Source organism: Paenisporosarcina quisquiliarum (assembly GCF_027563315.1).
GTDB lineage: Bacteria > Bacillota > Bacilli > Bacillales_A > Planococcaceae > Paenisporosarcina > Paenisporosarcina quisquiliarum.
In genome coordinates, this window is record NZ_JAMKBJ010000007.1 from 57,672 (window position 1) to 115,342 (window position 57,671).

Annotated in this window: 59 protein-coding genes, 1 tRNA gene, 1 other RNA gene and 1 riboswitch (2 of these 62 cut by a window edge); of the genes, 14 read left to right on the forward strand and 47 right to left on the reverse strand. The window is 39.2% G+C overall.

Annotation, left to right across the window (positions count from 1 at the left end; genetic code table 11):
- The 8 genes from M9R32_RS09625 to M9R32_RS09660 form a co-directional block, all read right to left on the reverse strand.
- Positions 1-85: the start of a methionine ABC transporter ATP-binding protein gene (locus tag M9R32_RS09625; RefSeq protein ID WP_269926531.1), read on the reverse strand. It extends 941 nt beyond the left edge of the window; 85 of the gene's 1,026 nt are visible here — the first part of the coding sequence; its start codon is at positions 83-85; its stop codon lies beyond the left edge, outside the window.
- 188 nt (positions 86-273) lie between these two features.
- Positions 274-381, reverse strand: a riboswitch (SAM riboswitch).
- A gap of 62 nt (positions 382-443) precedes the next feature.
- Positions 444-752 carry a thioredoxin family protein gene (locus M9R32_RS09630; RefSeq protein ID WP_269926532.1) on the reverse strand — a complete coding sequence of 103 codons (309 nt, stop codon included), beginning with the start codon at positions 750-752 and terminating at the stop codon, positions 444-446.
- Between the two features lie 13 nt (positions 753-765).
- Positions 766-1,107 carry a toprim domain-containing protein gene (locus tag M9R32_RS09635; protein WP_269926533.1) on the reverse strand — a complete coding sequence of 114 codons (342 nt, stop codon included), beginning with the start codon at positions 1,105-1,107 and terminating at the stop codon, positions 766-768.
- 191 nt (positions 1,108-1,298) lie between these two features.
- A complete protein-coding gene (gene gcvH, locus M9R32_RS09640; protein WP_269926534.1) occupies positions 1,299-1,679 on the reverse strand; it encodes a glycine cleavage system protein GcvH in 381 nt (126 codons plus the stop codon).
- 74 nt (positions 1,680-1,753) lie between these two features.
- The gene (locus tag M9R32_RS09645; RefSeq protein WP_269926535.1) at positions 1,754-2,113 is read right to left on the reverse strand and encodes an arsenate reductase family protein; all 360 of its coding nucleotides are present in this window, start codon (positions 2,111-2,113) and stop codon (positions 1,754-1,756) included.
- An 82-nt stretch (positions 2,114-2,195) separates the two neighbouring features.
- Entirely contained in the window at positions 2,196-3,980 is a 1,785-nt protein-coding gene (locus M9R32_RS09650) for an acyl-CoA dehydrogenase family protein (RefSeq protein ID WP_269926536.1), read from the reverse strand.
- Positions 3,981-4,011: 31 nt separating this feature from the next.
- Positions 4,012-5,187, reverse strand: a complete 1,176-nt coding sequence (locus tag M9R32_RS09655) for an acetyl-CoA C-acetyltransferase (protein ID WP_269926537.1) — start codon at positions 5,185-5,187, stop codon at positions 4,012-4,014.
- A 31-nt stretch (positions 5,188-5,218) separates the two neighbouring features.
- Positions 5,219-7,585, reverse strand: a complete 2,367-nt coding sequence (locus tag M9R32_RS09660; protein WP_269926538.1) for a 3-hydroxyacyl-CoA dehydrogenase/enoyl-CoA hydratase family protein — start codon at positions 7,583-7,585, stop codon at positions 5,219-5,221.
- 292 nt (positions 7,586-7,877) lie between these two features.
- Here M9R32_RS09660 and M9R32_RS09665 point away from each other — a divergent pair, with 292 nt between their 5' ends.
- The 4 genes from M9R32_RS09665 to M9R32_RS09680 all read left to right on the forward strand — a co-directional run bounded on the left by M9R32_RS09665 (position 7,878) and on the right by M9R32_RS09680 (position 9,391).
- Complete coding sequence (locus M9R32_RS09665; RefSeq protein WP_269926539.1) at positions 7,878-8,138, forward strand: hypothetical protein; 261 nt, start codon at positions 7,878-7,880, stop codon at positions 8,136-8,138.
- Positions 8,135-8,449: a spore coat protein gene (locus M9R32_RS09670; RefSeq protein WP_269926540.1), complete on the forward strand. Its 315-nt coding sequence runs from the start codon at positions 8,135-8,137 to the stop codon at positions 8,447-8,449. Before M9R32_RS09665 ends, M9R32_RS09670 begins: the two co-directional genes overlap by 4 nt.
- A gap of 72 nt (positions 8,450-8,521) precedes the next feature.
- A complete protein-coding gene (locus M9R32_RS09675; RefSeq protein WP_269926541.1) occupies positions 8,522-8,842 on the forward strand; it encodes a thioredoxin family protein in 321 nt (106 codons plus the stop codon).
- A gap of 81 nt (positions 8,843-8,923) precedes the next feature.
- Positions 8,924-9,391: an STAS domain-containing protein gene (locus M9R32_RS09680; RefSeq protein ID WP_269926542.1), complete on the forward strand. Its 468-nt coding sequence runs from the start codon at positions 8,924-8,926 to the stop codon at positions 9,389-9,391.
- A gap of 15 nt (positions 9,392-9,406) precedes the next feature.
- Here the strand turns inward: M9R32_RS09680 and M9R32_RS09685 are convergent, their stop codons facing one another.
- A complete protein-coding gene (locus tag M9R32_RS09685; RefSeq protein WP_269926543.1) occupies positions 9,407-10,273 on the reverse strand; it encodes a GNAT family N-acetyltransferase in 867 nt (288 codons plus the stop codon).
- A gap of 244 nt (positions 10,274-10,517) precedes the next feature.
- Here M9R32_RS09685 and M9R32_RS09690 point away from each other — a divergent pair, with 244 nt between their 5' ends.
- Positions 10,518-11,963 carry a catalase gene (locus tag M9R32_RS09690; RefSeq protein WP_269926544.1) on the forward strand — a complete coding sequence of 482 codons (1,446 nt, stop codon included), beginning with the start codon at positions 10,518-10,520 and terminating at the stop codon, positions 11,961-11,963.
- 122 nt (positions 11,964-12,085) lie between these two features.
- Positions 12,086-12,610 (forward strand): cysteine peptidase family C39 domain-containing protein, encoded by a 525-nt coding sequence (locus tag M9R32_RS09695; RefSeq protein WP_269926545.1) that lies wholly within the window; start codon positions 12,086-12,088, stop codon positions 12,608-12,610.
- On the opposite strand, the gene M9R32_RS09700 is transcribed toward M9R32_RS09695, so the two are convergent.
- A complete protein-coding gene (locus M9R32_RS09700; protein ID WP_269926546.1) occupies positions 12,594-13,421 on the reverse strand; it encodes an STAS domain-containing protein in 828 nt (275 codons plus the stop codon). The two genes, M9R32_RS09695 and M9R32_RS09700, sit on opposite strands and share 17 nt — an antisense overlap.
- A gap of 18 nt (positions 13,422-13,439) precedes the next feature.
- Entirely contained in the window at positions 13,440-14,330 is an 891-nt protein-coding gene (locus M9R32_RS09705; RefSeq protein WP_269926547.1) for a 5'-3' exonuclease, read from the reverse strand.
- Positions 14,331-14,527: 197 nt separating this feature from the next.
- Between M9R32_RS09705 and M9R32_RS09710 the strand changes: the two genes are divergently transcribed.
- The 3 genes from M9R32_RS09710 to M9R32_RS09720 are packed head-to-tail and all read left to right on the forward strand — an operon-like array spanning position 14,528 to position 18,322.
- Positions 14,528-16,072, forward strand: a complete 1,545-nt coding sequence (locus M9R32_RS09710) for a spore germination protein (protein WP_269926548.1) — start codon at positions 14,528-14,530, stop codon at positions 16,070-16,072.
- Between the two features lie 16 nt (positions 16,073-16,088).
- Positions 16,089-17,201 carry a GerAB/ArcD/ProY family transporter gene (locus M9R32_RS09715; RefSeq protein WP_269926549.1) on the forward strand — a complete coding sequence of 371 codons (1,113 nt, stop codon included), beginning with the start codon at positions 16,089-16,091 and terminating at the stop codon, positions 17,199-17,201.
- Positions 17,198-18,322, forward strand: a complete 1,125-nt coding sequence (locus tag M9R32_RS09720) for a Ger(x)C family spore germination protein (RefSeq protein WP_269926550.1) — start codon at positions 17,198-17,200, stop codon at positions 18,320-18,322. The genes M9R32_RS09715 and M9R32_RS09720 overlap by 4 nt, the downstream gene beginning before the upstream one ends.
- 37 nt (positions 18,323-18,359) lie before the next feature.
- On the opposite strand, the gene M9R32_RS09725 is transcribed toward M9R32_RS09720, so the two are convergent.
- Positions 18,360-19,313 carry a nucleoside hydrolase gene (locus M9R32_RS09725; protein ID WP_269926551.1) on the reverse strand — a complete coding sequence of 318 codons (954 nt, stop codon included), beginning with the start codon at positions 19,311-19,313 and terminating at the stop codon, positions 18,360-18,362.
- Positions 19,314-19,525: 212 nt separating this feature from the next.
- On the opposite strand from M9R32_RS09725, the gene M9R32_RS09730 reads away from it, so the two are divergent.
- Positions 19,526-20,740, forward strand: coding sequence for an NAD(P)/FAD-dependent oxidoreductase (locus M9R32_RS09730; RefSeq protein WP_269926552.1), 1,215 nt, complete (start codon positions 19,526-19,528; stop codon positions 20,738-20,740).
- Between the two features lie 177 nt (positions 20,741-20,917).
- On the opposite strand, the gene hutH is transcribed toward M9R32_RS09730, so the two are convergent.
- The gene (gene hutH, locus M9R32_RS09735; RefSeq protein WP_269926553.1) at positions 20,918-22,444 is read right to left on the reverse strand and encodes a histidine ammonia-lyase; all 1,527 of its coding nucleotides are present in this window, start codon (positions 22,442-22,444) and stop codon (positions 20,918-20,920) included.
- 149 nt (positions 22,445-22,593) lie between these two features.
- Here hutH and M9R32_RS09740 point away from each other — a divergent pair, with 149 nt between their 5' ends.
- Entirely contained in the window at positions 22,594-23,079 is a 486-nt protein-coding gene (locus M9R32_RS09740; RefSeq protein WP_269926554.1) for a DinB family protein, read from the forward strand.
- A gap of 16 nt (positions 23,080-23,095) precedes the next feature.
- Positions 23,096-23,647, forward strand: a complete 552-nt coding sequence (locus M9R32_RS09745) for a GNAT family N-acetyltransferase (RefSeq protein WP_269926555.1) — start codon at positions 23,096-23,098, stop codon at positions 23,645-23,647.
- 47 nt (positions 23,648-23,694) lie between these two features.
- Here the strand turns inward: M9R32_RS09745 and M9R32_RS09750 are convergent, their stop codons facing one another.
- The 17 genes from M9R32_RS09750 to secG form a co-directional block, all read right to left on the reverse strand.
- Positions 23,695-25,026, reverse strand: coding sequence for a DUF4179 domain-containing protein (locus tag M9R32_RS09750; RefSeq protein WP_269926556.1), 1,332 nt, complete (start codon positions 25,024-25,026; stop codon positions 23,695-23,697).
- Positions 25,019-25,537 carry a sigma-70 family RNA polymerase sigma factor gene (locus M9R32_RS09755; protein ID WP_269926557.1) on the reverse strand — a complete coding sequence of 173 codons (519 nt, stop codon included), beginning with the start codon at positions 25,535-25,537 and terminating at the stop codon, positions 25,019-25,021. Before M9R32_RS09755 ends, M9R32_RS09750 begins: the two co-directional genes overlap by 8 nt.
- A 103-nt stretch (positions 25,538-25,640) precedes the next feature.
- A complete protein-coding gene (locus tag M9R32_RS09760) occupies positions 25,641-26,627 on the reverse strand; it encodes a polysaccharide deacetylase family protein (RefSeq protein ID WP_269926558.1) in 987 nt (328 codons plus the stop codon).
- Positions 26,624-27,307 carry a hypothetical protein gene (locus M9R32_RS09765; protein ID WP_269926559.1) on the reverse strand — a complete coding sequence of 228 codons (684 nt, stop codon included), beginning with the start codon at positions 27,305-27,307 and terminating at the stop codon, positions 26,624-26,626. Before M9R32_RS09765 ends, M9R32_RS09760 begins: the two co-directional genes overlap by 4 nt.
- A gap of 83 nt (positions 27,308-27,390) precedes the next feature.
- Positions 27,391-29,025: a GNAT family N-acetyltransferase gene (locus tag M9R32_RS09770; protein WP_269926560.1), complete on the reverse strand. Its 1,635-nt coding sequence runs from the start codon at positions 29,023-29,025 to the stop codon at positions 27,391-27,393.
- A gap of 15 nt (positions 29,026-29,040) precedes the next feature.
- Positions 29,041-29,955, reverse strand: a complete 915-nt coding sequence (locus M9R32_RS09775; RefSeq protein WP_269926561.1) for an NAD-dependent epimerase/dehydratase family protein — start codon at positions 29,953-29,955, stop codon at positions 29,041-29,043.
- Positions 29,952-31,073 (reverse strand): glycosyltransferase family 4 protein, encoded by a 1,122-nt coding sequence (locus M9R32_RS09780; RefSeq protein ID WP_269926562.1) that lies wholly within the window; start codon positions 31,071-31,073, stop codon positions 29,952-29,954. Before M9R32_RS09780 ends, M9R32_RS09775 begins: the two co-directional genes overlap by 4 nt.
- Positions 31,070-32,164 (reverse strand): O-antigen ligase family protein, encoded by a 1,095-nt coding sequence (locus M9R32_RS09785; protein WP_269926563.1) that lies wholly within the window; start codon positions 32,162-32,164, stop codon positions 31,070-31,072. Before M9R32_RS09785 ends, M9R32_RS09780 begins: the two co-directional genes overlap by 4 nt.
- Positions 32,165-32,225: 61 nt before the next feature.
- Positions 32,226-33,524, reverse strand: coding sequence for a lipopolysaccharide biosynthesis protein (locus M9R32_RS09790; protein ID WP_269926564.1), 1,299 nt, complete (start codon positions 33,522-33,524; stop codon positions 32,226-32,228).
- A gap of 42 nt (positions 33,525-33,566) precedes the next feature.
- A complete protein-coding gene (locus M9R32_RS09795; RefSeq protein ID WP_269926565.1) occupies positions 33,567-34,313 on the reverse strand; it encodes a tyrosine-protein phosphatase in 747 nt (248 codons plus the stop codon).
- Positions 34,314-34,326: 13 nt separating this feature from the next.
- The gene (locus tag M9R32_RS09800) at positions 34,327-35,637 is read right to left on the reverse strand and encodes a tyrosine-protein kinase domain-containing protein (RefSeq protein ID WP_269926566.1); all 1,311 of its coding nucleotides are present in this window, start codon (positions 35,635-35,637) and stop codon (positions 34,327-34,329) included.
- Between the two features lie 4 nt (positions 35,638-35,641).
- Positions 35,642-36,322, reverse strand: coding sequence for a sugar transferase (locus M9R32_RS09805; protein ID WP_269926567.1), 681 nt, complete (start codon positions 36,320-36,322; stop codon positions 35,642-35,644).
- A 148-nt stretch (positions 36,323-36,470) separates the two neighbouring features.
- Positions 36,471-36,825: a transfer-messenger RNA gene (gene ssrA, locus M9R32_RS09810) on the reverse strand.
- Between the two features lie 123 nt (positions 36,826-36,948).
- The gene (gene smpB, locus M9R32_RS09815; protein WP_016429072.1) at positions 36,949-37,416 is read right to left on the reverse strand and encodes an SsrA-binding protein SmpB; all 468 of its coding nucleotides are present in this window, start codon (positions 37,414-37,416) and stop codon (positions 36,949-36,951) included.
- Positions 37,417-37,467: 51 nt separating this feature from the next.
- Entirely contained in the window at positions 37,468-39,792 is a 2,325-nt protein-coding gene (gene rnr, locus M9R32_RS09820; protein ID WP_269926568.1) for a ribonuclease R, read from the reverse strand.
- A gap of 43 nt (positions 39,793-39,835) precedes the next feature.
- Positions 39,836-40,582 (reverse strand): alpha/beta hydrolase, encoded by a 747-nt coding sequence (locus M9R32_RS09825; protein WP_269926569.1) that lies wholly within the window; start codon positions 40,580-40,582, stop codon positions 39,836-39,838.
- Between the two features lie 148 nt (positions 40,583-40,730).
- Complete coding sequence (secG, locus tag M9R32_RS09830; protein WP_016429075.1) at positions 40,731-40,958, reverse strand: preprotein translocase subunit SecG; 228 nt, start codon at positions 40,956-40,958, stop codon at positions 40,731-40,733.
- A 327-nt stretch (positions 40,959-41,285) separates the two neighbouring features.
- Between secG and M9R32_RS09835 the strand changes: the two genes are divergently transcribed.
- Positions 41,286-42,143: a phosphotransferase family protein gene (locus tag M9R32_RS09835; RefSeq protein WP_269926570.1), complete on the forward strand. Its 858-nt coding sequence runs from the start codon at positions 41,286-41,288 to the stop codon at positions 42,141-42,143.
- Between the two features lie 206 nt (positions 42,144-42,349).
- On the opposite strand, the gene eno is transcribed toward M9R32_RS09835, so the two are convergent.
- The 10 genes from eno to clpP all read right to left on the reverse strand — a co-directional run bounded on the left by eno (position 42,350) and on the right by clpP (position 52,411).
- On the reverse strand, positions 42,350-43,645 hold the full coding sequence (gene eno / locus M9R32_RS09840) for a phosphopyruvate hydratase (RefSeq protein ID WP_269926571.1): 1,296 nt from the start codon (positions 43,643-43,645) through the stop codon (positions 42,350-42,352).
- Between the two features lie 2 nt (positions 43,646-43,647).
- Entirely contained in the window at positions 43,648-45,192 is a 1,545-nt protein-coding gene (gpmI, locus tag M9R32_RS09845) for a 2,3-bisphosphoglycerate-independent phosphoglycerate mutase (protein WP_269926572.1), read from the reverse strand.
- Entirely contained in the window at positions 45,185-45,946 is a 762-nt protein-coding gene (gene tpiA / locus M9R32_RS09850; protein ID WP_269926573.1) for a triose-phosphate isomerase, read from the reverse strand. Before tpiA ends, gpmI begins: the two co-directional genes overlap by 8 nt.
- Before the next feature lie 12 nt (positions 45,947-45,958).
- Entirely contained in the window at positions 45,959-47,146 is a 1,188-nt protein-coding gene (locus tag M9R32_RS09855; RefSeq protein ID WP_269926574.1) for a phosphoglycerate kinase, read from the reverse strand.
- Between the two features lie 124 nt (positions 47,147-47,270).
- The gene (gene gap / locus M9R32_RS09860) at positions 47,271-48,278 is read right to left on the reverse strand and encodes a type I glyceraldehyde-3-phosphate dehydrogenase (protein ID WP_269926575.1); all 1,008 of its coding nucleotides are present in this window, start codon (positions 48,276-48,278) and stop codon (positions 47,271-47,273) included.
- Between the two features lie 12 nt (positions 48,279-48,290).
- Positions 48,291-49,328: a sugar-binding transcriptional regulator gene (locus M9R32_RS09865; protein ID WP_269926576.1), complete on the reverse strand. Its 1,038-nt coding sequence runs from the start codon at positions 49,326-49,328 to the stop codon at positions 48,291-48,293.
- 535 nt (positions 49,329-49,863) lie between these two features.
- On the reverse strand, positions 49,864-50,097 hold the full coding sequence (locus M9R32_RS09870; protein WP_269926577.1) for a glutaredoxin family protein: 234 nt from the start codon (positions 50,095-50,097) through the stop codon (positions 49,864-49,866).
- Between the two features lie 117 nt (positions 50,098-50,214).
- Positions 50,215-50,997 carry a TPM domain-containing protein gene (locus M9R32_RS09875; protein ID WP_269926621.1) on the reverse strand — a complete coding sequence of 261 codons (783 nt, stop codon included), beginning with the start codon at positions 50,995-50,997 and terminating at the stop codon, positions 50,215-50,217.
- Positions 50,997-51,575, reverse strand: a complete 579-nt coding sequence (locus M9R32_RS09880) for a LemA family protein (protein WP_269926578.1) — start codon at positions 51,573-51,575, stop codon at positions 50,997-50,999. Before M9R32_RS09880 ends, M9R32_RS09875 begins: the two co-directional genes overlap by 1 nt.
- Positions 51,576-51,814: 239 nt before the next feature.
- Entirely contained in the window at positions 51,815-52,411 is a 597-nt protein-coding gene (gene clpP, locus M9R32_RS09885; RefSeq protein ID WP_269926579.1) for an ATP-dependent Clp endopeptidase proteolytic subunit ClpP, read from the reverse strand.
- 170 nt (positions 52,412-52,581) lie between these two features.
- On the opposite strand from clpP, the gene M9R32_RS09890 reads away from it, so the two are divergent.
- Positions 52,582-52,653 (forward strand) — tRNA-Arg (locus M9R32_RS09890).
- Positions 52,654-52,853: 200 nt separating this feature from the next.
- On the opposite strand, the gene M9R32_RS09895 is transcribed toward M9R32_RS09890, so the two are convergent.
- The 7 genes from M9R32_RS09895 to trxB form a co-directional block, all read right to left on the reverse strand.
- Positions 52,854-53,111, reverse strand: a complete 258-nt coding sequence (locus tag M9R32_RS09895) for an HPr family phosphocarrier protein (RefSeq protein ID WP_269926580.1) — start codon at positions 53,109-53,111, stop codon at positions 52,854-52,856.
- 73 nt (positions 53,112-53,184) lie between these two features.
- Complete coding sequence (gene whiA, locus M9R32_RS09900; RefSeq protein ID WP_269926581.1) at positions 53,185-54,141, reverse strand: DNA-binding protein WhiA; 957 nt, start codon at positions 54,139-54,141, stop codon at positions 53,185-53,187.
- Positions 54,142-54,167: 26 nt separating this feature from the next.
- Positions 54,168-55,160: a gluconeogenesis factor YvcK family protein gene (locus M9R32_RS09905; RefSeq protein WP_269926582.1), complete on the reverse strand. Its 993-nt coding sequence runs from the start codon at positions 55,158-55,160 to the stop codon at positions 54,168-54,170.
- Positions 55,161-55,164: 4 nt separating this feature from the next.
- The gene (gene rapZ, locus M9R32_RS09910; protein WP_269926583.1) at positions 55,165-56,052 is read right to left on the reverse strand and encodes an RNase adapter RapZ; all 888 of its coding nucleotides are present in this window, start codon (positions 56,050-56,052) and stop codon (positions 55,165-55,167) included.
- A complete protein-coding gene (locus M9R32_RS09915) occupies positions 56,049-56,528 on the reverse strand; it encodes an NUDIX hydrolase (RefSeq protein ID WP_269926584.1) in 480 nt (159 codons plus the stop codon). Before M9R32_RS09915 ends, rapZ begins: the two co-directional genes overlap by 4 nt.
- A 140-nt stretch (positions 56,529-56,668) precedes the next feature.
- A complete protein-coding gene (locus M9R32_RS09920; protein ID WP_269926585.1) occupies positions 56,669-56,830 on the reverse strand; it encodes a hypothetical protein in 162 nt (53 codons plus the stop codon).
- A 112-nt stretch (positions 56,831-56,942) separates the two neighbouring features.
- Positions 56,943-57,671 carry the 3' portion of a thioredoxin-disulfide reductase gene (trxB, locus tag M9R32_RS09925; RefSeq protein ID WP_269926586.1) on the reverse strand. The gene runs 222 nt beyond the window's last position, so only the last 729 of its 951 coding nucleotides appear in the window; its start codon lies beyond the right edge, outside the window; the stop codon is at positions 56,943-56,945.

Consider the following 57,671-nt stretch of genomic DNA (forward strand, 5'->3'; position numbering starts at 1 on the left):
CAACGGTTACATTCACGTTATCAACCGCAATGAGCTGGCCATTAGCGGTATCAAACCTTTTTGATAAATTTTGTAATTGAATCATGTTCACTTCACCTCTGAGTATCTGTTAAATGTTGCGTTAATTTATCGTACAATTGTGCTGGCCGCAGAAGCATTGTTTCATTTCACATTTAATAACACATCATTATTAAGATGCCCTTGTGAAAAATAAAAATCCCTTCCGCAGACAAGCAGAAGGGACCAATGCATAATTATATACGTCAGACCGTTCTCTCATCTTTCAAAGCAAAAATACTTTGAGTGATTTGGCACCATTTCACAAATTGTGACGGTTGCCGGGTTTCATAGGGCACTTCCCTCCACCTCTCTTTATAAGAGCGACGATATTAAGTTTTAAGTTTTTATTACGAAAGCTAATGTATCATGTTCAAAAGTCTACGTCAATTATTTTTTCTTAATCGATTATACAGATGTGGAACTGATTGAAATGCGTAGATTTTTTCAATAATTCGGCCATTTTCGGCAACAAGTAAGCACGGCACGCTTTCAATTTGATGATCAATCGCCAAACTCTCCACATAATTTAAATTGGCTTTTCCAATTTCCACCTCAGGTAACAGTTCTTCTACAACTTCAAGCATTTTTGAAGCTACCATACAAGTTCCGCACATCGGTGCATATAAATAATAAGCTGCCACCTTTGCGTTTTGGGACTGATTCTCCCACTCCGCACGTGTCCATTCTTTCATTGTATTCATCCTTTTAGGCAATAAATTCCGATTTCACATCGATATTGGCACCGAGTAACACAGTTGCAAGAACTTTCATCGGGGTTGTTGCAACTTCACGATAGGCTGGTTCAGTATATAAATGAAGGGCTTCGGGAAATTCACGTTTAATGAGTGCACGCAATTTTTCGCCCGATTTATCAGCATCGACAAATACATAGATTTCCAACTGATCGTAAGGTGCCAGTAACTCTTCCAGACGGGTAGCACTTACCGTTCCGTTTGTACAGACGATTTCAACAGGCTCTGCTATAAGCCTCATTATTCTCTGTTTGTCTGAACGTCCTTCTACAAGTATGACTTTATCAATTGGCATGGGATCACTCCTGGCTGTACTGACTTAAAAGGTTATTTAAAAAATTTTATTAAAAGTAATGTCCATCCGGTTGCAACTAACTCTTCCCCATGACAACCGATACCATACTTTTAATATTCCTTTTTAAACTCGCAGTTATAATCGACATATGCAAAAAACGCCGAACAAATGTCGGCGTTCAACTAACGATTTTACTCTTGAGTCATTTCTTCGTACTGCTCAGCAGTCATTAATGAGTCCACTTCAGACAAGTCTGTTGGTTCGACAACGATCATCCAAGCATTTTCATATGGAGATTCATTTACGAATTCAGGGCTGTCTTCCAAGCCGCTGTTCACTTCAACTACTTTACCACTGATTGGTGCGTAAAGTTCAGAAACTGTTTTAACAGATTCAACACTTCCAAAAGGTTCGTTTGTTTTGATTTCATCGCCTACTTGTGGAAGTTCAACGAATACAATATCACCAAGCTCAGATTGAGCGAAATGTGTGATTCCGATGCGTGCTTTTCCATCTTCAACTTTAACCCATTCGTGTTCTTCAGAGTAGCGTAATTCTTTTGGTGTGCTCATTAATACCCCTCCAAATATGTAATACATTCAACTTCAGTTTGACATAATCTTTCTATAAAAACAAGAACAGATAATCAGCTTTTCCAATTCTCAGTAAAATCCGATTCTTTATAACCGACGGTGACTTTCACCCCGTCCGTCACAAGAGGTCTTTTAATGAGCATCCCGTCAGATGCTAGCAGCTCAAACTGTTCATCTTCCGACATGGAAGGGATTTTATCTTTCAAGCCAAGCTCCCTATATTTCATGCCACTTGTGTTATAGAATTTTTTCAACGGCTTTCCACTGGTCTCTACGATTTTTTTCAGTTCTTCTTTCGAAGGAGGTGTTTCTACAATATGTACATCATGATAAGAAACGCCTTCAGCATCCAGCCAGGCTTTTGCCTTTTTACATGTACCACATTTTGGATATCCATAATACGTAATAACCATCATTTAACCTCCATACTTCTTTTTCATTAGTCTAACAAAAAATAAATCCGAACGCCTCATCAGAAGCGTCCGGATTTTTGTTTTACACTACGTATTTTTCTGCGTCGATTAATTTCACCGATGCTTCACGTTTTTTCGCAATGACATTGTAAGGCGTTGAGCGAGTCAATTTACGCAGTGCAGAAAGCATCATGCGTAAGTTATCGCCTTCAACTGCAGCAATCAATGTTTCTTTAGCATCTTTTTCGATACATTCGAAAGCTTCCTGGCAGAAGATTTGTGTGTAAAGAAGTTTTTGGTTCGCTTTTTCAGCACCATCACGCTGAATTGCTTTCTCTGTACGTAGAACAGCTGATTCCATTGCAAATAAATTGTTCACGATATCCGCAATGTTTGCTAATACTTCTTGTTCTGATTCAAGTTTCGTGCCATAACGTTGAGCAGCTAATCCTGCAGCAAGTAAGCCGATTTTTTTCGCGTTTTGTACAAGGACTTTCTCTTGCGCTAATGGAGCATCTTCAATTTCTTCAGGCATCATCATTAGAAGTTCTTCCTGAAGTGCTTGTGCTTTTTGAAGAAGTGGAAGCTCACCTTTCATCGCTTTACGCAAGAACGTGCCTGGCACTAGCAAGCGGTTGATTTCATTCGTACCTTCGAAGATACGGTTGATGCGGGAGTCCCGATAGATACGCTCTACTTCGTACTCTTGCATGAAACCATATCCACCATGTAACTGAACCGCTTCATCCGCGATATAATCCAACACTTCTGTACCGAACACTTTATTGATTGAACATTCAATAGCATATTCAGCAATAGAAGCAGCAATTGCTTTACCATCTTTTTGCTCGTCAGCACTTAACTGACTCATGCGGTCTTCGAAGTAACCAACCGTGCGATAAATTAAACTTTCTGAAGCATACAGACGTGAAGCCATCGTTGATAGTTTCTCTTTTGTTAAATTGAAAGAAGAAATTGGTGTCTTAAATTGTTGACGTTGGTTTGTATAAGCAACTGCCAATTCAAAAGCACGTTTGGATGCGCCTACGGTACCTACTCCCAATTTGTAACGGCCAATATTCAAGATGTTGAAAGCAATAACGTGTCCACGACCTACTTCACCAAGTAAGTTTTCAACAGGTACTTGAGCGTCCTGTAAAATCAATGTACGAGTCGATGAAGATTTAATCCCCATCTTTTTCTCTTCCGCACCGACGGAAACCCCAGAGAATTCACGTTCTACGATGAAAGCGGAGAATTGTTCTCCGTCAATTTTTGCATATACAACAAATACATCCGCGAAACCAGCGTTCGTAATCCATTGTTTTTCACCATTTAGTACATAATGCGTTCCCTCTGCATTTAATTTCGCCGAAGTTTTAGCACCCAAAGCATCCGAACCCGAGCCTGGCTCTGTTAATGCATAAGCAGCAATCAGTTCGCCCGTTGCAAGTTTAGGCAGATATTTTTGTTTTTGTTCTTCATTTCCGAATAACACGATTGGTAATGATCCAATACCAACGTGAGCACCATGAGTGATAGAGAATCCACCTGCACGAGACATTTTCTCTGCAATTAATGCAGATGACACTTTATCCAATGCCAGACCGCCGTATTCTTCAGGCACGTCAGCACCAAGTAGACCTAAGTCACCCGCTGATTTTAATAATCTTACAGAATGCTCAAATTCATGATGTTCCAAGTTTTCAATCACTGGTACCACTTCATGTGTCACATAGTCTTCTGTTGTTTTAGCGATCATTTTATGTTCATCTGTAAAGTCTTCCGGGGTAAATACGCGATCCAGCTCTACATCTTCAACTAAAAAGCTTCCGCCTTTAATTGCATTAGCAATAGTATTCGTCATTTTATTTTCCTCCTATTTTTCACTTATTCTATTAAAGAATCTCAAATACGCCAGCTGCACCCATGCCTCCGCCGATACACATCGTGACTACTCCGAATTGCTTGCCTTGACGTTTTAATTCATGAATCATTTTCAATGTTAAAATCGATCCTGTCGCACCAAGTGGATGCCCCAGTGCAATTGCACCACCATTGACATTCACTTTATTGATGTCGATACCTAAATGTCGAATCACTTGAATAGATTGCGATGCAAATGCTTCGTTTAATTCCCACAAGTCGATGTCTTCGATTGAAAGACCTGCTAATTTCAATGCTTTTGGAATCGCGACAATTGGCCCGATCCCCATCACTTCAGGTGGAACCCCACCAACCGCAAATGATCGGAATTTAGCAAGTGGTTTCAGTCCTTGTGCTTCAGCAACTTCGCGGTCCATGACAAGCACAGCACCTGCGCCATCCGAAGTTTGAGATGCATTTCCTGCTGTCACTGTTCCACGTGCATTGAATGCCGGACGAAGTTTTGCCAGAGTCTCCATGTTCGTCCCTACTCGTACACCTTCATCCATTTCAAACATGAATTTCTTTTCCTGTGGCTTGTTATTATCGTCAATATATCGTTTCAGTACTTCTACCGGTACAATTTCATCGTTATATTTACCAGCTGAAATCGCTGCTGCTGCAAGCTCATGGGAGCGGACAGCAAATGCATCCTGGTCTTCTCGGGTAATGCCATACTTCATCGCCACTTGTTCAGCTGTATGCCCCATTCCCATATAGTACTGAGGTGCTGTTTCCGCAAGTGTTGCGTTAGGACGAATTGTATTTCCCATCATTGGTACCATACTCATCGATTCAACACCACCAGCAATGATTGCTTCCGAGTGGCCAAGCATAATTCGTTCTGCAGCATAGGCGATCGATTGAAGACCAGAAGAACAGAAGCGGTTAATTGTAATCGCTGGTGTTGTATCTGGCAGTCCTGCTAATGCTCCGATATTTCGGGCAACGTTCATTCCCTGTTCAGCTTCAGGCATTGCACATCCTAAAATCAAATCGTCGATTGGACCATCATAGCCGCCTGCTCTTTTTAATGTTTCTTTTACAACCAATGCACCAAAATCATCTGGTCTCACTGTTGCAAGGGAGCCTTTTTTCGCTTTCCCTACAGGTGTTCTGGCACCTGCTACAATAACTGCTTCGCGCATAAGTTCTCCTCCTCATTGCCATTTCGTTCAGTTAGTTACGAAGTGGCTTTCCTTTCAATAACATGTGCTGCATTCTCGCTTGCGATTTTGGTTCAGCTACTAAACTCAAAAATGCTTCACGTTCTAAATCAAGCAAATATTGTTCATCGACCAATGTACCGTAAGGCACTTTTCCGCCAGCTATTACGTAAGCTAATTTTTTCGCGATCTTCAAGTCATGCTCGCTAATGAAACCTGATAGGAACATACCTTCAGCACCCAACAATAACGTTGCATAACCAGATTCACCTGTTACCGGTACTTTTTCACGTAGCGGTGCTTTGTAATTGTTTTCATATAGTGATAGGGCAACTTGTTTCGCATCATATAGTAAGTGATCAGCATTTACACTCACACCGTCAGCAAAGCTTAGGAAGTTATTTTCACGCGCTTCTTCGCCAGAGGTGGATACTTTTGCCATAGCTATCGTTTCAAACACTTTGTTTGCCACGTATTGATAATCAACATGAACACCAGTTGGTAAGCCTTTCAGGTGTTTCATATACAACTCTTTGTTTCCGCCGCCGCCTGGAATAAGCCCAACTCCAACTTCTACTAATCCCATATACGTTTCATGCGATGCTTGGATATGTGCAGCCGGAAGACAGGCTTCAGCCCCACCGCCAAGAGTCATGCCAAATGGCGCTGCCACTACAGGCTTTGTACAATACTTTATTTTCATCATTGCGTTTTGGAACGAACGAACCACAAAATCCAGTTCGAATATATTGTCGTCCTGTGCTTCCATCAGAATCATGCCAAGGTTTGCCCCTACGCAGAAGTTTTTCCCCTGGTTACCTATGACAAGTCCTTTAAAGTTTTTCTCCACTTCATCAACTGCAAAGTTAATCATTTGGATAATATCGAGACCGATTGCATTTGATTGTGAATGGAATTCCAGTAATGCAATACCGTCCCCTAAATCTATTAAACTGGCACCAGAATTTTTCTTGATTACCCCATGTTTTTTCTTGTAACGTTTTAAGTTAATGACTTTTTCATTTGTTGGTACTAATGAATAGCCTTCGCCATTGAAGAAATACAAATCTCCGTTGTCTTCTTTATAGAAGGAATCGAATCCTTGATCAAGCAAGCTTTGTGCGAAAGCTGGTATTTCCAAGCCTTTCGCTGTCATTTTTTCGATGGATTCTTTTACGCCAATAGCATCCCATACTTCAAATGGCCCTTGTTCCCATCCGAAGCCCCATTTCATTGCATTGTCGATTGCAACAATATCATCAGCGATTTCGCCATGAAGTTTTGCAGAATAAGTCAATGTCGGTGCTAAAATGCTCCAAAGCAATTCACCAGTTCGATCATTGGCATAAGTTAATGTCTTCACTTTTGCAGCAAGACCTTTTTGTTGCTTCGCCATTTCTAATGATGGCGTTTTCAATTTTTTAACTGGTTCGTATTCCATCGTTTCAGCATTCAATTCAAGAATTTCTTTGCCTTTTTTCAGGAAGAATCCTTGACCAGATTTTGCACCTAACCAGCCTTTATCAAGCATATTAGTAATTAAGGATGGCAATTCAAACACTTTTTGTTCGTCACCAGTTGTCTGATCGTAAACATTTTTGGCAACGTGGCCAAACGTATCCAACCCAACCACATCAAGCGTACGGAATGTCGCCGATTTGGGACGACCAATGACAGGACCCGTAATGGAATCCACTTCACCAACTGAGTATCCTCTTGAGAGCATTTCACGAAGTGTCACTAGAAGGCCATACGTACCAATACGGTTCGCAATAAAGTTTGGTGTGTCTTTCGCAAGAACGACACCTTTTCCTAATCGATTCTCACCGAATGTTTGCATGAACTCTACAACTTCTGGAAGTGTAGTTTGCGCTGGAATTACTTCCAGTAATTTTAAATAGCGTGGTGGATTGAAGAAATGAGTCCCAAGAAAATGCTTTTGGAAATCTTCACTCCGGTCTTCAGCCATTGCATTAATACTGATACCTGATGTATTTGAACTGATAATTGTTCCTGGCTTACGAACAGAATCTATTTTCTCGTAAAGACCTTTTTTAATGTCCAGATTTTCGACAATTACTTCTATAATCCAATCCACATCTTTTAACTTCTCCAAGTCGTCTTCCAGATTTCCTGCTGTCAATAATGAAAGATTCTTCTTAGAAGCAAGTGGAGCAGGCTTTTGTTTTAAAAGTTTTTCTAATGCACCTTGAGCGATTTGGTTACGAGCTTTTGTATTTGTTTTGTCCTCTTCTTTTAAATCGCGAGGTACCATGTCAAGCAACAAAGTTGGAATCCCGATATTTGCTAAGTGAGCTGCGATACCTGAACCCATAACACCTGAACCCAGAACAGCCGCTTTTTTTATTTGATAAGTCACGTGCAAAGCCTCCTTCATATTTTGTTGAATGAATACTCATTCATTTTTTAATGAAAAAAAATAGAAACAACCTCTATGACTTTTAGTTTAGTCCATTTTCAATTTTTTCGCAATATTTAAATGATGATTAATAACGAAAATTTACCAGCTAAATTCATTACACGCACAGTGTCTATTCATACTATGATAGGTTTCTTATATATATGCAACGGCACGTTAAAAGAAAATAATTGACTGTGTATATAAAATCAATTCCTCCTCACACTAAAAAAGAAAAAGGAGGATTTAACAAATGAATTTATTTTCACAACCAAAAGAACAGCCATCCATGTTTCCTGAACCCCCAAAAATGGTATCTACCAAAGATTTCAGCTACCTCACAGATATGATGTCGTGGAATTTATTAGCTACAAAAAAAATGAATTGGGCAGCTGAAAACTGCCAACTACCAGATTTAAAAAAGGAATTTGAAGCAGCTGAACAGATGCACAGTAATCATTATGACGAGATTCTGAAGCTGTTGAAACAAAGTGAAGGAGGATCTGTTTCATGAATCAGCAAACAGTAAAAAATCCAGAAACACCTTTTGCCGAAACACCGCAATTAAATGATCGCGACATTTTAAATGATGCCCTTTCTACCGAAAAATATTTATGTAATGCCTATGCGACCGCAATGCATGAAGCAAGCCATGATGCATTATATCAAATAATTTTCACTCAATTGAGAGAAACATCAAAACAACAACGCAGTCTTTACGATTTAATGTTTAAGCACGGTTGGTATACATTAACACCTGCAGATGCACAGGAAATTCAACAAAAGGCACAACAGTTCCAAGGTTATAAACAACAGCTACAGTAATGAAACAAATTACTATCCGCTGGAAGTGAAACGGTGTAAACTGTTCCTATAGAAGTCAAGGAGGAACAGAAAATGAAATCTATTACAACACCTGAACAATTTAACGACATTATTTCTTCAGATAATGAAGTCATCGTGAAATTCACTGCAGGATGGTGCCCTGACTGTACGCGAATGGACATGTTCATTGACCCAATTATTGAAGAATACAATCAGTATACGTGGTACGAAGTGAATCGCGATGAACTCCCTGAAATTGCTGAAAAGTATGATGTAATGGGTATTCCAAGTTTATTGATTTATCAGGATAGCGAAAAGAAAGCTCATTTACACAGCGCAAACGCAAAATCACCTGAGCAAGTAACTGAATTTCTGCAGAGCCAAAAAGGATAGACAACTTGTCTATCCTTTTTTCTTTGTAGAATAACAAAAAGATTATGATATACTTAATGAAAACATTCACTGAGGTGTAAAATGTCACAAGAACTTGAATTGCAACAACTGAGAGACAAAGTAAAATACTATGAAAATATTATTAATAACATGTCTGCCCCAGTGATTCCTTCTGTCGTGCCTAGTACAATATTAATTCCGATTGCCGGGTACATGTTCAAAGAACGCTTTGATATGATTCAAACAAAAGCTCTACAATATGCAGGAAACCATCGCGAGACAGAACGTGCGATTTTTGATTTTACTGGCGTTACAGTCGAAGACGTTGCATCATTTGACTACAATGATTTGGCAACTGAGATATACCAACTTAACAACTCACTTAAACTCATGGGTATTCGTCCGATTTATGTTGGATTTAATCCACGATTTGTCAGGGAAATTGTTCATGCTGGTATACAAGTTGAAATCGAAACGTATGTAAGTTTCCGTGCAGCTCTGCAACGGTTATTAAAAGAAAACAACCAATCGCTACACTCCCTTGGGTGAACGATTGGTTGTTTTTTAATGTTCCTTAATCATAAAAACTTGGGAAATAGCCGTATGTTCAAAACCGCTTTCCAAAAGTGAATTTACCACATTGCCATCGCCTGTCATAAAGTTGTACGTAGACCGACTGACAGGTTGATCATATTCAAGTGCATGTGCCAAGAGAAGATTAGTATCATGGTGTTCATATCCGGATGCAACCTGGAATAGCGTAATTCCTTCTGAAGTTTGATTATAAATGCTTCTTTTCCGAATTAAACAAGCCGCTCTTATTTTCCCTTCTTCTACTAATGCTACTACTTCTCCACCAACTTTTGGGGTCATACTTTCTGCAGTTTGCCAAGGCACGATAGAAGGAAACAAATCTGCTCCAATTGCATGAAAGGCTGGAAATCTTTTAATTTCATAATCCCCCAAATCGGGAAGTTTTTCGATCAGTTTTCCGGCTCCTGATAAGAATAGGAGTTTGTCCTTAATTTCATAACCACACTTCTCGTATAATTTGATGGCCGGCTCGTTTTCAGAAAGTGCCTCTAAAGTTGAAATGGCTACTTCATTTTCTAATAGAATGTGCTCCGCTTCCTTCATTAAAAGAGCACCTATACCTTTGCCACGATATTCTGGAATAATACCCGTGCCACCATTCCAGGATATTTTGATTCCGTTATTTTCCCTTATACCTTGTAGAATGAACCCTATTGGTCTATCTCCATCGAAAGCAACAATTGATAGTTCCACAGACAATCCTTCCATTCCAAATCGCCCAATAAATTGTTCCATTGTTAGATTCATAGGGATCAAGTATCCTTCAAAACCTTTATTGAACAATGCAAGTGCATCCTCAAAACTTACATTCGATAATCGTTTATACGTAATATTCATTTGTCTATCCCCTTTTTAAGAACGTTACCCAATTCATCCGAATCCACTTTATGCAGAATCCCTAGTGAACATTCTTGCTAATAATCCCATCTATCAATATTGTATTTTTTCATAGTTAACAAGTCTACTATTGGGATAAATATTTTAATAATTTCCAACATCTTATTACTTGATAATCACTTAAATATACTTTACATTTGAATTAGTTCTTTTTTGTAATAATTATAAATAAGGAGTCGATATGATGAAAAAGCTAACAACTAATCAAGGTGTACCAATTGGAGATAATCAAAATTCCCGCACTGCTGGGCAACGTGGTCCAACATTAATAGAGGATTATCAATTAATTGAGAAATTGGCTCATTTTGACCGTGAACGTGTTCCTGAACGAGTGGTTCATGCTCGTGGAGCTGCTGCGCACGGTACATTCGTTGTCAAAAACAGTATGAAAAAATATACCCGAGCTGCTTTCTTACAAAATGAAGGACAAGAAACGCCTGTATTTACTCGTTTCTCGACCGTAATTCACGGGCTCCATTCACCAGAAACTGCTCGTGATCCACGTGGATTCTCTGTGAAGTTCTATACAGAGGAAGGAAACTACGATTTTGTAGGGAATAATTTGCCTGTATTCTTTATCCGAGATGCAATTAAATTCCCAGATGTCATCCACTCTTTAAAACCTGATCCACGTACGAACCTTCAGGATGCTGCTAGACTGTTTGATTTTATGGGTCTGTCTCCTGAATCTACAAATATGTTAATTCATTTATTTACGGATGAAGGAATTCCGCAAGATTATCGTCATCTTCGTGGATCTTCGGTTCACTCATTTAAGTGGATTAATGCTGAAGGCAAAACAACGTATATAAAACTTCGCTGGGTACCTAAACAAGGTGTAAAGAATCTTTCAATCGAAGAAGCAGCAGAACAGCAAGGAAAAGACTTCAGTCATGCAACACGCGATTTGTATGAAGCAATCGAACGTGGAGATTATCCGGAATGGGATTTATATGTTCAAACATTAAAACCTGAAGATATGGATAACTTTGATTTCGATCCACTTGATGCGACGAAGGATTGGTTAGAAAAAGATTTCCCTTATGAGTTGGTTGGTACGATGACATTAAACCGTAACGTGGATAACTTCTTTGCAGAGACAGAATCTGTTGGATTTAATCCCGGTGTACTTGTTCCTGGTATGTTGCCATCTGAAGATAAAATGTTACAGGGACGTTTGTTCTCTTATTCTGATACACAACGCTACCGTATTGGTGCTAACTATTTACAATTACCAATCAATGCTCCAAAATGTCCTTTCGCAAATAACCAACGTGATGGTGCAATGCCATTTGGTCAACAAATGTCACGTGTAAACTATGAGCCAAACAGCTTTGATTCTGAACCGAAAGAAGCACCTGAATTCAAAGAAGTTGATCAGCCAATCACGGGTGTGGCAGGAAAGAATCATATCGAGAAAACAAATAATTTCGGTCAAGCGGGTGAAATCTACCGTAGTTACGATGAGTCTACTAAACAAGCACTCATCAAGAATTTATTAGATCAGTTCTCGACAATTGAAAATCGTGATATTGTCGGTCGGGTTATAGCAAACTTATACAAAGCAGATGAATCTTTGGGACATGCTCTTGCTGAAGGTTCTAACGTAGATGTTCTTAGATACTTATAATTTGATAGTATGCTAGATACTGAAATAATTAGTAAAACAATAGCTTCAAAGTTTACAGAAAAAGAGTTTTTCCGTACTGTTAAATCAACAGACGGAAAAACTCTTTTTTTTGAGGTGATATTATGCGTATTCAATTAGAATTACAAGGTCTCTCTCAATATGATGATTCAATTAAGTCAAAATATCAGCCATCTGCTTGTGGTCCCGTTACAGCATTGACAATTTTGCGTTATTGGATGCCAGATTCCTGTCCTTATGATGCGAATCGATTGTACCGATTACTTGGAAGTACTCGAATTGGGCTATTTACATGGCGTTTAAAACGGAATTTACGATTACTACTCGGACCTTCGTGGGAAATTGATACCTGTTCATTAGAAGAAGCAAAAATGGAACTACGTGCCGGTCGACCTGTTGCGTGTAAATTTGACCGCTACTTTTCTTTTCACTGGTTTGGCTCTTATGATTTTGCTTATCATTGGGTCCCACTCATCGGTTTTGAAGAAAAAGAAAACGACCAGACGCTGATTGTCCACGATAATGGTGGAAGAAATCGCGCCAGCCGCATCCGTGAAATTTCCTATGAAAAGAATCGAGACGTTTTAACGTTTGTCAAAATAGCTCCTCGTGTTAAGACGATTGAATAACAGCCAATGCTCGTTTAAGAGATGCATAGCTTCCAATCCGTCCAAAATCGAGTCCCAGATGAACAAGCGTCTGGGCTATGATTGGGGAAATCCCACTTACTGTCCCTTTCACGCCTAGAAGGGCAAGTGAATCAAGAAGATTGAATAATTGCTGGGCAACAAATGTATCAATTGTCTGTACACCTGATAGGTCTATAATTAAATGCTTGATTTGTAATCGAGAGGCTTCGGTTAAAGCTCGTTCATGTAGTACACGTGAACGTTCTTCATTCATCGTTCCAATTAAGGGTAATACAGCAATCTCGTCAGTGATTGATACAACGGGAACAGAAAGTTCAACCACCATTTGCTGAGAAAAAGCCAATTGCTCTTTATCATGCCTTACAAACGGCACACTGAAGAAATAAACAACATCGTTTATTGAACGATCCAACACATCAATAACATCATAAAGTTCATTTGCAGTCAGTTCTAGTTTTTGAGCTTCATATTTTATGAGACTCCCGATTGTATTACGATAATGAGGTACCTCGCGAAGCATCATGTCAATCGTTATTTGTTGCATTCTTGCTGTTGAGGATCCAGCTTTTTCCCCCCATTCCTTTAAAACTAATACTCGTTGATCTTCGCTCATCCCTAAGCAAGCACCGTATAATTCAACTAATTCAATGCGTAATGGAAATAAGTCTTGTTCAACGCGTTGCAACTCAGGATATCGTGCATTTTGTTCGTTTGTAATGACACTTGCCAATTCTTTAGATTGGGCTAAAATAAAGTCTTTCATATGCATTAGATGAGAACTTAAATTCATGTTGTAGTTTCCTCCAAATTAAATCGTATATAAAGTTCGAGCGTACCGACTTGTAATGCCGTATCCCGCTTCCTCCAGTTGGTTCAACAATTGCTGACTGTATGATGGCACAATCAATTGATCCAGCTCAATTGGCAAATCCATTTCACAATGAATTGTTGCCAGTTTTTTGGACAGTTGCAACATGTCCATACTTTCTTGAATCTTCTTTTGTTGACCGGGTTTCAACTCATGTAACGCATCAATCACGCCTTCCACTGAACCATAGGTTTGAATCAGTTGCAGCGCACTTTTCGGCCCGATTCCTTTAACCCCCGGATACCCATCACTTGAATCTCCCATAAATGCTTTCACATCGGCAAAAACAGATGGCTCAATTTGATACTCTTCTACAAACCGTTCATATGTATATTCGTCATAGAGTGTATATCCTTTTTTAGTAAAAGCGATTTTCGTTGTTGGTGTAAGCAATTGCAATAAATCTTTATCGCCACTGACGATTGTGATATCAGCTTCATTTTGCCATTTGCATGCCATGGAGCCTATCAAATCATCCGCTTCCATCCCTACTTCACCGAAGTTCTTCCACCCGAGCATTTCTGAAATACTCTTTGCCATATCAAATTGAGGTAGCATTTCTTCAGGTGGTGCAGGTCGATTGGATTTATATCCATCAAATAAATCATTGCGGAAAGTGTGCATCCCCATATCCCAACAAATGGCCATATGTGTAGGCTGCATGATTTGTTTTGCACTCAGAACATGGCGGGCAAAACCTTGAACACCATTAGTTGGTACACCTTGATCATTTCTAAAATATTGTCCAAACACGGATGTTGCAAAAAACGAGCGGAATAACAGTGCCATTCCGTCGATTAATAAAATATGAGGTTTCTGATTTGATTGCATTATTTCCCCATCTTTCTGCCTTTAGCGAATGTTTTCTTTGGAATCTCTACTTATATTTCTCATGTTTAGTATAACAAATGCAGATAGGTCTGTACGAAAAGTCTGCAGTCATTAACCCATAAGAAATATTATTACTCTCTGATTGTGAGTATAGATTATTTTGTTAGAGCCTATTCTATAAGAAAGGAGGGAAAGACATGTTTAAAAAAAGATTCAATCGTAGTTCGAAGCGGGAAAAACCTTCTATTGATGCTAATGAGAATAAAAAATCAGAATCAAATCAAAAAGAAAACGTGTTTCCTTCCTCTTCAAAAGACTATCTTCAGACCATTAAAGATCACACCAATAATCCATCTGATTTAGTAGTCAAAACAATTTCTCCAAATATTACTGTTACTTATATGAATAGCTTAGTGGATGACCGGACCTTGAAAGAACAGCTCATTCCAGAATTAATAAGGCATAAGTTTGAAACACCTGAAAGCCTGAAGTCATCACTATTTATTCCAGAAGTAGATGTAGATGACCAAATAAATCATTCCGTATTATCCATGTACAACGGTACAGTGCTAATTCATTTAGATGGCTTTTCTCAAGTGGTATTGGCAAAAATCACGACAACAGTATCCCGGGCATTGGCGGCACCTGAAAACGAATCCCAAGTAATAGGTGCACAGGTAGGATTCAATGAGAGCCTCTCATCCAATGAATCGCTCATTAGACGCTACATTAAAAATCCAGAGCTTTGTAATGAGAGGTTTAATGTAGGGAAACAAACGAATACAACCGTTGCCTTTTTTTATATAAAAGGGATTGCTTCAGAGCAAATGGTCAATACCCTTCGTCAACGAATTAGTGACTTAAAAATAGATTCCTTGTTGGATAGTGCTGTCCTAGCTGAATACATCGATGATAATTCTTTGTCACCGTTTCCTCAAATGTTACTAACAGAAAGACCAGACAGGTTTTGTGACGGATTGTTGAATGGTAAATTGGGGGTTATCGTAGACGGCAGTTCCATGGCAATTCTATGCCCTCATGCATTTATTGAATTCTTTCAAAGCAGGGAAGATCAAAACCTGCGGTGGCCAATTGCATCATTTCTTCGACTTTTACGATTCAGTGCCGTTTTTCTATCCATTTATTTAACACCTCTGTATGTAGCTGCTTTAACTTTTCATTATGAAATTATTCCACAATCGTTATTAGTTCCTTTAAGTGAATCCCGAGCCCTAGTTCCTTTTCCTCCAATAATTGAAGCACTTTTACTGGAGCTAATTATTGAGTTATTAAGGGAAGCAGGAGCACGATTACCGACAAAAGTTGGTCAGACCATTGGTATCGTAGGTGGTATCGTAATCGGTACTGCAGCCGTTCAAGCCGGTATCACGAGTAATATTCTTATAATTATTGTAGCGCTCAGCGCATTAGCATCTTTTACAACTCCAAGTTATATGATGGGCAACGTGATACGAGTTGTTCGCTTCCCATTAATTCTGCTGGCTGGTTTTTGGGGTTTTTATGGAATAATGCTTGGGTTTTGCTTTATCCTAATTCATTTGATTCGTCAATCTAGTTTAGGTTCACCTTACACAGCGCCATTTTATCCTCCAAGATTTATGGATTGGCGTGATAGTATCATCAGGTTGCCGTTACCATTCACATACAAAAGGCAAAAAAGTGTAAGACCACAGAATGAAGAAAAATACCAACCCGAACCGATTAATCCAGAAAAAAGTTGAACTGAAGGTGATTTGAGTGAGAAATTCCATACAAGTAAAAGAGCAAGAAATGATCAATGCTTTTCTACTTTTTTTTGTAATTCATACGACTCAAATTGGTGTTGGTATACACGGTTTTCAACGAGTCATTTATCAGGAAGCAAAACATGATGCATGGATTTCGGTTCTACTCATTGGTATTGCCACTCACATAATTGCAATCTTTATGATTAAGACGTTGGAGATCTACGGATCGAATGATTTATATGGTATACATCAAGACATTTTCGGGAAATGGTTTGGAAATTTTTTGAATTTTATTTATATTGTTTATTGTTCTACTGCATTTTTCTCTGTGTTAAGAAACTATATTGAAGTGGTCCAAACGTGGGTTTTTCCAAATTTAGAAACATGGTTTATATCCGCTACGTTACTATTACTCGTCATTTATGCATTTACTGGAGGATTTCGTGTAATTGTTGGCATCTCTTTTTTCAGTTTCGTACTAGCCATTTGGCTTTTACCTATGTTGGTTTTTCCATTGCAATTTACTACAGCACGTAGTTTATTGCCCGTAATGGAAAACGATATTATGGATATTTTAAAAGGTGCACAATCTATGACGTTCACCATAGTAGGATTTGAAATCCTGAATGTCATTTATCCATTCATCAAGGATAAAAACAATGTGAAAAGACATGTACATTATGGATTATTGGCCACTACAATCATATACCTAAGCGTGATATTAGTTTCAATCGCCTATTTTAGCCCTGACCAATTAAATAAGTCTATTTGGGCCACCCTATCATTATTTAGCATCGTCAGATTTCCATTTATCGAGCGGTTCGAATACATTGCTGTTTGCTTTTGGATGTTGATTATCTTACCTAACCTTTGTCTATACCTCTGGGCAGCCTATCGGGGAAGCATTCGTTTAGTGAAAGTTAATTCAACCCAATTTGTTTGGATTTTTTCAATTGTGGTCTTTATGTTATCTTTATCGGTTGAAACTCGTACGGAGATCAATGCGGTTAATAATTATTTTTCCAAAGTGGGATTTTATCTCATTTTTGTTTATCCCATCTTATTATATTTGCTCGCAGTCATGAAAAAGAAATATACGACTCGTAAGGAGCGTAAAGGATGAAATTCATCAAAGTGATGTTCATATTTATTTTTTTGCTTATTACTATCGCTGGATGTGCAGAACAGAAATTACTCGAACAGGTTGGATTGACGACACTTCTTGGGTACGATTTGGGTGAGAACGAAAAATTGTCGACAACGGCTGTCATTCGTCAGGTGAATCCTGAATTCCAAAGTAATGTGGAAATCGTTTCAGCAGAGAATGAAACCGCTCGTGGTTCCCGTGCAGAAATCAACAGGAAAACATCAAAAAAAATAATGTCTGGACAAATGCGTGTGGTCCTGTTTGGAGAAGAATTGGCGGAAGACGGAATTGCCCACCATATTGATACCCTTTCGAAAAATTCCGATACAAGTGGTAGTATTATTGTCGCTGTTGTTGAGGGTGAAACAAAATCGTTACTTGAATACCAATTTCAAGAAATTGATGATATTGGAACACATATCTATAAGTTGCTTGAACAAAACATCAAAAACGAACAAATGATATCATCCAGTCTTCATGAAGTAGCGCACGATTATTACTCGCTTGGCAGAGATATAGCGATTCCGATTATTAAACGGGATAAAGAACATGTAGAAATTTCTGGAGTTGCCTTGTTCGACAAAGGTAAAATGGTTGGAAAGTTATCTACAGAAGAGAGTTTTTATGTGAAATTGAGTAGAGACCTTTATGATTCCGCGATGTTTGAAATTACAATTCCTAAAGAAGCATTACCAGAATCCCAGACGAAAAATTCACCAGAAAAAATCCCTGTAGTCATTGATACAATCAATACAAAAAAACAAGTAAAACTCATAAATCCACAAACACCGGAATTTGATATGCATATTACTGTTAATGGAAGAATGTTGGAAATCGGAGCCAATATGGATTTGGACAACCCAAAAAACGTGAAGAAATTGGAAGAAGAGATTGGCAAAAGCATAGCAAAAAATCTTGAAAGAGTTCTAGTTTATTGTCAGGACGTTAACTCCGATGCTTTTGGATTAGGAGAGTATTACCGAAGTTCCGTCAGACATTCCAACCTCACACATGAAAAATGGCACGAGTTGTATAGTACTGCTAAAGTGAATATTAAAGTTGACTTTACAATTTTGCGAAGTGGGATATTTGAATAATAGCTTACACAAATATTCTTTATCCCACTGTCATTTATTACTGTTCTCCATTTCTGGTCTTTTGTCCAATCATGACCGAAATAAATTCGGAAAAAAACTGGTTATAATCGATGTCGAATGCGATACGATGTTTTTTAACTTCGTCATCTAATTGTTCGGTTTTTAAATCGGCAATACTTTGCCCTCGTGCTGGTCCTTCGAGACGTTGAACTATTTCTACGGTTGAATTGCCAAAGATAAATAATTCAGGTTGTATGGTTGCCATTAAGGTCAGGACATCATGTAAAGGGCCTCCAGTAAGGGACGGATTGCGCTTTTTATAAAAATCCGTATAGAATTCCATTAAAGGTTTAAGAATTTTAGCTTTTCCAAATTGATCAATATAATCGACCATTTCAGGTGTGACGATTGCTTTTTGCGTCGCATTTAAAGGTATGACGGTGACATTCTTGGCATACGTAAGAACAATTTTCACTGCGACAGGATCTGCATGGAAATTCGCTTCTGCCACAGTTGTGACATTGCCAGGAATCCAAAATACACCGCCCATAATATAGAATTCCTTAACAGAATTCATCAAGTCTTTATATAAGATAAACATTGTAGCCAGTGATGTAAGGCGTCCTACATTTACAATCACCAATTCATCACGATGCTGCTCAATTATTTTTACGATTTCATAAAAGTTTTCAACGACTTGAACTCTGTTATTAGGAATGATGGGTCCAAGTCCATGTTCTCCATGTATTTCAGGATAATAAGTTGGTTGCTCCCCTGTTAAGGGAACATCAGCACCTAAAATGACAGGAATATCTTTTGGAAATTCAAACAAATTAAAGATATAGTGAATATTCGATATCGCATCTTCCCTTGAAACATTTCCATATTCTGCAACAACACCTACGATTTCGATTTCGTCATGTAAGTATGCATATATCAAGGCAATCGTATCATCAATTCCGATATCTCCAAAAAACAATACTTTCTTCACCTTAACCCTCCAATTATTTAGAATAGGTACTTTCTGACAGTCAGGTCTTTTTATATACGCTCTACATTTTACACATAGACCAATTTGATTCGAAAGATATTGCAAAAAAATTTTTCACGATAAAAAAGTAGGTTAAACATGTGGAATTAGGCTTCTTAAGTGGTTCATTTGGGTAATGACTATGTAGGAAAAAAAGAATGGAGAATGGATTCATGGATATACATAATGGCTCGCTTTTTTGGCCAACTACTTACCCACTTAGAAAACCTTTTGAAGTTAATGAAAAATTGGATTGTTATGATGTTGTGATTGTAGGTGGAGGTATGTCAGGATCTTTGTCTGCACTTGCGCTATCTGAAGCTGGATTAAGCGTAGCAATTCTGGATAAACGACATATGGCAACAGGCAGCACGATGGCAAATACAGGTCTGCTCCAATACTCGAACGATATTATGCTTTACGAACTGATTGATCAAATTGGTGAACGGGCTGCTGTTCGATTTTACCAGATGTGTTTAGATGCTGTTAAAAATTTAGAGACCGTCGCAAAGCGTCTTCCCATCTCTGCTGATTTTATCGTCCGTCCAAGTATTTGCTATGCAACTACGGAAGAGGATGTTGAAAAAATAAAAGATGAGTATGAAACATTGAAAAAGCACGGGTTTCCATGTGCATACTGGGAACCTGATGACATGTCTAAAAATTTATCTTTTACAAAGCCAGGTGCTCTTGTGACCTATGAAGATGCTGAAGTGAATCCATACCTCTTTGTTAATGGGATATTGGATTTGCTAGAACTGAATGGAACTCATTTATTTGAATTTGTGGAAGTAACGGATGCGTTGACGCAGGAGGATACAATTACGATTAAGTCTTCCGCAGGAGATTTTAAAGCCAAACAGGTAATTTACACAACTGGATATGAAACAACTCCAGTCGGAAAAAGGATTGGTGCTGAAATCAACCGTTCGTATGCAATTGTAACGAAACCCATTGAACAGTTTTCACAATGGTATCAACAAGCCTTAATATGGGAAACAGCCAGACCTTATTTGTATGCTAGGACTACAGCAGACAATCGAATCATCATTGGTGGTTTGGATGAAGAAACTGCCCAAGCACCGAAATCTGAGGAACTAATTAATAATCGGGCTGAAAAGTTACTCGATCAACTACGTGAACTCTTCCCTCAATACCAACTTGAAATTGACTATGCGTATGGTGCAACTTTTGGTGAATCCATTGATAACCTTCCATTCATCGGAGAACATCCTACAAAGAAAAATCAGTATTATTTACTCGGATATGGAGGGAATGGCACCGTTTACAGCATGCTAGGTTCACAGATCTTGCGAGATTTAATTATAGACGGCCATCATCCTGATGCCCATTTAGTGCAACTGAATCGAAAATATGGTGTTAAATGAGTGAAAGCCAGTCTCCGGTATTGGAGACTGCCTTCTTTTTGTATTGTTAATGAGATGAGCGATTGCTCAGTCTGACTTTTTGCAGAGGACGTCTGAAAAAGTGACGTTCACGTCTGACTTTTGTGGGACCACGTCTGAAAAATAACACTTCACGTCTGAAAAGTCAGGTATCCCTCGTTACTGAACCGATACTGCCTCTTTTTTCGTATAAATTGATGACGCCGTTTCATTTTTCATATGAACACTGATACGCTCGATATCTGTACTGAATATCCGATCTTCATCCATAGATGGAACGAAAGCTCTGTATTCATTCCACTTATCCTGCAACAATGGAGACATTTTGTCTTTGCCTCTGTACTCCGAACCTTGCAATGCACAGAAAGCTTCAATAGCTAATACGCGTCGTGCATTTTGAATCATATTTCCAGCGTGACGAGCACCGATTGTTCCCATACTCACATGGTCTTCCTGATTGGCCGAAGATGGAATGGAATCAACCGAAGCTGGATGAGCCAAAGTCTTGTTTTCAGATACTAAACTTGCCGCTGCATATTGCAAAATCATGGCACCTGATTGAAGTCCTGGTTGTGGACTTAAGAACGGTGGTAACCCTTCGTTTAACTGTGGATTAACTAATCGTTCGATTCGGCGTTCCGAAACATTCGCAAGCTCCGCCACTGCCAATTTCAGAAAGTCCATTGCAAAAGCAATTGGCTGTCCGTGGAAGTTTCCTCCTGAAATGATGACTTCCCCATCCTCAAAAATTAATGGGTTATCAGTTGCTGCGTTCATTTCGATTTCTAGCTTCTCTTTCACATAACCAAGTACTTGCCAGCTGGCACCGTGAATTTGCGGAATGCAACGAAGTGAATAGGCATCCTGAACACGCTTTTCACCTTGAGTCGTGACGAGTTGACTGCCTTGCAACCACTTCAGCATTCTACGTGCAACGTCAACTTGTTCTACATAGCCACGCGCTTGATGAACGGCTGGATGAAACGCATCTGTAATTCCATGAAGCGCTTCCATTGTCATCGCAGCAATCCACTCACTTTGATAAGCTAAGGTCTCCGCTTCCAGCCAGTTCACCACACCCTGAGCTGTCATCGCTTGGGTTCCATTGATTAGAGCTAAGCCTTCTTTCGCTTCTAACACAAGTGGTTCAATTCCTTTATTCCCCCATACTTCATAAGCGGGAATTTGCTTCCCTTCGTGCCAGACAAACCCTTCACCAACTAATACAAGTGCCAAATGAGACAATGGCGCTAAATCACCAGATGCTCCAAGGGATCCTTGGGAAGGAATAACTGGATGAATGGAGTGGTTGACCATATAAGCTAGGCGCTCTAATACTTCAACTCGTATGCCAGAAAATCCTTTCAATAAAGCATTCAATCGCAATACGACCATTGCACGGGACACCCGTTCTTCAAATGGTTCACCAATTCCACATGCATGTGAGCGAATTAAATGAAGTTGTAGTGCATGCACATCTACTTCATTAATGCTTACATCACTGAACTTACCGAATCCTGTATTTATGCCATAAACTGTTTTCCCTTCACGAACGATTCGCTCAACCGCTTCACGGCTTTTTTGAACTCTTGTTAGTGCATTTGAATCTAGATTTATTGTTTCGTTCTGAAATAAAATCGATCGCATTTCTTCTAAATTTAAATTCTCACCTGTCAATTTAATCATCATAAACACCCCTCTTCATCGAGTATATGTGTGCCTATAATGAACTGCAATTACTATTTTCCAAATTCTAACAAGATACAGTGGTAGTGTACTATCTTGATAAAGTGTTAAAATGGAGAATATTCACATTTTTTAGAGGAGGAATTTAAATGGAATGGTCCACAATGTTTCATTATCATAAATGGGCAACACAAAAATTATTGAATCATGTCGGTTCACAAGAAGCATCGATCTATCACAAAGAAGCGAAAAACTCCTTTCCATCCATTAGTGAAACTTACTCCCATGTCATCAGTGTTGATTACTTATGGTTTAAGCGTTTAACTGGTATTGAGAAACCGGAATGGAAACAATTCGATGTCAGTTCCGTTGAATCAACTAAGAAAGCTTTCGCAGATTTACATGAAGAAATGGAACAATTTTTCATGACTCTTACAGAGGAACAGTGGAAAGAAACTTTGAATTTTACCAATCTGAAAGGCGATCCATTTTCGAATAAACGTGAAGAAATGTTCTTTACATTTATCAACCATGCGTCGTATCATCGCGGTCAAGTGACTTCATTCCTGCGGGAGTTTGATCTGGAAGGAATTCCGGTAGACTTTATTTATTTTGCAAAAGAAATTCAAAGCTAATATGGAGGTTTTCCTGTTGTCATTTCCTGTACTAGAGTCCGAACGACTATTATTAATCGACTTAAATCAATCCCATGCTGTCCACCTGTTCAATCAGTTCTCTCGTGAAGATGTCACCAGGTATTATGGAATGGACCCCCTCACAACATTGGAACAAGCTGAGAAAATGATTGCGAATATGAATAAAGGCTACTCGGAAAAACGTTCTGCACGTTGGGGTATTCAAATCAAAGAAACAGGAGAATTAGCTGGAACAATTGGCTTGAACAATCTTCAGCTATGGAGCAAAAAGTGCGAAGTTGGCTATGATTTGCATCCTGATTATTGGGGTAAGGGGTATGTAAATGAAGCTCTTGAAAAAGTATTGTCACATTGCTTTGAGACACTTGAGCTATCCCGAGTTGGTGCTGTTACCTTTCCCGACAATGAAGCTTCGTGGAAGTTGTTGCTGAAATCTGGGTTTGTAAAAGAAGGATTACTGCGAAATTACCTATATCAGGGTGGGGAAAATCACGATGCTTTTGTGTTTTCCATAACAAAAGAGGACTGGAATCAACATCATTCATAATCAGAAAAAGAGGATGCCACAACTTTTGTGGGCATCCTTTTTTGCACTTACTTAATTGGATTTTTTAATTCTAGCTTCACATCACCCTCAATGTAATTTGGATATGCAGATAATTCAAATTGAAGAGGATTTTTGTAATCGGTTGTTTCAAAATTAATGGATGAATAGCTTTCCATTTTTCCTGCATCATACCTCATTGAGGAAGATGGTGAATGTATTATTTTCCCTTCGGTATCTTGAATTTTACTGGTTAAATCAAAGCTGTAATCTTGCTCTTCTGCCTGAGTTAAGAAGAAATTCGCCTGTTTTTTATTTGTATCACCCAATTGTAAGCGTCCATCACGAGGGCTGTTCAATAAGATGTTCTTTTCTGTATCTACAACTACAATAGCTTCATCCTGATTAATTGCCTGTAACTTATTAACGCGTAAATATAGTTTTTTTGGTTGTTCAAAATAATTGCTTTGTAAGTATATCGTTTGTTCTAACTCTCCTACTCCACTTCCACTAATTCCACCTCTAGAACCCCAAATCTCTCCATTTTCATCTTCTAAACGTAAATCTGTAAAATTTAAGATTTTTTTTGAGTTTTCCGGATTTAGTGAAATTCGTACATCTACTCGGAGCGGATGAATGGTTACTTCTTCAATCGTGAACTTTTGTTTTTTAATTTCAACTTCTTTACTTAACACAAACTTATGGCTTGGTTTCACATTTTCGGGTACAGTAAATGGAATAGTAAATTCATTTACTGTTCCTGCTTGATCAATAGTCATTAAAAGTGAAAATGATAAATCACTAAACTTCGTTGGCTCTTGAAAATGAAAATCGATCTTATTGCTAAACTCTTTAATTGACTGATCATCATGAGTTACACTAAAACTACTGCTACTAGGTTGACTAATTTCGTTATTTTTCAATTCCACATTTTGAACCCGCACATTTTTAATTGTTTCGTCAGACTTAACGGTGTAAAAGACATTGATTCCCGATTCGTCCAGGATGACACCATCCACAGTCAGCGTTAAATCTCCCTTGGTTTGAGAAGCATTTATTTTTTGGAAATAGTCATTTTCAAAAGCTGATGTTAAGCCCTTATCATAGTGTATCATTGCAACAATTTTCTCAAGGCCCGGTATAGCTGATACCGCATTCGCAAAAGCTGGGGACACTCGAATAGATGTTGCCATAGTTATCAGTAAAAGTGCAGCTGCAATCATTCCAAAATATCGTATTCTTCTCTTTTTCTTTCTCACTTTCTCACGCTTTGCACGTTCAAATCCTTGTAAAATTGCGCCATCTACCATTTCTGTAGGTATATTCACATGTTCAAGCTGTTGGCGAAGTTCATCCAACTTCTCTTCCTCTTTTTCATACATGATCCATTTCCCCTTTCTCCGTCAGATGTTGGCGCAGCGTTTTTAAGATTTTGTGAAGACGGGATTTGACCGTACCCTCCGGGATATTTTCCATAACTGCAATATCTTTAATCTTCGTATCCTGAAAATATTTCATATACACTAATTGTTGTTCCTGTTCAGATAGCTTTTTTAAGGCTTCCTGCAATTCGAGTTGAACCGTTCCATCATCTATTGAAATTTCATTTAAAGTCTCATTAATTGTAAAACGTTTCTTTTTCTTTAACTGATCCTGGCAATAATTCATCATGATACGAGTCAACCACGTCTTAACGTAGGATGGTTCTTTGACTTTATGCATATTTTTATAAGCACGATAGATTACTTCCTGCATTGCTTCTAGCGCATCGTGTTCATTTCTTAAAAAAGCAAATGCTGTGCGGTACAATCCTTCTTTATTAACTTGCATGACAAGCAGAAATGACTCATCATCCCCTGCAATCGCTCGCTTTACGATTTCCAAATCCCCCAACCTATATCCCTCTTTTCGACCTCTGTTATATATTAGACATTTAACATTAGAAAAAGTTCATTTTAAAAACAAAAAAACCTGCCACTATATCGTAGTGGGCAGGCTAAAGATGCTCAAGTTGTATTTTTTGTGCAGCTTCCTTCATATTTAAACTCACAAACGAATACCGCTTCTTTAATATTTCAACATGTTCGAATATACTCTCTAAAAACCGCATGTTTTCATCCAAATTCAAACCGAAGTTATGCGGATGCCACCAAAGATGATAAATCTCTCCTTTTTTGGCGGCATAGGTAAGACTATTTTTAATTCGATTTAAACGGAAAGATTCCAACATTTTCATTTTATTACTATAAGGTCGGAGAAAACGACTTGCTGGCAGGTTAATTATAGGATCTTGTCTACTCTTTTCCAACTTATACGTATGATGCCCAGTCAAATTGATATAGTGATCAACTAACCGTGTCGCCCTTTTGAGTGGGTGTTGTTGACCATAATTACATGCCTCATACACCCAGTTTTTTTCGTTTCCTCTGTAACTGATTACTCCATGTTTTTTACAAATCTCCAAGTAATGGTGATCCGTTTGATTTCTTGGGAAAATAAATGATTTCATATCAACATGCCGCATTTCTAAAATGTTCTTACAAGCGATTAAATCCGCTTCAAATTGTTCTGATGTTTGTCCTTCTTCGAGACAGTAAAAATGTGAAAAAGTGTGTGACCCGATTTCTTGATGAGGCGTTTCAGCAATTCCCCTAAGAAACGATGCGCCAAAATGATAGGGATCCATTGATTCGTCGTCACCTACCATATCCAGTTTTTCGTAAGGGGAAAAATGAGAATTGAGATAGGAAGGTTTTATTTCGGGCAAGTGTTCCAACATCTCTTGTTTCGTAACAAAACATAATAAACCAACCACTCCCCAGGTTGCGTGAACATCATATTGCTTAAACAGGTCTAACATTCGAGGAATTGCTTTTCTTGCCCCCAGTAATTGAGCTCCGTACTGTTCCAACGAAAACACATCATGTACTCCCCAGTTCAGCTCAAAGTCCAGTGAAACAATCAATGCTCCCGAGTTGGTCATCGATTTTTCCAACGAGAATTCATTTTCACTTTACGTATCCATAAAATAAACGTTCCCATCCTATTTTTTGGAACATAACCGGAATATGCTTTCACTATTTCGCCCCCAAAGCCCATTTTAAATTGACGAATGTTTTCATCAGTTGTCAAACTTCCTAAATCATAAATTGCATGTCCATTCTTTTTGAACCATAAAATATTTTTCCATAGTAAGTAACGACTTGCCAAACTGTAAAGACGTTTTAGATCCGAAGAATTATTTTTTCTGTAATGTGAAGCAGAATACAAGGTCAATGCCCTTATACGATCTGTCAGGTAAATGCGATAACACAAAGTCTCCTCTTTTTCTCCCAAAATTTTCGTTAAGACGAGGGCATGTTGGTCGCGTAACAATTGCAACGTTTTCAAGTGAAAAGCATTACATCGATGGGTGTGTTTGTTTTTGGCAAAATGATTGTAGAATTTCTGAAAGAGTAGTAATTCTTGATTTGTGGGATCAGTTTGAATAATGTGTGTAAATGATTTTGCTGCAGCTTGTTTAATTTGACTTCGGTTAGACTTCTTTAGGTTTCCAAAGAGTATTTCTTCTGGCAAATTTAAATCAATTTGGTAGGTTTCGTGTTCAGATAAATTGGAGATCGGGATTAGAGCGTTTGAATAGCTGATAATAGATGATGACAAATTCTCCTCATGCGGTTGTGTTGCATAATAAACTTGACCAATTTTTATATACCAACTTGTTCTTATGAGGCTTAATATACGGGTCACTCCCTGGGTGTAGAGTACGCAGAAACTTGAGTTGAAGATTTAGAAAAAACACTTTTCTTTTTTACACTTTTCACATGTGTAAACCCTAATTGTTGTAAGTGCTTTTCAACTAATGGATCTTTCTTTGATGTCGATACATAAATATCATGCACATTTTTATTTTCTTGTCTCAAGAACGAACACATACTCGACAAGTTATGAATTTGCCATTCTGCTATAAAGGCACTGTTCTTTGGCAATGGTTGCAGATAATCGACTTCATCTACACGAATGACACGAGGGTGCATCCAAAACAGCGAAATTGTGGAATCACCATAAGGCTTAAATCCTTTGTAAAACCACTTATTTAATTGAGATAAGTTATGGTGTCTTTTCCTAGCCTCTGGATAAAAGAGAGATTGAAATTCCCTCCCCACTTCATTTCCATTAGTTTGCTGATAAATATCAACAGATTTTTGAAAGTAGATTTTCCCTAACAGTCTCCAAATAGCTCTTCTCCATTCTTTAAACGTTGCATTTCGAAGAAAATAAAGTTTTCGCCCGATAAACTCCCGCTTAAATAAAACGATTTTATAATTCTTTTTTAAAACAGCATGAATATGGCCTTTGCCTCTAATAAGTTGGTAGACCATTTGGGCTTGCCATTCGTTCGATGAAAATATGAAGTTATTCGTATAATCTACTCCTGTATTCCATTCGAATTTATAAGGTTCATAACCAATGCTCAAATCAAAAATTCTTATTGAATTCTTTTGGCTATTGGCGATTAATTCTTTATCCAATATCGTTCCGGGTCCATATATATCAAAATCTGGATCGTGTCCAATTACATATCCAACCATACGTCCCCGGCAATTCAATTCGTATGAAAAAGCAATCATCTGGTTATCAAGATACAACCCTTCTACTCTTGCGTTCATCGGACCTTCATTTATGTTCAGCAATGCACGATAAAATTTCTTATGTTCTTCACTCGTAAATTGACTCGTATCCATTTTCTGTTTCCACCGTTTGTCATGCAGGGCGAAGACACAATCGATTTCATCAAGACTACTTGTCTTTTGTGTTACTTCACCTAAATATTTAAGTCTCTTTTCCCTTCGATCCAGCCCGTGAATTTTTCTTCTTTTTTTCAAATAGTCCTCAAGATTGAGCTCTTGCGTCTTAATAAATGGAGTAACTACTGAAAAGATTGTGGGTTCACAATTTCTTTTTGCTAAATAAAGACTCAGTATATTTGTAGAAGGACTGCTTGATAATAAGCCATGTAAGTTAAAAATGCATTTTGGCATCGAACGCTTTAACTCATCAAAAACAAACTCAATTACTTCTTCTCGTAAATGGTTATAGACAACAAAGTCCATATAATTCGCTTCTCCACGTCCTATAAACTCAATTAATGTGGTCTTCCATTTGCGAGTGATTTGAAAAGGGAAAAATGCAATCACTTTCTCATCTTTTTCGACTACGATGAATTCAATTGCTCGATTTACCCCAATGTATCTCCACCAGTTTTCCACCCATTGAAACTCGATAAAGGGGTTATCGTTTTGATTGACTTCCAAAATGTGATCCCAGTTTTTTTTATACGGCAACAAGTTATCTAGTTTTCGAATATGGTAGAGTTTCAAATTGCTCACCCCCAGTTATTTGCTAGCATTATATGTGACAATCGTTTCGGATAATCCTTCTTCTAAGGAATGAGTTGCTTGCCAACCCAGTTCATTAATTGCTTTTTCGTTCCCCAGAAAACTTTTTTCAATCTCTCCCTGTCGCAAAGGATATTTTTGAGGTTCAGCGGTAATACCTGCTAATAACGATGTCATAGCAAAAAGTTCATTAATTGTTGTTTCTGAACAAGAGCTTATATTAAAAATGCCAGTTTTTGTACTTTCCATGGCAGTTCTGCAGGCTTGCGCTACATCTTTCACATAGATAAAATCACGTGTTTGATGTCCTCCATAAATCACCATCTCTTCAGCATTCAGAAGTTGATTAATAAAAATAGAAACGACTCCCGCTTCCCCTAGTGCATTTTGGCGTGGTCCATAAACATTTGAAAAACGCAATATACAAGAGGGCAAATCATATAAGCTTTCGTATAATTGGGCGTAACGTTCGCCTGACCATTTGGACAGAGAATAAAACGACAAAGGATTAAGCGGGAATTTTTCATCTACAGGAAGTACTTGTGGATTCCCATATACAGCCGCGGACGATGCGATGACGACTTTTTTGACACAGTGGAGTCTGGCATACTCTAAAACTTTTAAAGTTCCTATAATATTCGTGAGTCCATCTTGAATGGGATCTTCAAACGACTTCATCACTGAAGCTTGTGCTGCCAAATGAATGACATAATCAGGTTTTTCTTCTTCAAAGACATTTTTCAGGTGCGCCTCATTTATATCTACACAATAGACCTTACAATCTTCGGGCAAATTTCTACTATTTCCAGCGCTGAAATTGTCTACGACAACAACTTCATAATTATGTTCTATACATTCATCCACTACATGAGATCCTATAAATCCTGCCCCACCTGTAATCAATACTTTCAACAATCCTTCTCCTTTTTCTTCTTGATGTCTACAACATTTTGATACACTCTCTTAGTTTGAAAATACATTTTCTCAAAGGTAAACTGTTCATCGAACAATTCCTTGCTTCGTTTTCCCATCACTTCTCTTAATGAAGCATCCGTTAATAATTCCGTCAGTCTTTCGAGAAGGATTTCTTGATTTTGTTTGGGTATTAAAAAACCGTTTTCCTTATCGATTACTGATTCCTTTACACCCCCAACGTCTGATGCAATAATGGGCAACCCCGCTTGCATGGCTTCTAGAATACTTAATGGCAAGCCTTCATAATCGGAAAGCATAACGAAAATTTGCGAATCTCTTAGTGGGGACTCAATTGACTTCATTGCACCGTAGAAAAGAACTCGTTCTTGTAAATGATGAATTTGAACATAATGTTGCGCCTCTGTTAATTGAGTTCCTTCCCCCACGAATGATAGTTGCCAAGGAAGATGTTTAATTTTTTCACATGCTTGAATTAAATCCATTTGTCTTTTTGGAACATCAAATCTGGCGACCATTAGGATGTTTATAAATGAATTCTTTTTATTTTCTGTAGGTAGTCTTTTTAGTGGTAATACTCCGTTATGAATCGTTTTAATTTTATGGCTTGGTAATACACCATTGGAAATAGCCAACTCTCGATCATAATTTGAAACGGTAATTACACGATCGGTTATTTTTCCAAGCATTTTTTCAATTGTGATATAAGCCATTCTCTTCTCAGATGAAATCCCTTCAGTAAATGCCCATCCATGTGCTGTAAAAACAGTCGGAATTCCGAGTGATCGAGCAGCGATTCGACCAATTAAACCCGCTTTAGAAGAATGAGTGGCTACTAAATCAGGCTTAGTTCTTTTTAGTAACTGTCGAACTTCAAAGATGGCTCGTACATCATAATATGGGTGCACTGCCCTTTTAAGAGACAGACTTTGAAAATATGTTATATTCTGATCAATCTCCAAAGATGAATTTAATCTTTCGCCAGAGATAATTGACACCTCATATCCTTCTGCTACCAGGCGATTAGACAAATCCCGAACATGTACTTGGGCTCCACCAATCGTATCCATTCGAGTAATCACTTGTACAATTTTCACCCGTCATCTCCTCTTATTATTGGTGCACACCATGCAAGGGCTAAAATTAACCAAAAGTGACGCCAATGAAGTGTATCAATGAAAGCGCTATTGAAGGTAAGACCAATTAAAGAAGCAACTATGATTGAGAAATAGGCGGCTGTCTCATTACTAGATCGCTTATAGGATTGATAGGCTTTGTGAATGCTAATGGATAAGAGAAAGACAAAAAGAAAAACGCTCAGAATTCCATTTTCGGTTAAAATTCGGGCATACAAACTGTGCGGGGCAATCTGAAAAGTATATTCTGATTGTCCAGGTCCGATACCAATTGGATTTCTCAAGCCTGTTAAGATTGCTTCCTTTTGTGTTGCAAAACGCGAATCATCATATCTTTGCAAGCTCAATCGAGATTGGAATAAGCTCTTTACAAATGGACTGTTTGCCAACCATATCAACACCGGTATACAAAGGATGCCAAGGCTAATAAATGTCTTTATTCTTTCTTTCAGAAGTTCTTTTTTTGCTAATGTAAGGTATACCAAGAAAGATATAACCCAATTCCCCCATGCCGCTCGAGAAAAACAAACGAAAATAGCGGTAAGCAGCAACAAAAAGGTAAATGCATAGAGTGTCTTCTTTATTTTTGAAGAGGTTTCATTTTCAAACAGACTAATGGCATACAGAGATGGCATGATTAAAAATGGTCCAAAAACATTGGGATCTTTAAAGAATGCTTTCGCTCTCCCGAACATCAATAATAAATCGTCATAGGGAAGATAACGAAAATAAGCAAGAATTCCAATGACTGCAGATAGGACAGCCGTAATTAAATAACCATTCATAATGACTTTTAAGAGAGACGATTTTAATCTTTGACCAATGCCTACGATTGAAAACCAGGAAAACATTAAATAGATGGTGATAGCTAAATAAGCAACGCCCACTTGAAGTTCTCTGGCAGCGAGCAAAGAGGTTAATTGAAATATTAAAAACAATAACATTACAATGAGCGGAATAAACACATCTCGTGTAAAACTCGTAAGATATAAGAGCAAACTTCCTCCAATAACCAATACCATTAAAAAATCATATGGTGATGGCTCAATCAAAACGAATGAACTCGTCAGCATCGTAAAAAACAATAAATATGTAAACCATTTAGGGACACGCTCAATCATGAATGATCTCCTCTTGCTTTGGAGCGTTCATGGTACTCCAAGCAAAAATTCCGTGTATCAAATACCCAAGTGCACTCATTAAACTAATGCATACCAACGAAGCGGATGGGCTGATGAAAAATTCCAATGCCAAAAATAATGAAAGACAAATTAATATAAATCGAATCAATTCGCTAATGAATTGTTTTCCAAGAGCATTAAATACATAAAAATTAGCAGAAATTGGATTAATAATGATTTTCATGAAATATAAAACGGCTAAGATTTGTATGAATTCTGCTGCTGGAATCCACTGTTCCCCGAAAACAAGTTTTATCGCAAGATGGGCAAATATAGCGACTAGACCTATAATGACCAACCCCATATAAAACATTTTCTTCACCGTATCCCAAAAGAATTGTCGGAATTTCTCAGGTGTATCTCTTGAAGTTATTGCTGCTTGAGACAAATATACTTGAGAAGCCGAAAATCCGATTAACCCCTCTGGTATCGTCAGTATCTTTTGCGCAAGGAAAAACCAGCCTGCCGTTTTCGCATCAAAATGAGCAGCTAAATAAAATATAGGCATCTGGCTTCCTAAACTATTAATCAATGCAGCCCAACTGGAAACAATGGGATAGGATTTATAACCGACTAACACCTTTAGTAACGATTTTGGTTTTATTTTAAAAGTTGTTGTCTTTGTTTTATTAATTAATCGGAAGTAATCAAGAGATCCAGCAACTCTACCAATGATTTCTCCAATCAGTAATCCTAGTAAGCCTAAATTGAATAAGCCTAGACCAAGCTGAGCAGCTATTTGACTCGAATTCATTGTCATTTTCGCCCGGGATATCATCATGTATTGTTGTTGTCTCAAAGCCCAGCTGTTGAAACCCTGAAACAGCCCGATACCAAGTAAACTGAATGACAGCATCCACATGTAGGCGTCCAATGTTGGGACATTTAAGTATTGAGCAAGTGGAACAAAAAAGAAGAGTACAAATAATAATCCACTTATAAGAAATGCAAAGCCAATCGATAAAACAAGTAAATGAAAAGCATCGTCATCATCTTCTGGAAGGGGGATTGCCATTTCATATCTTAAAGAAACGAGAATGGTTCCCGTAAATAAGAGGGATAAAAAAACAGAGTACACACCAAATTCTTCAGGTGTATACATTCTAGTTAACAATGGAGTTGTTAAGACAATTAATAAATTTGATAAAGCTGTTCCTGCCATTAATACAGATAAACTTCTAAAAAATGGGTTAAATAATAATTTATTTTTCCACTGTAGAAATCGATTCACCTGACCATAGCCTCACTCTCTTTCATTTCACTAATAACATTCCTATCCCTTCAGTGTTTTCGGCAAGAGCGTTTGGAATTCTTTACCTTCTACCACATGAATCGCATTCAGTTGTAAATAGTCGACAAATTGTTTACCCATCTTTTGTTGAATGACGCGGTATGCTTGTTTAATTAAAAATGGACGCTGAGAAATATTATGTGCATCAGAAGCAATGAAATGAACGATATGAGACTGGCATAGCTTCATCACAAATCGTTGCAGATTTTTTCCGTTTGAACCTGTAACACTGCCGGCCGTTATTTGTACAAGAGCACCTCGCTGAACCAAATCAAAAAGCTTTTTGGGTTCGCGAAGAAATTCCGCATTCTTTTCTGCATGCGCAATAATCGGGATATATCCTTTTAACTGAAGCTCATAAAAAATGGAATCAGTGAATTGAGGAATGTGATGTGTTGGAAATTCGATTAATACATATTTATGACTGTCCCCAAGCGTCAATGCTTGGTCAGCTAACTCATCAATCAATTCCCCATGAAGATGTATTTCCATACCCGGACAAATTGTTATCGGAATTTCTTTCAGTTGTAAGAATTCATTCAGTATGCGAATAGAATATTTAATTTCATCCACATTTTGAATGAACACTCCATTACGATGATGAGGTGTTGCTACAATATGAGTTACTCCATTTTGTACTGCATTTTCTATAAGACGTATGGCTTCTATTTCGGTAGCCGGACCATCATCAAGCCCAGGTAAGACGTGATTGTGTATATCGACAAGCAAATTGGTCCCTCCCTTAATAATAATAAGAATTTGATTGGATAGAGCTTTCTGCCTTGTTTAATATAGTTCCGATCAGTGGAGCTTGGACTTGTTTTAACTGTTCGATCGAGTAAATAGACTGTTCAAGCCTAGAAGTCTCTGCATTTACTACAAACAAGCAACCATCCACATTTTCAGAAACATGTAGTGTATCAGCAACTAGTAAGGGTGGAGTATCGACAATTATAATATCAAATTGCTTTTTCAATTCGTCCAAGAAATATGCAAATTTTGGTGAAGACAAAAGCTCGGTAGGGTTTGGGGGAACGGGACCTGCACTGATGAAAGAAAGGTTTGGTACTTTAGTGGGCTGAATGATATCTTCCAGAATATGATCACCTGCTAAATAGGATGTAACACCTAGTCTTTTCGGTAATTGAAATAATTTGCGCCCAGTTGCTCTTCTTAAATCCGCATCAACATAAACCGTTTTCTTCTGATCCATCGCAAATACAATACTTAAATTTGCGCTAACAAAAGATTTTCCATCACCTGGCTCGGCACTTGTAACAAGCAACGTTTTAGCACTATTTTTTGATAGAACATAGAGGAGATTGGCACGAATGGAACGGAACATTTCTGTAAAGACATCGTGGGGCTCAAGATCGTTTATGAGCTTTCCTTCTCCTGTAGGAATAACTCCGATGACAGGATATCCAAGAGCTTTTTCAGCTTTTTCAGGTGTATCGAGTACGGTGAAGAACATTTCTTTAATCAAAACAATAATATAACTAACCAAAAATCCAACAATTGCTGAAATGACAAAGAACAACACCGGATTTGGCTTAATGGATTTTGTGTCTTCACCGACTATAGCGGGACTTAATATATGGACATTTTCCAAATTCATTAACGATTTGATTTCTTCTTGGAATGTATTTGCCAGTGTATTGGACAAGTTCGTTGCTTTTTCAGGAGTTTGCCCTTCAGCCAATATGGTTAATATTTGCGAATTGATGTTCGATTCAATTTTTACTTTTCTATTTAATTCCTCTTTCGTAAACGTTTCTTTTAGTGAACCATTTACTTTATTTAAGATGCGATTGCTCTTCATTAAATATTTATAGGTTTCTATCAGACGTAAGTTTGCTTCAATTTCCCCGCTGGAAACAACATCCGCCGTTGTGAAGTTAACAAGTACATCTGTTTTCGATTCAAATTTAGGTGGAATAGCAAAGCTACCAATACCTCCGATAAGGGTTATAAATAAAGTGACCAAAAAGATAAACTTCTTTTTCTTATAAAACAATTTAATAAAATCACGAATCTCAAATGAACGTTTCATGAAGTTAATAGGCCCCCTTACCTCTCCAAATTGCTACAATTGTCAGCATTAGAATTTTCATATCCAGTTTAAAAGAACAATTATTAACGTAATATAGATCATGGTCGATTTTATGCCCGTGACAACTATCAGCTCGCCCATTTACTTGTGCCCAACCAGTTAAGCCGGGTTTCATCGATAGCCGCTTCATTTGAAGGTCATTGTAACAGTTTGTAATTTCCGGAATTTCTGGTCGAGGCCCAATCAAACTCATTTCGCCTCGTAACACATTCAAAAGCTGAGGCAGCTCATCAATACTTGTTTTTCTTAGAATCGCACCAACTTTTGTCACCTCGGAATTATGAGGCGATTTAAAAATAAAATCATTTGGAACTCCGTCATTCCAATGGAAGCTAAGTTTACTGGTATTTGAAACGCTATTCTTCATCGTTCGAAATTTAAGTATCTGAAAAGGTTGATTTAAAAGGCCCGTCCTAGTTTGAGTAAACAGAAGAGGTCGCCCCGAAAAAACTAATAAGAGTAAAGCAACCAAGGGATATAGCGGAATCAATAAAATTAGTAATATTGACGATACACACAAATCCAAACAGCGTTTTCCAATACGCCGATAAATCCAAAGTGTGTTTTGTACTTGCATTAATGAACGAATTCTTTCCAGATTCGCTCCTCCTTCAAAAAAATACATTTACGAATCTAATCTATAACCTACTTGATTATATTCCGCCCCGCCTTACCAAAGAACTATGATTTGGACAACAACAAAAAAACACGCCTCTCGATATGAATCGAAAGACGTGCTTGATGGTTATTTATTCCATCTACATGAAAAATGTAAATGGAGACGGCGGGAATCGAACCCGCGTCCAGAAACTCCAACACTTAAGCTTCTACGCGTGTATCTTGCCTATTAAGTTTCGCGCAGCATTATGCCGACAAGCGGGCGTCTTGTGCGCTAACTTGAAATTCTCTTCTCGGCGGCTCAAGTCGCACCGACGATCGTATCCCACTAAGAGTGAGCTCGTACAGGACCACATGGGCGATGGTCAAGACAAGCAACATTGTCAGCTTACGCTGCGAATGCTAGGTTTTGGTTTTTGCCAGTTATTATAAAATGACGTTGATACGGAGCCGATCCCTCCGACGCGCAACTCAAGCTCAGACCATCCCTGTCGAATCCGTAACGTCCCCTTAAAAGGATTATCATAAAGTCTTTTAACTCTTTATGAAAATGGATGTTCGGGTGAACAAAAAGTTCATCTGGCAAAGCTGTAACTCTATTATAAGACAAAATTGGTCAAACTTCAAGTGCCATCAATCTTGGTTACGGGATTTAAACGCACGTTCAATATCTCGCTTTGCTTCTTTCTTCTTGAGATCATCGCGTTTATCGTAATTCTTTTTCCCTTTACCCATGCCGATTAATACTTTGGCAAAGCCGTCTTTCATGTACATCTTGATAGGAATGATTGAATAGCCATCCTGTTTTGAAAGACCGATCAATTCACTGATCTGCTTTTTATGCAGTAACAGTTTACGAGAACGCAAAGGTTCATGGTTGAATCGGTTTCCTTGTTCATAAGGACTGATGTGCATATTCGAAATCCATGCTTCATTGTTGCGAATGCGGACGAATGCATCTTTCAGCTGGACTTTCCCGTTGCGGACGGATTTGATTTCCGTACCTTGAAGCACGATTCCAGCTTCAATTGTTTCGTCAATAAAATAATCGTGATTGGCTTTTTTATTCTGCGCAACCACTTTCCCGGTTCCTTTTGGCATCTGTCTACACCTCGCTGTTTGAAAAGAGCGGCTATCCGCCGCTCCTTTACCTTACTTTTTCTTACGCTTACGACTGCTTTTGTTTTTCTTGGCAATGTCTTCATAAAACTTTTTCTTTTGATTCACGCCTTTTTTCGGTCCTGGTGATGATTTATCAGAAGAAGATTTACCTCTCCCTGCACCTTCTTTTCGTTTCGCATGAATGACTTTTGGCGTTTCCTTGCGAGGAGGACGATTGAAAGTTTTAACCATACCGACAATTTCAAAGTCGATTGCAGACTCTTCAGGTTTAACAGATGTCACACGAACAGTCACTTCATCCCCAATGCGGAATTGTTTTCCTGCTCGTTCACCGATCATCATCATTTGACGATCATCAAATCGGTAATAGTCATCTGTCATATTGCTTACATGTACGAGTCCTTCAATTGTATTCTGCAGTTCGATAAACATACCAAAGTTCGTTACAGAGCTGACAATCCCTTCAAACTCTTCACCAATCTTATCTGCCATGTATTGTGCTTTCTTCAATGATTCAGTATCACGCTCAGCATCAACTGCTCGGCGTTCACGTCCAGATGTGTGGTCAGCAATTTCATCCATCACTGCTCCCCAATGTGCAACTGTCGGTTGTGATACATCTCCATTAATCAAATACGTTCGAATTAATCGATGAACGATTAAATCCGGATAACGGCGAATAGGTGAAGTGAAATGCGTATAGTACTCCGTCGATAACCCGAAATGGCCTAAACTTTCCGCGTGATACTTCGCTTGTTGCATCGAACGCAACATCATCGTTGAAATAACCGGTTCTTCCGGCAATCCCTCGATTGACTCAACGATTTCCTGCAAGGCACGTGGATGAATTTCATTCCCTGAACCTTTTACTACAATACCGAAGTTAGTAATGAATTCAAAGAAGCGTTGAAGTTTCTCAGGTTTAGGATCTTCGTGAATACGGTAGATGAACGGTACATCCATCCAGTGGAAATGTTCCGCAACCGTTTCGTTCGCTGCGAGCATGAATTCTTCAATCAGGCGTTCAGCGATTGTACGTTCACGAATGACAACATCCGTCGGCCATCCATCTTCGTCCACCAAAATTTTTGATTCTTTAAAGTCAAAATCAATTGCACCACGGTCTGCACGTTTTTGACGTAAAACTTCAGCCAGTTCTGCCATCAATTCAAACATTGGAACCAAATCTTTGTAGCGTTCTCGAAGTGCTTCATCTTTTTCTTCGACAATTTTGTAAACATCTGTGTAAGTCATACGTTCTTTCGTTTTGATAACACTTTGGAAAATTTCGTGTGACACGACTTTCCCGCTGCCATCAATGACCATTTCGCATGACAAAGTCAGACGGTCCACTTTTGGATTCAATGAACAAATTCCGTTAGAAAGACGGTGAGGAAGCATTGGGATTACACGGTCAGTCAAATAGACACTCGTCGCACGTTCGTATGCTTCCGTATCCATTGGAGACCCATCCGTTACATAATGACTGACGTCTGCAATGTGTACCCCAAGTTTGTATGTCCCATCTGGGTTCTTAGTGACCGTTACAGCGTCATCCAAGTCTTTTGCATCTGCTCCATCTATTGTCACGATTACTTCATTACGAAGATCGCGTCGTCCTTCCAAATCAGCTTCAGATATTTCGTCAGGTACTGCATTTGCCTGATCCAACACCGGTTTAGGGAATTCTGTTTCAATTCCATGCTTATGGATGATGGATAAAATATCGACACCAGGGTCGTTTTTATGACCAAGGATTTGTGTCACCATACCAGTTGCTGATTTACGACCTTCTGGCCATCCAGTAATTTCTACAACTACTTTATGCCCTTCCATCGCACCAAGTGTATCTTCTTTTGCAATGAAAATATCCATGGAGATTTTTTTATCATCCGGAAGTACGAAACCAAACCCTTTATTGTCCTGGAACTGCCCGACCACTTTCGTGATGCCTCGTTCCGTAATTTTGGTAATCGAACCTTCACGACGATCGCCCGAGCTTGAGCTCGATACCCTTACTAATACGGTATCTCCATTCATAGCTCCATTGATTTCTGTTGGTGGAATGAATATATCATCCATACCTTCTTCTTCCGGTGAAACAAATCCAAATCCGCGTGGATGTCCAATAAACTTCCCTTTTAATAAATTCATTTGTTGCGGGAGTCCATAACGGTTGGATCTTGAGCGGATGACGTCCCCTTGCGTTTCCAGTCGGGCAAGCGTCTTCACTAATTCCTTAAATTCCTCGGAATACTCCAGCTCAAGCTTTGATTCTAATTCCTGAACGGTCATTGGTTTATAATCTTCTTCTCGTAATATCGTGAATAATTGTTCTTCTAAAGATTGTTCCATGTTACATCCCTCCTTCTCTCAGCGTGTGCGTGCATGGCCGTTTTTACACATGCCAGTCAAGCGTTTGTAAAAATTCTAAAATATCTACGTGCAATTGTTCTTTTTCCTGATCAAGTGTAATTACATGGCCAGATTGTTCATACCATTTTATTTGTTTCTCAAATGATTCTGCCTGATTATATATAATATTGGCGGAGTCCACATCAATGACACTATCTTGACGGCCTTGCACAACAAATAGTGGTGCATACACATGATCTACATGATCACGAACGTCATACACGAGATTTCGTAAATCAGGAAGTGAATCCATCGAAGTCTTTTGTAGTGCTTCTACTTCTTCTTCGATAAGTGAAGCGTCTTTTCCTTCATAACGCTTATAATCGCGCGCATATTTTAAAACACCTTCGTACATGAGTTCTGTTGTCTTCATGGACATTGGCGCGCACATCGTCACGATTCCCTTTACAGGAACGGTATACCCTAATTTTAGAGAAAAGACACCACCTAATGATAAACCGGCCACAGCAATTTCTTCATACCCAGCAGCCTTCAATTGATCATAGCCACGCATGACGTCTTTCCACCAATCTGCAGGGCCAGATTGAATCAATTCTTCCGGTGGAACACCATGCCCTTTATAGTGAGGAGCCAGTGATGTGTAGCCATTTTTTTCTAAAAAACGTCCAAGCATGCGTACATCCGATGAGTTTCCCGTAAATCCATGCAATAACAATACGGCTCTTTTACCCGCCTCAAAAAAGAACGGTTTGGGTTGCGCGATTCGCATTCAAAAAACCTCTCCTTTACAAAACACATCATTCAAACAGTATGTATCTAAATAATATTTTTATTAAAGCAACCAACTTTTTCCATCAATTAATAAAATAAGAAAACGCCTAACCAATTCAGTCGGTCAGGCGGTTCGTATGTGTTGATTATAATTTTGTTACGGCAATTGCCAGTATAAAAAATAATACGGCTAATACAATCGTTACACGGTGCAAGACAAGATCAATACCTCTTGCTTTTTGCTTCCCGAAAAGTTGCTCAGCTCCGCCAGAGATGGCACCTGATAAACCTGCACTTTTCCCTGATTGTAACAACACAACAACGATTAATGCTAGCGAAACGATGACGAGTAAAGTCAATAAAAACGCATGCATTTGTTCCACCTCCCGATCAGAAACATCACAACAAGAACTATTTTACCAAATAATAGAGACAAGCACAATAAGGTAAGAGAAATACAATACGAATTATGTCAGATTATTTGATAAAATGATAGAATCTTGAAGAAAAGTTTGAAGAGTCGTTCTTTTACTATGTTTATAGGACATTTCGAACACATTCTTATGCATGATTAATAGAATCGAAAGTGCAGGATTGTGCTTTAAGCTAGACAGAGAAAGGAATTAACAATGTTGATACCAAAGATGACTAGAAATGAATTTAGAGAAAACCATCATAATCATTCTCTCTGGGATGAGGTTGTGAGAGCTTTATTAGAAAACGAAAACATTCCTTACCAATCGTTTTCGAGATATTCACTTGGTGGAAATATTGTATATGGCGTAGATGACCAGTATGTCCTGAAATTGTTTGCACCGTTTGATTCCCCCGAATTCACGATTGAAACTGAAGTACTGACACAGACGGATTGGACGAAGGTATCGATTCAGGTTCCAGAAATCGTCCAAAGAGGGATGTACGACGGATGGAAATACTTTTTAATGACTCGGGTACCAGGTGAATTGCTAATTGACATATGGGATGAATTGTCTGCAAACGAGAAAATCGGAGTTGCCCATGATTTAGGCTTGTTGATCAGTCAAATGCATCAACTGGATATTTCAAAGTATCGCGTTTTGGAAAACTCTTTTGAATCATGGATTTCTCTTCAGAAAGAAAACGTGGTGAAGCATCATGCGAGCACTGATCTTGCACCACATTTACTTGAGGAGGTCCAAGATTATATCGCATCCTTCTTACCTTCCAGTGAAAAAGTACTCCTCACAGGAGAATATACTCCTTTCAATTTATTAATGAACAAAGTGAACGGACAATGGAAACTGACCGGATTAATTGATTTCGCAGATTGTTTTATTGGCGAACCCGAGTATGATTTATTAGGTCCCATCTTGTTTAGCTTCTTTAAAGAGCCTGGGTTAACAAGTACGTTCTTGAACTCATACGGATTAACGCTAGATAATGCAACACGATTGCGACTGATGCAACTGTTGCTCTTACACCGCTTCAGTCATTTACCGAATTATATGGAAGGCGTAGTGGATATGGAAGAGGTTCAATCACTGCACAAGTTGTCTGAGCGATTTTTCTCTTCAGGATGATTGGTTCGTCAGGGTTTGTTTTAGGGTAATTGTGGGTTGTGTTATCTGGGGTTGAGTAGATTTTATCTGGGGTAACCAGGGTGTTATTTGGGGTAACTCTGTTTTTATTTGGGGTAACCAAGGCATTATCTGGTGTATCTCCAATTTCACACTTCATTAAAGAAAAAAAGCCGCACACCTTATGAAAACGGTGTGCGGCTTTCCAATTATTTTTTCAAGTTATAAAACGTTTTTAAGCCTAAATATTTTGCAGTATCATACAATTGGTCTTCGATACGAAGCAATTGGTTGTATTTTGCCACACGGTCAGAACGTGATGGTGCACCCGTTTTGATTTGGCCCGCATTTGTTGCAACTGCGATATCCGCAATCGTTGCATCTTCAGATTCGCCTGAGCGATGAGAAATGACAGTTGTATAACCTGCACGCTTAGCCATCTCAATTGCATCAAATGTTTCTGTTAATGTACCGATTTGGTTTACTTTAATTAAGATCGAGTTAGCAACGCCTTCTTCGATCCCTCTAGAAAGTTTTGTTGTGTTCGTTACGAACAAGTCGTCTCCAACCAATTGTACACGGTCACCAAGACGCTCAGTCAATAATTTATGTCCAGCCCAGTCGTTTTCATCCAAGCCATCTTCGATTGAAACGATTGGGTATTTGTTGCAAAGCTCTTCATACCAAGCAACCATTTCCTCAGATGTTTTCACGATGCCTTCGCCAGACAAGTGGTATTTACCATCTTCTTTGTTAAAGAACTCAGAAGAAGCTACGTCCATTGCAAGCAAGATTTCTTCACCAGGCTTGTAACCCGCTTTTTCAATCGCAGTTAAAATAGTCGTAAGGGCTTCTTCGTTTGAAGCCAAGTTTGGTGCGAATCCTCCTTCATCACCAACTGCTGTGTTCAAGCCTTTTTCTTTCAATACTGATTTCAAGCTGTGGAAAATTTCAGCACCCATGCGTAAAGCATGACGGAAAGATTCTGCACCTACAGGCATAACCATGAATTCCTGGATATCAACATTGTTATCTGCGTGTGCTCCACCGTTAAGAATGTTCATCATCGGAACTGGAAGTTGCTTCGCGTTGAATCCGCCTAAGTATTGATAAAGTGGAATATCCAAGTAATCTGCAGCAGCGTGGGCAGCAGCAATTGAAACACCTAGGATTGCGTTAGCACCCAATTTACCTTTATTTTCAGTACCATCCAATTCAATTAATGCTTGGTCAATTGATACTTGGTCAAGAACAGAGAAGTTCTCTTCGATTTCCGCTGCAATAATGTCGTTAACGTTTTCAACAGCTTTTAACACACCTTTACCAAGGTAACGACCTTTGTCGCCATCACGAAGTTCTACGGCTTCATGTTCACCAGTGGAAGCACCTGAAGGTACGATTGCACGACCGAATGCGCCGCTTTCCGTAAATACTTCTACTTCGATTGTGGGATTACCACGTGAATCCAATACTTCGCGAGCTTGTACTTGTGTAATAATTGGCATGTTTAAATCTCCTCAGCTTTCACTAATGTTTTACCTGTCATTTCAGGTGGTAGATTAATTCCTAATAAGTGTAACATGGTTGGCGCCAAATCGGCTAAAATGCCATCTTCTCGTAATGAAACACCGTTTTTTGTGACGATGACCGGAACAGGATTAGTCGTGTGCGCAGTCATTGGTCTTCCTTCTATCGTTACGACCTCGTCAGAGTTGCCATGATCTGCTGTGATGATGGCTGCTCCACCTTTAGCCAGCAAGGCATCAACTATTCGACCCAAACATTCGTCAACCACTTCGATTGCACGAATCGTTGGCTCAAGCATACCGCTATGCCCTACCATATCCGGATTGGCGAAATTCAGGATAATTCCATCAAAACGCCCGGACTCAATAGCCTTCAACAAGGCCTCCGTCACTTCATAAGCGCTCATTTCCGGTTGTAAATCATATGTGGCTACTTGTGGTGAATTAATGAGAATGCGCTCTTCCCCTGGGAATCGCTCTTCCCGTCCACCACTCATAAAGAAAGTCACATGCGGGTATTTTTCAGTTTCAGCAATACGTAATTGGGTTTTCCCGTTTGCCGAAAGAACTTCCCCAACAGTATTAAGCAAATTATCACTTTCATAAGCAACGGTAGCCTTAACTTCATCACTATAGTAAGTAAAAGTCACAAACTTCAAATCTGTAGGATGCTTCGGACTCAAAGAAAATGTTGTTTCGCATGTTGGATTGGTAAACACAGAAGACAATTGAATCGCACGGTCAGGTCTGAAATTAAAGAAAATGACCGCGTCCTGTGAATCAATCGTCGCAACCGGTTTACCGTCTTCTTCTATCACCATCGGAAGTACAAATTCATCTACTACACCTAGATCATAAGAAGACTGGACTCCGTCTTTAGCAGAGCTAGCTGAAACCCCTACTCCGTCAACCAATGCACGGTACGTTTTCTCCACTCTTTCCCAGCGGCGATCGCGGTCCATTGCATAATAACGCCCACTAATAGAAGCAAATTTACCAATCCCGATTTCAGCCATTTGACGTTCGGTTTCTTCAATATATCCTATTGCAGTTGTTGGACCAACGTCCCGACCATCCAGGAAGCCATGAACAAAAACTTCGTCTAGCCCATTTTTCTTAGCGACCATCAATAAACCAAACAAATGCTCATAGTGTGAATGAACACCACCATCTGATAACAAGCCCATTAAATGTAACTTCGAGCCATGAGCTTTTACATGTGCAATGGCTTCGATGAATGCAGCATTATCAAAAAAGTCACCATCTGCAATCGATTTGTGAATACGGGTCAAGTTTTGATAAACAATTCGTCCCGCTCCAATGTTTAAATGCCCTACTTCCGAATTACCCATTTGGCCTTCAGGTAATCCCACCGCATTCCCCGAAGCGATTAACGATGCATGAGGATATTCATTCCAATAGCGATCGAAATTCGGCTTTTTCGCTTGTGCAACTGCATTACCAAAAACTTCGTTACGCAGTGCGAAACCGTCAAGAATGATTAAAGCAACTGGTGATTTAGACATTGGCACCAGCCTCCAACAATTTAAGGAAAGAAGAAGACTGTAAGCTTGCCCCACCAACTAGAGCACCATCAATATGTTCCATCGTTAACAGTTCATCAATATTTTCAGGTTTTACAGAACCACCGTACTGGATGCGAACAGCTTCAGCTACAGATGCTCCATACAAGGACTCCACTTTAGCACGGATGGCGCCACATACTTCATTGGCATTCTCAGATGTCGCAGTTTTACCTGTACCAATTGCCCAGATCGGCTCGTAAGCGATAACCGATTGCTTCACTTGGTCTTCCGTTAAATCTGCAAGAGCTTTTTCAACTTGTCCTTCAACCTTTGAAGTTGTGTTTCCAGCTTCACGTTCTTCAAGAGTTTCACCTACACAAATAATAGGAGTTAAAGAGTGAGCGAACGCTGCATGTGCTTTTTTATTCACAGCTTCGTCTGTTTCGTTGAAATATTCGCGGCGTTCGGAATGTCCTAAAATTACATACTCCACACCTAAATCCGCTAATTGAACAGGACTCACTTCTCCTGTAAAAGCGCCTTCTGTTTCGTAATGCATCGTTTGTGCTCCAACATGTACGTTAGAATCCGAAACGATTTGCTTCAATTGTTCAAGAAAAAGAGCAGGTGCACAAATTACTGTATCTACTTTCACAGAATCCGGAGCCAACCCTTTTACTTCTTCTGCAAATTGTTTTGCTTCAGATAATGTTTTATACATTTTCCAGTTACCTGCAATAATGGGTTTTCTCATAAGAATTCCTCCTTAGTTTTGATCGTTCAGTGCTACGACACCAGGTAGGTCTTTACCTTCCATGAACTCTAATGAAGCTCCGCCGCCAGTTGAAATATGATCCATTTTTTCAGCGACATCGAATTTCTCAACAGCTGCGGCTGAATCACCACCACCGATTACTGTATACCCTTGTGTTTCGGCCATCGCTTTAGCAACACCTTTCGTGCCTTCCGCAAATGGCGCCATTTCAAATACGCCCATTGGTCCATTCCAAATAATCAGTTTCGAATTGGCAATGACATCGGCATACTGAGCAGTAGTTTTAGGACCGATATCCAGACCCATCCAATCTGATGGAATCGCATCGATCGCAACTACATTTGTTTCGGCATCTTTTGAAAATTCATTTGCAACGACAACGTCGATTGGCAAGTACAAATTCACGCCTTTTTCTTTCGCTTTATCGATAAATGATTTGGCTAAATCAATTTTGTCTTCTTCAAGCAAGGATTTTCCAATATCATTGCCTTGTGCTTTAGAAAATGTATACGATAAGCCTCCACCGATAATAAGGTTGTCCACTTTATCTAATAAATGATCAATTACGCCAATTTTATCTTTTACTTTTGCACCACCAATAATGGCAGTAAATGGTCGGTCGGGCTCAGATAATGCATTACCCAGAACGTCCAACTCTTTTTCCATCAATAACCCCGAAACTGCAGGAATATGTTTTGCAATGCCTTCAGTAGAAGCATGCGCGCGATGTGCAGCTCCAAATGCATCGTTTACAAACACATCTGCAAGCTTCGCGAATTGTTCAGCCAATTGTGGATCATTTTTTTCTTCGCCTTTATGGAACCGGACATTTTCAAGCAATACAATGTCTCCGTCTTCCATTCCGGCAATTGCTTCTTCAACTGACGCGCCGACTGACTCGTCCAGTTTTAGAACAGGTTTATGTAAAAGCTCACTTAAATGTTTACCAACTTCAGTCAAGCGTAACTCTTCAGTGACTTCTCCTTTTGGACGGCCCATATGACTCGCCAAAATGACTTTCGCACCCTTTTCGATCAATTGTTGAATCGTTGGAAGTGCTGCTCGTATACGTGTATCATCAGTAATTTTGCCAGCTTCCATCGGGACGTTGAAATCCACCCGGCAAAATACGCGTTTTCCTGCTAAATCCAGCTGTTGCATTGTCTGTTTTTGTTTCATGAAGAATCTCCTCCTCAAAAAATTAAAAAAATAAGGAACGGAGGGTACCTCCGTTCCTTTTACCCTACTTTATTATAGAGGTTAATGACAATATTCGCTACTTTAGCTCAAGAGCTTAAACGTCTTATAAACCTTTGCTAGCCATGTGTAATGCAAGGTCGATACAACGAGTAGAGTAACCTGTTTCATTGTCATACCAAGACAATACTTTGACCATGTTTTTCTCAAGAACCATTGTAGACAATCCATCAACTGTTGATGAAGCTGCATTGCCGTTATAGTCACGAGATACTAATGGCAAGTCATTGTATTCCAAGAAACCATTTAACTCGTTATCAGCTGCTGATTTTAAGGCTGCATTAACTTCTTCAGTTGTCACGTCTTTATCAAGTTCTACAACTAAATCAACTAATGATACGTTTGGTGTTGGTACGCGAACAGCCATACCATCTAACTTGCCTTTTAATTCAGGAAGAACTAATGATACTGCAGCTGCAGCACCAGTTGAAGTCGGAATCATTGATTCAGCTGCTGCACGTGCACGACGGTAATCTTCATGTGGTAAATCCAAAATACGTTGGTCATTTGTGTATGAATGAATTGTTGTCATCATCCCACGTTTAATGCCAAAGCTTTCATGAAGTACTTTAGCAACTGGAGCTAAGCTGTTTGTCGTACATGATGCGTTAGAAACAACATTGTCAGTTTCTGCATTGTAAGTCTCATGGTTAACACCCATAACGAATGTCGGCATATTGCCTTTACCAGGAGAAGAAACGATTACTTTTTTCGCACCAGCTTCGATATGTTTGCCTGCAGTTTTTTCATCGCGGAAGATACCAGTTGATTCTACAACGATATCGATTTCAAGTTCTTTCCATGGTAATACGGAAGGATCTTTTTCAGCATACACACGTACTTGTTTGCCATTGACGATTAAGTATTCACCCTCTGAAGAAACTTCAGCATCAAAAACGCCGTGAACTGAATCGTATTTTAGTAAATGCGCCAACATCGCTGCATCTGTTAAGTCGTTAATTGCTACTACTTCCACTCCGTCACGTTGTAATGCTTCGCGGAATACCACACGTCCAATACGTCCAAATCCGTTAATCGCTAATTTTAAAGTCATTTAAAGTTCCTCCTAGTTTTCATTACTCATAAGTTGAGTTAATTTTTTGGCTGCACCTTCATCCGTAATCAATACGGTCTGATGTGGTGCGTGTTTTAAATATGAAAGCATGGCAGAAGCTTTAGAAGCTCCACCTGCTACTGCTAGTAAATGTTTCACTTGATTCAGTTGTTTTAATTGAATTCCCACCGTCCGAATCCGATGGACAGCTTTGCCCTGTTCATTGAAATAGTAACCAAACGCTTCTCCCACAGCCTGTTTCTCTGAAATAATATCCAGTTCCTCAAGACTTGAGTTTCGCCTTTTTGCCATTTCTTTCGCATCACCTATTCCATGAATGACAATGTTTGTATGGTCATATAAGTCCATCATTTCTTTAATGACAGGCTCTTTGATCATGGTTTTATAGGCGGTTTCGCTTAAATGATCAGGTAAGTATAGTGTTCGAGAAGTACCACTTGCTTGTGCGGCAAATGCAGATGCAATATGGTTCGCTTGCAGTTCCACATTTTCCCCGATTCCACCACGTGCTGCTACAAACACTAGATTTTTAGGTTTGATATGCACCGATAAGTGATTCGTAATGGCAGCAATTGTACTTCCACCCGTGACAGCGACAGTGTCTCGCTCTTTCGATAATTGCTCCAGTTGCTTTGCAGCTTCCTGACCGATTAATGACTTCGCCTGACTTTCTTTTTCACTGTCTCCAGGCACGATAATCACGCGATTTAACTTGAAATTCTTCTCAAGTTGTTTTTCCAGTTCACTTAAACCAGACCATTCGTGAACTAAATTTTTCAAGCTATCTAAAACATCATTACCTTCTTGCGTAATTTCCATTCCATTTGCAAGCACATGTATTAATCCTTGTGCCCGTAAAATGTCGAGCTCTCTTCTAGTCTCCCGTTCGGTTGAGTGAACGATTTCACTGAGGGCTCTGCGACCAATTCCAGCAGTTAACTGGATGGTCATCAATAAACGATATCTTTTCTGGAGAAGCGCAGTCATTTCCGGTAACAATTTTTGTTGTGCTCCTAGTAATTGATCCATTGCATTCTCCTTCTGAAAAGTGGTTGGACGTTTTTTGTCCCACTATATCAATTTATGTCCCGCCTCTATATAGAATATACTCCTTATCTAAAAAAAGTGCAAATAAAAAGACGTTTACGATGTAAACGCCCAGACTGTAGACAAACAAAAAATTAGTGTATATAACTGTATATTATTGAATATTGAAGAAGAGCCTACGCAAGATATGTTGATTTCCATTGCGGCGGACGCGTTTCGCGGGCACGGCTTCAGTCTCCTCGTCACTACGTTCCTGCGGGGCCTTCAGCTCGTGCTGTTCCCGCTGAAGTCGCCGCCTCCACTCCAATCAACAGAAATTATGTGTAAAGGTGTCTCTGCAAACTAATTAAGTAGGCAAGTGGTCGGCTATTTCTGAAGACTCCTGCGGAAAAACGGAACAAGCTAGACCCCACAGAATCAGTTGTCAGAGACAACTGATTCGAGGAGGCTGGCGTTTCGTCCGCGGAAAGCGAAAGAAATAGCCGACCACCTTCTTTATCAATAAAGTGCAAGACGTTTACGATGTAAACACCTCTAATAATGTCGGATAATCAATCCGACCTTCCTGAATGACCACTCCATCTCGTTCTATAACTGGTATACGAAGTAAGAATTTTTCATGGATGTCATCATTGTCCTCAATATTAATTTCTTCTATATGTAGTACTACATCTTCTTTGACGAGTTCAAGCATCAGTCGTGCATCCTCGCATAATGGACAATTCGGTCTCGTATAAAATTGTACGTTCATCTTACCGCTTCCTTTCGCAACTTTAGATTAAGTCCCTATAATCTAGAATTGTACTTTATATTTAACAATGAAAAAACAAGCAGCCACTATGAGCTGCTTGTATACTTTCTTTTAAAATTAAAATCCGCGGCCTGCGCCGCCTCCGCCGGAAGATCCTCCGCCTCCGCCACGGAAACCGCCACCGCCGCCTCCTCCAAAACCACCACCGAATGATCCCGGTCCGAAAATCATTGGGAAGCCACCTCGGCGTCCACGCGAACCTGGTCCCATACCGCCTCCGCCACGACCTTTAAAAATCGTGTAAAGCACGAGGGCAATAATGATAATAGTGATGAATGACATGGAGCCTCCGCCACCGCTACCTTGATTGGCCATTACAGGCTCCACAGCTTCTCCATTCCATTCATACTCGGTAGCAATTTCCTGATAAAAGACTTTCATAGTATTAAGTATCGCCTGATCAGCTTGATCATTTTTCATATAAGGAACGGTAAATTCATCTAGTATGCGTCCCACTTTTCCATCGGGAAGGGCTCCTTCAAGTCCATAGCCTACTTCAACCCAAATGTCCCTTTCACCCATATCAATTACTAACAAGACACCGTTGTTTTTTTCGGCATCCCCAAGTTGATATTCGCGGAAGGCTTGGTTCGCGAAACTTTGAATGTCCGTCCCGTCGGTGGAATTAACCGTCAAAACGGCAATTTGGGCACCCGTTGCATCATCCAACCGTCTAGCCATTTCGTTAATTTCCGCTATCTGATTTTCATTCAGTAACCCCGCAAAGTCTTGCGTATAAATGTCACCAACAGGTTTTGGAATTGTTGCCGCCTGAATCATTGGCGCAAGCGTCAACAGAAAAAGAAGCGCCGTTCCTACGAAAAGCGCAGCTTTTTTCATCACTCGCCATCTCCTCCGAAATCGACTTTAGGTGCCTCTTCCGCGCCAGCTTCAGCTTTAAAGTATTCTTTTTCGTCAAAGCCGAAAATGCCTGCTATTAGCGCACCCGGGAAACGTTTCACTTTACGGTTATAATCAGAAACTGCGTTGTTGTAATCCTGACGTGCCACAGACAAACGGTTTTCAGTACCAGCCAACTCATCCATCAATTGACGGAAGTTCGCATCAGATTTTAATTCAGGATAATTCTCCACAACAACCAGTAATCGGCTTAACGCACCCGATAACTCATCATTCGCTGCTGCTTGATCTTCAGGAGAGCCTGCACCTGCCAAACGAGCACGTGCTTCGGTCACACTGTCAATAACGTCCTTTTCCTGCTTGGCAAACCCTTTAACTGTTTCCACTAAATTTGGAATCAAGTCAATACGACGTTGCAACTGATTTTCTACTTGTGCATATGCTTGGTCCACATTCTCTTCACCGTTAACGAATCCGTTATAACTTGGAATTAACATAAGAGCCAAAACAACAATAATAATGCCCACAATAATAATTGGGCCTAAACCTTTTTTCATGATCTTCACCTCTTGGATAGTATAGTCAATATCTACCTTCTTTAGAGATGATTAAAACATTTTAGTCTATACTAGCGGTGATTCCTACGTCAGTCGCGATTTTTCCTACGTCGAGCTCGTTTTTTCCTACGTGGACCCCGCTTTTTTCCTACGTCACTCTCCATTTTTCCTACGTGAGCTCGTTTTGTCATAAACAAAAAAAGCTACAGTGACTAAACAAGTCACTGTAGCTTCGTTATTTACGCTTTTTTCAAGTCGCTGCGGGAAATAATATGATCTACTAAACCATAATCTTTCGCACGTTCAGCTGTCATGAAGTTATCGCGATCCGTATCTTTTGCAATGACATCAATCGGTTGACCTGTACGTTCAGCCAAGATACCGTTTAATTTTTCACGCAAGAACAGAATACGTTTTGCTGCGATTTCAATTTCAGTCGCTTGACCTTGTGCTCCACCAAGTGGTTGGTGAATCATAACTTCTGCATTTGGTAATGCATATCGCTTACCTTTTGTTCCTGCCGCCAGTAAGAATGCGCCCATTGAAGCTGCCATCCCGATACAAATAGTTTGTACGTCAGGTTTGATGAATTGCATTGTGTCAAAAATCGCCATACCCGCAGTAATACTTCCGCCTGGGCTGTTGATATAAATTGAAATATCTTTTTCTGGATCTTCAGCTTCTAGGAAAAGTAATTGTGCAACGATGGAGTTTGCAACATTATCATCAATGCCGCTTCCAAGCATAATCACGCGGTCTTTTAATAAACGTGAGTAAATGTCATAAGCGCGCTCTCCGCGGCTTGTTTGTTCAATAACTGTAGGAATTAAATTCATTGAAATTGCCCCCTTCAAGCTTTTAATAATTTTCGTACATCCCGAGTATTATCTATTGTACTCGGTTGTTCCTTTATCATATACAAGTTGGTCAAGGAAGGTCAAATATTATGCATAAAAAAGTACAGTTGAATTGTTTACTATCTCTTTGTATAATAGGTAAGTCGCTTGCCCTCGTGGTGCAATGGATAACACGTAAGATTCCGGTTCTTGAGATGGGGGTTCGATTCCCTCCGAGGGCGTCAAAATGCCGTCACCAAACGTTTTTAAGACGTGTGGTGGCGGTTTTTCTTTATTAGGTTACTCCTTCAATATTTCTTCTAATTGACTCATCGTATCTTCCTTTTCTAAAGAATCCCTTGAATTACTTCTTGCCTTCTCACTCCAAATAATAAATCTTCGCATAAAAAAAACCTTCGACCGACGTCGGAGGCTTTGTAAATTATTCTTCTTTTTGAATCATAGCGATTAGTCCTTCAACCGCTTTTTCTTCATCTGATCCTTCAGCACTGATTGTTACTGATGATCCTTTGCTGATCGCCAGGCTCATAATGCCCATGATACTTTTTGCATTTACTTTTTTATCGTCTTTTTGCAAATATACATCTGCTTGGTAACGATTTGCTTCTTGCACAAAAAGAGCAGCTTGTCTTGCCTGCAATCCAGATTTTAATTCCACTTGTACTTGATTTTCCGTCATTCGTTCTTGCCCCCTAAACTTTGTGCGTTCATGTATTGTTTTTTATGTTAGCTGAAATGAGCCATTCTCACAACTATCTTTTCACTTTATCGAACGCCACTCCACCGCGAAGTCCATCAGCAATTTCATCAAGCTTACGCAATCTGTGATTTATGCCTGATTTACTGATTGTCCCTGTAGAGACCATTTCGCCTAGCTCTTTTAAAGTCACATCTGTATACTCCACGCGTAACCTGGCTACTTCCCGCAACTTTTCAGGCAATTGGTCAATTCCGATAACGTTATCTATATAACGAATATTTTCCACTTGTCTTATGGATGCACCAATCGTTTTGTTAAGATTGGCTGTTTCACAATTAACGAGGCGATTTACGCTATTTCTCATATCACGAACGATACGAACATCTTCAAATTTCAACAATGCATGGTGGGCACCTGTAATACTTAAGAAATCCGAGATTTTTTCAGCTTCCTTCAAATAGGTTACAAAGCCCTTTTTACGTTCGATTGTTTTGGCATTTAATCCAAAACCATTCATTAAATCGACAAGTGCATCACTATGGTCTTTATATAGAGAATACACTTCCAAGTGATAAGCAGAGGTTTCAGGATTGTTAACAGATCCACCTGCTAAGAATGCTCCACGCAAATACGCACGCTTACAACAATTTTTTTTGACAAGGTCAGCTGAAATCGTATGATTGAACTGAAAATCTTCTGTAATGATTTTCAAATCTTCCAGCAAAGCTTTTGCCCCATCACGTACGCGACAAATATATACATTGTTCTTTTTCAATCGCATTTTCTTTCGTACCAAAAGTTCTACTTGGTACGGGTATAATTCTTTCATTAAAGTATACAGACGTCTGGCAATTGCTGCGTTTTCTGTCTGTACATCCAAACTCAAACTTCGGTTAGCAAATGAAAGTGCACCATTCATGCGGATTAGTGCAGAAAGTTCTGCTTTCGCGCAACAAGGCGTTATGTCAGCTTGCGTCATTTCTTTTTTCGTTTCAGATGCAAATGACATAGGTATTTCCCCCTTTCGAGCGAAAGTCAGATAAATGTTTGCTTGATTGCATTTTCCTTATCTTCCGCATAATGGACCAACCATTCGGCAACTTTAGTTGCTTCATGGCGAATGGCACCATCCTGAATGGTCGCTATATCTTTTTTGACCACTGTTATTCCTAATTGATTTAATCGTGATTCATCATAACTCACCGGCATGGACTGTTCTTGTTCATAAATTTTTTGAACGGATAAAGGAACTTCATCCGTATTCAATAAAATTGTTTGAATAAAAGGAGCACCCATATGCAACATCAACGCACGGACATGATCAGCCGCTGAATAATCCATCGTCTCTCCAGCCTGTGTCATTAAGTTGCAAATGTATACGTTTGGCGCCTTTGATTGAAGTATTGCTTTTTGAATTCCTTGAACCAATAAATTGGGCAAAATACTAGTATATAAACTTCCCGGTCCAAATACGAGTAAATCAGCTTTTCTGATAGCTTTTATCGTATCAGGAAGAGGTTCCACATCGTTAGGTGTCAAAAAGACACGATGGATTCGCTGATTATATGTAGGTATTTTAGATTCTCCTGTAACGATGGTACCATCGTCCAGTTCTGCATGAAGTGTGATCGTCTGATTCGCGGCTGGCAACACGGTGCCATGAACATTCAGTACGCGACTCATTTCCCGAATCGCATGTGAAAAGTCTCCAGTTATATCTGTCAACGCCGTTAACATTAAATTCCCAAGGGAATGTCCACCAAGATCATCAGATTGACTGAATCGATATTGGAACATTTCTTCAACTAAAGGCTCTACATCTGATAATGCAGCCATTACTTTACGAATATCTCCTGGAGGAGGAATATCATAATCGTCTCGGAGACGGCCTGAGCTCCCTCCATCATCCGCAACCGTAACAATTGCAGTGATATCGACCGGGAATTTCTTTAATCCCCGCAGTAACGTGGACAGACCCGTTCCCCCGCCGATTATGACGATTCGTTTTCGACGTTTGGAACGTGCCATTCCATCAGCCCTTTCTATGTTTAATATCTCGATGAGTTATTACAGTTTGATAGTCTTGTTGAAACAAGTTTGCATAGTATTCCGTAAGAGTTACGGAACGGTGTTGCCCGCCTGTACAACCAAATGCGATGACAAGCTGGCGTTTTCCTTCTCGTTTATATTGAGGAATCATATAAGTCAGTAAATCAGTCAGTTTTTCTATTAACATTTGGGTTTCCGGCCATTTCAACACATAACCGGATACATCAGAATCCAAGCCCGTTTTTGGACGTAACTCTTCTATATAATAAGGGTTCGGGAGGAATCGTACATCAAATACCAAATCCGCATCAATCGGCAAACCATGTTTGAAACCGAAAGACATGACGTTTACGGTAAATGTAGAACTTCCTTTTGATGAAAACTCTTCTTGTATTTTTTCACGAAGATCTTTCGGTTTCAGGGTTGAGGTGTTGTAAATGAATTGTGCACGGCCTTTCAGCTCTGACAATAACAAACGTTCTTTTGCGATTCCTTCCAAAGGCAATCCTTCAGGCGCAAGAGGATGTGAACGGCGTGTTTCCTTATAGCGTCTGACCAATGTCTCATCGTCGGCTTCCAAGAAAAGAATTTTCGGTGTACTCAAATTCCCTTTCGCCATTTCATCTAGTGCACCAATCAATGAATCGAATAAATCTCCGCCACGCATATCCATGACCGCAGCAATACGATTCATGTCTTTTCCGGATTCCTTCATTAATTTTAAAAACGTCATTAATAGAGCTGGTGGCAAGTTATCAATACAGAAAAACCCTAGATCCTCGAAACTTTGTATGGCTACTGTTTTACCTGCGCCAGACATACCGGTAATGATGACAAATTCCGAATCTTGAGTTTGTTGTGATTCCATCATTGCTTCTCTCCCTCATATGACGCTTGTATATCTTCTTTGATTAAATCAAAATCATGTGTGTAGACAAAGGTACCGTATTGAACCCCTTGACCTGATACAGCAAATTGGAGATTTGTCCGATCTCCTTCCGCCATCGGCAAATGTGCCAAGGCTTCCACTGGATGCCACTCCAAAATTCCTTCTTTTGTTACTTCAAACGGAATTCCTTCTAAATCATGCGAGACAAATGTAAAGAGCATCCATTCATTTTCCATATCCGTATGTTCGTCTTGAACAACCATCGTATAGACGCCTTTTAGATGAGGTTCGATCGGAATGGTATTGGTTTCTTCTTTAAATTCACGGATAGCCGCATTATAAATAGACTCTCCTGATTCCATTTTCCCGCCAGGTGCGACGTACCAATTTCTACGTGGTTTTTTTAATAAAAGTACTTGGTGATCTTTCAAAACAATTAAATTTGCTATACGTTGCACATTAGACACTCCACATCCAAATAAACTCACTTATTCTATTATACAACTTTGAACGTGGGCATATCAAAAAGTATGCAAAAAAAGAAACACTGAAAACCTGCTTCAAGTGATTTGATGACAATGTTTGTTCAAAGTGCGGTTTATGACGAACCGCGAATGATTTCCATCAGATTAAATTGAGTTTTTATCAAGTATGGATTAATCACCGTCAAGTAATAGCTACTTTCTGTCCCGACGACATCCACTTCACTATGCCATTCAATTCCAAACGAAAAAAAAGAGGCTGCTTCTTCGATTTGCACCGAAAAGCAGCCTTTCAAAGTGTTGCTATAAAAAGGGGGTCAATTTACTATCTTCACTATACTCCTTTATTGTTGCAAGGGTATTACAAGTGGATTAAAGAATGATTAAAAATTAAGCTTTCATACTTAATTTTTCATGTAATTCTTCAATGTAATGTTGTGCAGCTTGAGCAGCGATGCTTCCATCTCCTGTAGCAGTTACAATTTGACGCAATGTTTTTTCACGGACATCTCCAGCAGCAAAGATTCCTGGGATGCTTGTTTCCATTTTTTCATTCGTTAAAATATAGCCTGTTTCGTTCAGGATTCCTAACTCAGTGAATGGTTTGGTTAATGGAAGCATTCCGATATAAATAAATACACCGTCTGCTTTAAATTCTTGTACTGAATCATCTACAGTGGATGCCAATGTCACACTTCCGACTTTGCCATTTTCATCGTTGATTGATTTTACAGTATGGTTCCAGATGAAATCAATTTTTTCATTTGCAAATGCACGATCTTGAAGGATTTTTTGGGCACGAAGTTCGTCACGACGATGAACAATTGTTACTTTGCTAGCAAAACGTGTCAAATATACGCCTTCTTCAACAGCTGAATCTCCGCCACCTACAACGACTAATTCTTTATTTTTGAAGAACGCGCCATCGCAGACTGCACAGTAACTTACCCCACGTCCACCAAGTTCAGTTTCGCCTGGAATACCCATTTTCTTATATTCAGCACCAGTTGTGATGATAATTGAACGGGCTTTATATACTTTTCCACCAGCTTTGATGGTTTTGAATTCTTCTCCATCAATGATTTCCTGTACATCGCCGTATGCGTATTCCGCACCGAA

Coding starts and splice junctions, on each gene's coding strand:
- M9R32_RS09630 (WP_269926532.1), bottom strand. CDS start 752: ATGAAAGAATGGACACGTGCGGAGTGGGAGAATCAGTCCCAAAACGCA.
- M9R32_RS09635 (WP_269926533.1), bottom strand. CDS start 1,107: ATGCCAATTGATAAAGTCATACTTGTAGAAGGACGTTCAGACAAACAG.
- gcvH (WP_269926534.1), bottom strand. CDS start 1,679: ATGAGCACACCAAAAGAATTACGCTACTCTGAAGAACACGAATGGGTT.
- M9R32_RS09645 (WP_269926535.1), bottom strand. CDS start 2,113: ATGGTTATTACGTATTATGGATATCCAAAATGTGGTACATGTAAAAAG.
- M9R32_RS09650 (WP_269926536.1), bottom strand. CDS start 3,980: ATGACGAATACTATTGCTAATGCAATTAAAGGCGGAAGCTTTTTAGTT.
- M9R32_RS09655 (WP_269926537.1), bottom strand. CDS start 5,187: ATGCGCGAAGCAGTTATTGTAGCAGGTGCCAGAACACCTGTAGGGAAA.
- M9R32_RS09665 (WP_269926539.1), top strand. CDS start 7,878: ATGAATTTATTTTCACAACCAAAAGAACAGCCATCCATGTTTCCTGAA.
- M9R32_RS09670 (WP_269926540.1), top strand. CDS start 8,135: ATGAATCAGCAAACAGTAAAAAATCCAGAAACACCTTTTGCCGAAACA.
- M9R32_RS09675 (WP_269926541.1), top strand. CDS start 8,522: ATGAAATCTATTACAACACCTGAACAATTTAACGACATTATTTCTTCA.
- M9R32_RS09680 (WP_269926542.1), top strand. CDS start 8,924: ATGTCACAAGAACTTGAATTGCAACAACTGAGAGACAAAGTAAAATAC.
- M9R32_RS09685 (WP_269926543.1), bottom strand. CDS start 10,273: ATGAATATTACGTATAAACGATTATCGAATGTAAGTTTTGAGGATGCA.
- M9R32_RS09690 (WP_269926544.1), top strand. CDS start 10,518: ATGAAAAAGCTAACAACTAATCAAGGTGTACCAATTGGAGATAATCAA.
- M9R32_RS09695 (WP_269926545.1), top strand. CDS start 12,086: ATGCGTATTCAATTAGAATTACAAGGTCTCTCTCAATATGATGATTCA.
- M9R32_RS09700 (WP_269926546.1), bottom strand. CDS start 13,421: ATGAATTTAAGTTCTCATCTAATGCATATGAAAGACTTTATTTTAGCC.
- M9R32_RS09705 (WP_269926547.1), bottom strand. CDS start 14,330: ATGCAATCAAATCAGAAACCTCATATTTTATTAATCGACGGAATGGCA.
- M9R32_RS09710 (WP_269926548.1), top strand. CDS start 14,528: ATGTTTAAAAAAAGATTCAATCGTAGTTCGAAGCGGGAAAAACCTTCT.
- M9R32_RS09720 (WP_269926550.1), top strand. CDS start 17,198: ATGAAATTCATCAAAGTGATGTTCATATTTATTTTTTTGCTTATTACT.
- M9R32_RS09730 (WP_269926552.1), top strand. CDS start 19,526: ATGGATATACATAATGGCTCGCTTTTTTGGCCAACTACTTACCCACTT.
- hutH (WP_269926553.1), bottom strand. CDS start 22,444: ATGATTAAATTGACAGGTGAGAATTTAAATTTAGAAGAAATGCGATCG.
- M9R32_RS09740 (WP_269926554.1), top strand. CDS start 22,594: ATGGAATGGTCCACAATGTTTCATTATCATAAATGGGCAACACAAAAA.
- M9R32_RS09750 (WP_269926556.1), bottom strand. CDS start 25,026: ATGTATGAAAAAGAGGAAGAGAAGTTGGATGAACTTCGCCAACAGCTT.
- M9R32_RS09760 (WP_269926558.1), bottom strand. CDS start 26,627: ATGACCAACTCGGGAGCATTGATTGTTTCACTGGACTTTGAGCTGAAC.
- M9R32_RS09800 (WP_269926566.1), bottom strand. CDS start 35,637: ATGAAACGTTCATTTGAGATTCGTGATTTTATTAAATTGTTTTATAAG.
- M9R32_RS09805 (WP_269926567.1), bottom strand. CDS start 36,322: ATGTATTTTTTTGAAGGAGGAGCGAATCTGGAAAGAATTCGTTCATTA.
- smpB (WP_016429072.1), bottom strand. CDS start 37,416: ATGCCAAAAGGAACCGGGAAAGTGGTTGCGCAGAATAAAAAAGCCAAT.
- rnr (WP_269926568.1), bottom strand. CDS start 39,792: ATGGAACAATCTTTAGAAGAACAATTATTCACGATATTACGAGAAGAA.
- M9R32_RS09825 (WP_269926569.1), bottom strand. CDS start 40,582: ATGCGAATCGCGCAACCCAAACCGTTCTTTTTTGAGGCGGGTAAAAGA.
- secG (WP_016429075.1), bottom strand. CDS start 40,958: ATGCATGCGTTTTTATTGACTTTACTCGTCATCGTTTCGCTAGCATTA.
- eno (WP_269926571.1), bottom strand. CDS start 43,645: ATGCCAATTATTACACAAGTACAAGCTCGCGAAGTATTGGATTCACGT.
- gpmI (WP_269926572.1), bottom strand. CDS start 45,192: ATGTCTAAATCACCAGTTGCTTTAATCATTCTTGACGGTTTCGCACTG.
- tpiA (WP_269926573.1), bottom strand. CDS start 45,946: ATGAGAAAACCCATTATTGCAGGTAACTGGAAAATGTATAAAACATTA.
- M9R32_RS09855 (WP_269926574.1), bottom strand. CDS start 47,146: ATGAAACAAAAACAGACAATGCAACAGCTGGATTTAGCAGGAAAACGC.
- gap (WP_269926575.1), bottom strand. CDS start 48,278: ATGACTTTAAAATTAGCGATTAACGGATTTGGACGTATTGGACGTGTG.
- M9R32_RS09865 (WP_269926576.1), bottom strand. CDS start 49,328: ATGGATCAATTACTAGGAGCACAACAAAAATTGTTACCGGAAATGACT.
- M9R32_RS09870 (WP_269926577.1), bottom strand. CDS start 50,097: ATGAACGTACAATTTTATACGAGACCGAATTGTCCATTATGCGAGGAT.
- M9R32_RS09875 (WP_269926621.1), bottom strand. CDS start 50,997: ATGAAAAAAGCTGCGCTTTTCGTAGGAACGGCGCTTCTTTTTCTGTTG.
- M9R32_RS09880 (WP_269926578.1), bottom strand. CDS start 51,575: ATGAAAAAAGGTTTAGGCCCAATTATTATTGTGGGCATTATTATTGTT.
- clpP (WP_269926579.1), bottom strand. CDS start 52,411: ATGAATTTAATTCCTACAGTTATTGAACAAACAAGCCGCGGAGAGCGC.
- M9R32_RS09895 (WP_269926580.1), bottom strand. CDS start 53,111: ATGACGGAAAATCAAGTACAAGTGGAATTAAAATCTGGATTGCAGGCA.
- whiA (WP_269926581.1), bottom strand. CDS start 54,141: ATGTCATTTGCATCTGAAACGAAAAAAGAAATGACGCAAGCTGACATA.
- M9R32_RS09905 (WP_269926582.1), bottom strand. CDS start 55,160: ATGGCACGTTCCAAACGTCGAAAACGAATCGTCATAATCGGCGGGGGA.
- rapZ (WP_269926583.1), bottom strand. CDS start 56,052: ATGATGGAATCACAACAAACTCAAGATTCGGAATTTGTCATCATTACC.